The sequence below is a fragment of the Streptomyces sp. NPDC048297 genome (assembly GCF_043201585.1).
GTDB lineage: Bacteria > Actinomycetota > Actinomycetes > Streptomycetales > Streptomycetaceae > Streptomyces.
Window position 1 is genome coordinate 57672 of record NZ_JBICZA010000004.1, and the last position, 44166, is coordinate 101837.

Consider the following 44166-nt stretch of genomic DNA (forward strand, 5'->3'; position numbering starts at 1 on the left):
CAGCCCAGGCACGTTCCGTAGGTGCCGTCCTGGAGACGGGCGAAGGCGTGGTCGATCTCTTTGAGCACCCGTTGTATCGCCGCCTTCTGCACGGACAGGAGGTGGTCTTCCGCTGTCTGCCCGGTCTCGTTGAGGGCCTGCAACTGCGCCAGCCGGGTGGCGCGGGCGTGTTCCAGGCGTTGGCGGGACTCGTGCGGGTGCAGCGCGGCACGGGTGGCGTCGAGCGACATGATCCCTGCCTTTCTCGGTGACGATTTGTGGATGACGGCTTCTGGATGACCGCTGGGGTGAGCGTGTGTCTTCCAGACTGGGCGGTTCGGCGACAGATGCCTATCGGGTGCCGACCCCATTTGGGCCGGGGCGAGAGATCCATCCGGCCGCACCGACGGGGCCGACGTGTTCGCCGGCCCCTGAGGGTGTCCGGGCGCGAACCCGCCGGAGCCGCCCCCGGGTTGGGGACGGCCCGCGACGGATTTAAGCGCCTGCTTTCGAGGCCCCGACTGTTCTAGGCTCTGCGGATGACCTTGGAATGGGAACAGGTAATCGTTCACTCGGCGGACCCGGTGGCCTTGGGGCAGTGGTGGGCCAGGGCTCTTGGCTGGGTCGTCGTGTACTCCTCCGATGACGAGTTCGAGATCCGCCCGGCGCCGGATCGTCTGCCGGGACTGGACTTCGTCCGGCTCGACGAAGCGAAGAAGTCCAAGAGCCGGCTGCATCTCGACTTCAGGCCCGACGACCAGGACGCCGAGGTGGCTCGTCTGGTGGACCTTGGCGCGCAGCGTGTCGACATCGGCCAGGGTGACCAGTCATGGGTGGTGCTGGCCGACCCCGAAGGCAACGAGTTCTGCGTCCTTGGCCAACGACGCCAGTAGGAGGTCCCCACCAGGCAGCCCCGAGTATTCCGGGCGGCCCCGAGTTCCCCAGGCAGCCGGCAGCCCCGAGTTCCCCGGGCAGCCCCCTTCAGAACTGATGCCAAGGCCTCCGGCAGGGGGCCTTGGCCGCTTCCCGACCGGCCTCGGGTCCGGGCCGTCTCCGTCTCCCGTCCGCCGCCCATTGGGTGGCGCGCACCAGGGGAAATGGGTTCCGGACCCCATCGACGGAGCCACTCCGGCCGGGACAGGCTGGCCCCAGCTCACTCGATACCCCGCCACCGTGTACGCGGTGGGGCCGCACCATGCCCGACAGTGGAGGTGGAACCGAGGTTGTCGTAACAGATGGGGAGGCACAAGGCAGTGTCCTTGTTCTGGCGGATCTTCGCCCTCAACGCCGTGGTGCTGGGTACGGCCACGGCCCTGCTGCTGTGGGCTCCGGTGACGGTCTCGGTACCGGTGGTGCTCACGGAGGCGGTGATCCTGGTCGGCGGCCTGGCCGTCATGCTGGTCGCCAACGCCGCACTGCTACGACTTGGCCTCGCTCCCCTGGACCGGCTCACGAAGCTGATGACGACCGTCGATCTGCTGCGCCCCGGGCAGCGCCTGCCGGCATCCGGCGGAGGCGAGGTCGCCGAGCTGATCCGCACGTTCAACGCCATGCTGGAGCGGCTCGAGCAGGAGCGGGCCACCAGCAGTGCCCGGGTCCTGCTGGCCCAGGAGACCGAACGCCGTCGTATCGCACAAGAGCTGCACGACGAGGTCGGCCAGACCATGACCGCGATCCTGCTGGGCCTCAAACGTGCCGCCGACGACGCGCCCGCGCCGCTGCGCGAGCAGTTGCTCGAAGTTCAGGAGATCACCCGCGAGAGTCTCGACGAGGTCCGGCGCCTGGTGCGCCGCCTGCGGCCGGGCGTGCTGGACGACCTGGGTCTGGTGAGCGCTCTGACCTCGCTCACCCATGGCTTCGCCACCCACACCGGGCTGCGGGTCACCCGCCACTTCGATGCCGACCTGCCCGCCCTCGCGCCGGAGACGGAGCTGGTCCTGTACCGCGTCGCCCAGGAGTCGCTGACCAACGCCGCCCGGCACGCCGACGCCGACAACGTGGTGGTCGCCCTGCGGCGCGCCGATGACAGCGTGGTGCTGGAGGTCACCGACGACGGCTGCGGCATCAAGGCCGCCTGCGAGGGTGCCGGCATCCGCGGCATGCGCGAACGGGCCCTGCTCATCTCGGGAATCCTTGAGATCACTCCCGCGCCCCGCACCGGCACCCGGGTCCAGCTCACCGCGCCCGTCTCCAGGAAGCAGCCCTGACCATGCACGACTCCCCCACCACCCCCACGACGGCCACCACTCCCACGACGGCCACGCCTGCCGCGCTGGAGCGGGACCCGATCCGTATCCTGCTCGCCGACGACCACGCGCTGGTCCGCCGCGGCGTGCGGCTCATCCTCGACCAGGAGCCGGACCTCGAAGTGGTCGCGGAGGCCGGCGACGGCGCAGAGGCCATCGAGCTGGCCCGCGCCCACCAGGTCGACCTGGCCGTTCTCGACATCGCCATGCCCCGCATGACCGGGCTGCAGGCCGCCCGCGAACTGGCCGCCCTCAAGCCGGGCCTGCGGATCCTGATGCTCACCATGCACGACAACGAGCAGTACTTCTTCCAGGCGCTGAAGGCCGGGGCCTGCGGGTACGTGCTGAAGTCGGTCGCCGACCGTGACCTGGTCGCCGCCTGCCGGGCCGCGATGCGCAACGAACCCTTCCTGTATCCGGGCGCGGTCACCGCGCTGATCCGCAACTACCTCGACCGGGCCCGGCACGGCGAGGAGGCCCCCGACCAGATCCTGACGCCCCGCGAGGAGGAGGTCCTCAAGCTGGTGGCGGAGGGGCACTCGTCCAAGGAGATCGCCGACCTGCTGTTCATCAGCATCAAGACCGTCCAGCGACACCGCGCCAACCTGCTCCAGAAACTCGGCCTGCGTGACCGCCTGGGCCTCACGCGGTACGCCATCCGCGCCGGCCTGATCGAACCCTGATCCCCGGCCCACACGACCGCCAGGGGGTTCCGGCCGCCTACTCCCCAGCCGGAACCTCCTGGCCCCGCTCGCACCGAGCACCACGCACTGACCACGAACCACGCACCATGACGGAAGGGGACGGTGCATGCTCCGCGCGGCACGCACCACCCCTGATTCGAGCGGCGTCCGGCGCCCCGCCGTCGCGCTCCTGGCAGCCGTCGTACTGGCGCTCCTGACCGCGCTGACCACCACCGCTCCCCCACCGGGCACGACGGACGGGCGAGCGGCAGCAGCCGACGCGGCGATCGCCGGCCACCGCCAGGACCCCTGGCCGCGCGCAGGCGACGGGCACGGTGGGAACGACGGATACGACACCTTCGGCACCGTCCGGGCCACGACCCGCCAGAACCCGCACGGCGAGCCCGCCCCTCAGCACGGCCACCCCGCCACCTGCGCGCCAGGCACGACGACCGTCACCCGGCCCGGCCCCGCACGCCACACGCCACCGACCACCGGACCCACCGATTCCGCGGGCCGTCGCTCCTCGCCCCTCCACGGCCGCGCACCACCCACGCTCTCCGGCACCTGACAACCCTGTTCACACCCTGCTCCCCGCCACCTCGCCCCGCCGCAGCACGCCTCATCCAGCCGCCGCGCGGCCGAGGTGCGGCCGAGGTGCGCCCGCCGGAGGCTTCCTTGAACCGTTCCCTGCGCGTGAGGGCGCTGCTCGCCCTCGCCGTGATCGCCCTGTCCGTGTACATCGCCGTCACTGTGCCGGTCCGCCTCGGACTCGACCTGCGCGGCGGCACGCACATCGTGCTGGAGACCCGCTCGACCCCCACCGCCGAGGCCGACCGCGAGGCCACCGACCGCACCCTGGAGGTGCTGCGTGGCCGTATCGACGCGCTCGGCGTCGCCGAACCCACCCTCGTCCGGTCCGGCGAGAACCGGATCATCGCCGAACTGCCCGGCGTGCAGGACCCGAAGAAGGCCGCCGACGTCCTGGGCCGCACCGCCCAGCTCACCTTCCACCCGGTGCTCGGCATCGCCGACGGCGACGGCGACGACGGCCGCGACGGCGACGACGGCGCTCCGCTCCCCCTGCCGAAGGGAACCGGCGAGCGCGTCCTGCCCGACGAGTCCGGGACCCGGCTGCGCCTCGGGGCCACGGCGTTGACCGGCGAGCATGTCAAAGAGGCCGCCGCCCGGTTCGACCAGGACAGCGGCGCCGGATGGCACGTCACCGTCGGGTTCGAGGGAGCCGGCCGGGACGGCTGGGCGCGGCTGACCGGCGAGGCCGCGTGCCGGCCGGCGGGTGATCCGGCCCGGAGGGTCGCCATCGTCCTGGACGACAAGGTCATCTCCTCGCCACAGGTCGACCCCTCCATCGGCTGCCGGACCGGGATCCGGGACGGCGCCACTCGGATCACGGGCTCCTTCGGCCCGGACGAAGCCCGCGAGCTCTCCCTGCTCATCAACGGCGGCGCGCTGCCGGTGCCCGTCGAGACCGTCGAGCAGCGCACCGTCGGCCCCACCCTGGGCGCGCAGGCGATCGCGGCGAGCGCCTGGGCCGCGGGCATCGGCACCGTGCTGACCTCGCTGTTCATCATCGTCGTCTACCGGCTGATGGGCGTCCTGGCCGCGATCGCCCTGGGCTGCTACGGCCTTGTCTCCTATGCCGCCCTGGCCGCGCTCGGCGCCACCCTGACCCTGCCGGGTCTGGCCGGTTTCGTCCTGGCGATCGGCATGGCCGTGGACGCCAACGTGCTGGTCTTCGAACGGGCCCGGGAGGAGTACGCGGCCCGCCGCCGCCCCAGTACCCGTTCGGCCCTGGCGGCCGGGTTCCGCAATGCCTTCAGCGCGATCGCCGACTCCAACATCACCACGCTGATCGCGGCCGCCCTGCTGTTCTTCCTCGCCTCCGGGCCCGTGCGGGGCTTCGGTGTCACCCTCGGCATCGGTGTCCTCGCCTCCATGTTCAGCGCGCTGGTGATCACCCGCGTGCTCGCCGAGTCCGCCGCAGGCCTTCCGCGGGTGCGCCGCACTCCCCGCCTCACCGGCATCGCGGCCCCCGGCGCCGTACGCGAGCGCCTCGCCCGGCGCGACCTGCGGCTGATGCGCCACCCCCGCCGGTGGCTGGCGGTCTCCGCCGTCGCGCTCGTCCTGGCCGGATCCGGCATCGTGGTGCGCGGTGTCGAGCTGGGGGTGGAGTTCACCGGTGGCCGCCTCATCGAGTACGCCACCACGGGATCCGTGGACCCCGAGCGGGTCCGTACCGCCCTCGCCGACTCCGGATTCCCGCGCGCTGTCGTGCAGTCCGCGGGTGACAGCGGCCTGACCGTGCGCACCGACGAGCTGACCGACGCCGAAGAGGCGGAGGTCACCGGCACTGTGCGCGATCTCGCCGGCCGGGCGGACAAGGTCCGCGACGAGCTGATCGGCCCCAGCCTCGGCGAGGAACTGCGCCGTGGCGCCCTGATCGCGCTCGCCGTGGCCCTCGGCGCGCAACTGGTGTACCTCGCGGCGCGTTTCCGCTGGGTGTTCGGCACCGCGGCGGTCGTCGCGCTCGCCCATGACGTGGTGATCCTGGTCGGCGTCTTCGCCTGGCTCGGCAAGCCTGTCGACGGGGTGTTCCTGGCGGCCCTGCTCACGGTGATCGGCTACTCGGTCAACGACTCCGTGGTCCTCTTCGACCGCGTCAGGGAACTCGTCCGGCGCTCCGCGCGTGCACCGCTGCCCGGCCTGGTGGACCAGGCGATCGTCCAGACCCTGCCCCGTACCGTGAACACGGGCATGGGCGCCGCGTTCATCCTCACCGCCCTCGCCCTGCTCGGCGGTTCCTCCCTCACCGACTTCGCGCTGGCCCTGCTCGTCGGCCTCGCCGTCGGCACGTACTCCTCCGTCCTCACGGCCGCACCCGTCGCGCTTCGACTCCACCAGCTCTCCGGATCGGGGCGGTTGCGGCGCCGACGGTGAGCCGGCCGAGTGCGCTGGAGAGGCGCTCGTGAAGCGCTGGTGAAGCCTCCGATGCCCTACGCCTGTCCGCCGTGCACGGTGACGGCGTGGCGGAGGGCGTCGCGGCACGCGAGGACGGCGGGGTGCCAGCCGCGGCCTCGGCGTACGACGGTGAAGATGCGGCGTGTGCGCCGGCCGCGCGGAAGCTGTCGAAGGTCGACAGTCGGGGGCAGTCCGCTCCAGACCAGGTCAGGGAGGAATGCCGCGGCGAGCTTCTGCTCGACGAGGCGCTGGTGGAGCAGGAGGTCGGTGGTCTCGAACCGTACGTCGGGTTCGAAGCCGGCGTCGCGGCACAGCGTCATGGCCCAGTGCCGTGCCGCTGTGCCGTCGGGCTCCATCACCCAGGGATGCCCGGACAGTGAGCGCAGTACCGCCGTCGGCCCGCCGGTCGCAGGGGTCTTCGCCGGCTCGGGCAGTGCGAGCCGGAGGGGATCGTCGAGCAGGTCTTCCTGTTCGAGGTCGGCGGGCCGGGGGTTGGGGTTGCCGGGGTATTCCTCGGCGAGGACCAGGTCGAAGTCACGGACCTGGAGGGCGGGGAGGGACTTCTCCGGTTCCATGTGAGTGACGTGGACGCGCAGGTGCGGGTGCTGGTCGCGCAGCAGGCCGAGCGCGGTCGGGACCAGGGCGAGGGCGGCCGTCTGGAACGAGGCGATGCGCAGGGTGCCGTTCAGATCGCTCAGGGAGGCGGCGATGTCCGCCTCCGCTCGCTCCAGACGTTCGAGGACCGCCTCGGTGTGGGCGACGAGGATCTCGGCCTGCTCGGTCAGCCGTACCCGCCGACCGACCGGCTCCAGCAGCGGGACACCGACTTCCGCCTCCAGTTGGGAGAGCTGCTGGGACACGGAGGAGGGGGCGTAGGACAGTGCGGCGGCGACAGCGGCGAGGGTGCCGCGGTGCTTGAGTTCGCGCAGCAGGCGCAGTCGGTGCAGGTCGAACATGGGCAGCTCAGCCCCTCTCTCCTGGCCGCCACCGGGTTCTTGCCGCCACCGGCTCCTCGCCGCCACCAAGCCCCTGCCGCCACCGGCTCCTCGCCGCCACCGGACCGATGCCTCATGATCGGTTTTTCCGATGACTATAGGTCGAAAACATTCGCTGGACCGATCGTAGGACTGCGTCGGACCCTGATGGTGTGACTGACGAAGCCTCCTCTCCCCGTCCGCTGCCGTGGTTCGTGCGGCCTGACGCACGTAGCTGGCGGTGTGATCCCGCGCCTGTCGAGGTTCGCGGGTTCCACGCTTCCCTGCCCGACTATCAGCCCACCCCGCTGACCGAACTCCACCTGCTCGCCTCGGAGTTGGGGGTGGGCCGGGTCTTCGTCAAGGACGAGTCGTGCCGCCTGGGGCTGCCCGCGTTCAAGGCGCTGGGTGCGTCCTGGGCGGTCCATCGCGCCCTTGCCGAGCGGGCCGCGAACGGCACGGCGCGGGGCCCGGTCACCCTCGTGACCGCCACCGACGGCAACCACGGCCGTGCGGTGGCCCGCACGGCACGCCGTCTCGGGCAGGATGCCCATGTCTTCGTTCCGCAGGGTGTGCATCCGAGGGCCGTGGAGGCCATCGTCGCCGAACAGGCGAAGGTCACCGAGGTCTCCGGGTCGTACGACGATGCCGTACGTCTGGCGGCCGAGGCGGCGACCGCGCCGGACGCGCTGCTGGTCCAGGACACCGCGTGGCCGGGCTATGAACGGATCCCCGGGTGGATCGTGGAGGGTTACTCCACGCTCTGCGCCGAGATCGACGAGCAGTTGGCGGCGGGCGGGGTCGCCGAGGGACCTGACCTCGTGGCCGTACCGGTGGGCGTGGGATCGCTGGCCCAGGGCGTGGTCACCCATTACCGCAGTCGCCCCTCGGGGCACGCCCCGGCACTGCTGTCGGTGGAGCCCGAGTCCGCGGCCTGCGTCCTGGAGAGCCTCACCGTCGGCGGCCTCGTCGGCGTCACGACCGGGGAGACCAGCATGGCCGGGCTGAACTGCGGCACCCCCTCCAGCATCGCCTGGCCCTACCTGCGCGGCGGGCTGGACGCCGCGGTCGCCGTCACCGACGCCGACAGCGCCCGCGCGGCCGGTGACCTCGCTGCTCTCGGCGTCTCCTCGGGCCCCTGCGGGGCAGCGTCACTGGCCGGTCTGCGGGCGGTGCTCAGCGGCACGGGCGCGCGGGAGCGCCGTACGGCACTGGGGCTCGGCCCCTCCGCGATGGTCGTGCTGCTGAGCACCGAGGGAGCCGCGGCCAACCCGCGGTCCGGCGCCGGTGACTTCGAGGGGAGGCCGGCCGCGTGCTGACCCACGTCGTGGCAGCCGCGGGTGTCCTCGGACTGCTGACCGTCGCGCCCGGCCCGGACATGGCGGTGGTGACCCGCCGGGCGCTCATGGCCGGGCCCGGGGACGCGCTGCGCACCGTGGGCGGGATCGCGACGGGGCTGCTGCTCTGGGGTGCGCTGGCCGCGGCGGGGCTCGCGGCCGTACTCGCCGCCGTGCCTGCGATCTACCTGGCCGTCAAACTCCTCGGCGCCGGCTACCTGGTCTTCTTGGGCGCGCAGGCGCTGTGGCAGAGCCGCCGCCCGGCATCGGCCGGACGTCCGGTCCGCCCCGTCCGCCCCATGCGCCGCGCTGAGACGGGTTGAGCCGCATTGAGCCGCGCTGAGCCGCCAGGTCGACCGGCTCGCTCCGCTCCCTGGCGCCACAGGCGTCAGGGAGCTTCCTCACGCGCACGGGCCGCGGCCGGCCTTCAGCCGGTGGGACGGGGAGCGCGCAGGTGGGCGCGCTGTTCCAGTTCCTCCTTGGAGACGACCTGCAGCATGGGCTTTCCGGGGGCGCACAACATGACCACCACGAACCGGGTCCTCGCGTCACTCAGCGCGTTGCCGTCCTGGTAGTGGATCACGTCCCCGCCCGGCTCCCAGAACGTGCCGCCTGCCTCCACCACCCGCTCGGGTTCGCCCTCCAGCTCGAAGCGGATCGCGCCCTCGATGACGTAACCGAACGAGGGCCCGAAGTGGCGGTGCGGCGGAGTTCCCGGCTCACCCGGCTCCCACTCGACCTTGATGGTCATCGCCGAGGCTCCTTCCGGAACCGTCACCGGCGCGGCGTCCTGCAACACCTTCACCGCGTTCTTCCAGCTCTCCGACGGCTCGAAGCCGGTTCCGTACAGGTGAGCCGCGTGGTTGTCGGACACTTGCGTGCACCTTCCGTGGATGGCCGTTCACTCATACTGACCGAATGTCGGGTGCATCGATGACACGTGCCGCGCTCGGGCAGACGCACGCCGGGACGGTGTCACACCAATGGCCCACACACCTGATCCGCCCGGCCGCCGGTTCGCGACAGATGGACGATCAAGCCGCAGGGGTCGGCTGCCGGTCCGGGGGTGCGCGGTCTCGCGCCGGAAAGTACGGTGACGTCGGGGTGCTCGGCCCCGGGGCCCCGGGCCCTGGGCACAGGGTGACCGTGGAGGACGTCGACGTAGGTCATCGGGCGGTGGAGGCGGCATGGCCGACAAGAAGGCTGCGGCGCTGCCGCGCAAGGTGTACGAGAAGGAACTGCTGCGCCTGCAGTCCGAGTTGGTGAAAGTGCAGGAGTGGGTGCGGGCGGAGGGCACCCGGCTGGTCGTGGTGTTCGAGGGGCGGGACGCGGCCGGCAAGGGCAGCACCATCAAGCGGATCACCGAGTATCTCAACCCGCGCGTGGCACGCATCGCGGCGCTCCCCACTCCGACCGAGCGCGAGCGCACACAGTGGTACTTCCAGCGGTACGTGGAGCAGCTGCCGGCCGCGGGCGAGATCGTGCTGTTCGACCGGTCCTGGTACAACCGGGCCGGTGTCGAGCGCGTGATGGGCTTCTGCACGAAGGAGGAGCACCAGCGCTTCCTGCGTCAGTGCCCGATCTTCGAGCGGATGCTGGTGGAGGACGGGATCCTGCTGCGCAAGTACTGGTTCTCGGTGAGCGACGCCGAGCAGCAGGAGCGGTTCCGGCACCGTCTGGAGGATCCGGTGCGGCGCTGGAAGCTGTCGCAGATCGACCTGGAGTCGATCACCCGGTGGGAGGCCTACTCGCGGGCCAAGGACGAGATGCTGGTGCACACCGATATCTCGGAGGCGCCCTGGTTCATCGTCGAGAGCGACGACAAACGCCGAGCCCGGCTGAACATGATCTCCCACCTGCTGGGCTCCGTCCCGTACCACGAGGTGAAGCCACCGATCCTGGAACTGCCGGAGCGACCGCCGTCGACGGGCTACCAACGCCCGCCGCGGGACCTGCAGACCTACGTCCCCGACCACGCGGCAACCCTCTGACCTGCCCGTCAGGTACGGCCAGGGCGGTGATCCCTCCGAAGACGCCGATCACTCTCACTGAAACGGCCTGCCAGGCCACTCAAGGGCTGCGACGTGGCCGCCGTAGTCACCGACGGTCGGATTCGAACGCCTTGGGGCAGATGCGGTCCTCCTCTTGGTGGGCGGGGGCCGAGCGCCGCGCCCCGCGCCGCTCCGCTTCCGTCGTCCCGCCCCAAATCCCCTCCACCGGCGCGGCGTTCATGGCCCAGGCCAGGCACTGCCGCGCCACGGGGCAACTGCCGCACACGGCCTTCGCCTCGTCCATCTGCACCAGTGACGCGACGCCGCTGCCGGTCCCGATGGGAAAGAACAGATCGGGGTCCATGCCCCGGCACACGGCCGATTCACGCCAGTCCATGAGCTACCTCCTGGGCGAGACAGTGGATGGGCCCCCGACGCCCGCCGCGCCCGGTGCGGGCCCTCCTGAAGGTGAGACACGACAGCCGACGCATATGTGACATCGACACGACGGCCACACCACGGACCGCCCCGATCCGCGCCGCCGGGAACGGACACGGAGCCGGCGGACCAAGCACGACGGAGCCGGTGCGAGCGGCTCAAGCGACCCGCCACGCCACACCACAGCAGCGGGGCGCCAGGCACTTGGCGGCGCCGAGAGGTCAGACCCCGCGCGCCCGGCGCAGACAGGTCAGACCTCGCGCACCCGGTCCGGCGGCTCCGCGACAGCGGCACTGAAACGCGCCACCAGTGCCGTCACCGCGGCGCGTAGCTCCTCCCCGCCTTCGACACGGAAGGGGAACGGCATCCGCGCCAGCCACTCCTGCACGTACATGTGCGGGTTGCGGGTGCTGCCGATCAGCACGCAGCCGTGGTCCAGGGGCTCAAGGCGCCCCATGGGCGGCCGGATCCACGGGGCCACTTCCTCCGGTGGGGCGTCGAACACCACGCGGGTGGTGAACTTCCAGCCGAGACCGAGGCTCTCCTCCAGAACAGCCACCGGGTCGAGGCCCTCGGGCAGTTCGAAGCCGCGCGGGGTCGAGCGGACGGCGCGGACCCGGTCGACGCGGTAGGTGCGGATCGCCTCGGCGCGATGGCAGTGGCACAGCAGGTACCAGCGCCCGTGGCGGACGACGAGGGACCAGGGATCCACCTCCGCCTCCCACTCGTTGCCCGACTCGCTGCGGTAGGTGACCACCACGCGCCGCCGGGCCGCGACCGCGTCGACCAGCTCGCTCGTGACGGCGGGATCCGGACGTGTCGGGTACGGGTCGGGGGCGGCCGACGCGTACTCCCGCAGGAGCGCCGCCTGGTGGCCGACGTTTTCCGGCAGCGCCTTGACGACCTTGCTCAGGGCGGAGCCGACCAGGTCGTCGGTGTCGGCCGCGGCCGGCTGAGCGCCGAGGACCGCCATCACCAGGCCGAGCGCCTCGGACTGCGTGAAGTGCACCGGGGGCAGCCGTGTTCCGCGCCCCAGCCGGTACCCGCCGTGCGGCCCCCGTGCCGACTCGACGGATACGCCGGCCTCCCGCAGGATCTCGACGTACCGGCGTGCGGCCCGCTCCGTGACGCCCAGCCGCTCGGCGAGTTCGCCCGCTGTCGTACCGGGGCGGGCCCGGAGAATGTCCAGGGCGCGCAACGCTCGTGCGGTGGGGCTGAGATCGTTCGGCACGGGGGCAGGCTAGTCCGCTCCGCCGAACATAGGTGTGCGCCCCTGACCTGTGGGGGCATCGGACGGCCGGCTTCCGTTTCCAAGGCTGCATCCGGTCGCACTCGAACGGATCGCTCGCGGTGCTCGCTCAGGATTTCGGCCCGGCCCGCCGTGCATACCGGCAGTGGATCGTCCGGATCTCCCCCTACGGTGAGGGCAACTCGTCCCACGAAGGGGAACCGACCATGGACATCGTGCTCATCGGCGGCCTGTGGCTGAACGGATCCGTGTGGGGCCGTGTCGTCTCCGAGCTGGAGCGCCTCGGCCACCGCCCCGTGCCGCTCACTCTGCCGGGACAGGGGGACGGCTCCGCGTCCGCCACGCTCGACGAGCAGGTGGCGGCGGTGCTCGCCGCGGTCGACGCGGCGCCCGGCGGGCCCATGGTGGTGGGGCACTCCGCCGCTTGCACACTGGCGTGGCTGGCGGCCGACCGGCGGCCGGAGCGGATGGCCAAGGTCGCTCTCATCGGCGGCTTCCCGTACGGCGACGGTCATCGGTACGCCGACGTCTTCGAGGTGCGCGACGGCGCCGTGCCCTTCCCCGGCTGGGGTCCCTTCGAGGGGCCTGACGCCGCGGACCTCGACGACGAGGCCCGGCGGGAACTGGCCGCTGCCGCGATCCCGGTGCCCGAGGGCGTGGCGCGGGGTGTGGTGCGGCTGGCGGACGAACGGCGGTTCGACGTCCCGGTCGTGGTCGTGTGCCCGGAGTTCACGCCCGCGCAGGCGCAGGAGTGGATCAAGGCCGGCGACGTCCCGGAACTCGCGCCGGCCAAGCAGATCGACTTCGCCGACATCGACTCGGGCCACTGGCCCATGGTCACCCAGCCCGAAGAACTCGCCCGGATCCTCTCATCGGCGGCGAACACAGCCTGACACAGTGCACTGCCGAAATGCCGGGTCAGCCAGTCGACGAGGACCGCGTCGATCCCGTCCGGGTCCCTGAACCGGGCCCAGTGCCCGGTGTCAATCATCCGGCGCTCGAACTCCGCGGACGGCGATGAGCAGCGCAGCTACGTCGGCCTTGGGACCGTTGCCGCCGGGGAACAGCTCGATGTGCACGTCCCGGGGTGCTCGACCCGCGCGGGCCTTGCAGTGGGAGGCGTTGTACTCCATCTCTCCAGACCTTGAGGTCGCCCTGACCTGGTTCGCGTCGGTGACAAATGACCAGACCGGTATCTGGTGCCGCATCAGGCAACGTTGGCCTTGCTGTGTCGGGGTTGAGCGCTGCCATACTCACGGTATGGGGAGAGCGTTGAGGACTCGATCGTGGGGGCCGGGTGACGTGACCGGCGGGGCGGTCGATCAGGTTTTTGCGCGGGTGCGTCACGCTGTGCCCGGGGTGCAGATTGAACGGTTGGCGGTCACGCACGCCGGTGACGACGACAACGTGTACTTCCTGGGTGACGAGTTGGCTATGGATCGCGTCCAGGTCGACACGGGTCCGGGTGGTCAGCCGCCGTTCCTCGTCGAGGCCGATGAGCGGGTGGTGACATCGGAAGTCGCCGAGGCGGTCGCGGCTGCTGTGGGGTGGCTGGGTTCAGGCGACGTTGGCTCTGGCGACGATTTCGCGTAGGCGATTGTCCTGGGCGTGCTTGTTCCGCCAGACGATGCAGCGGCGGATCATGCTGCTCTGCTCCTTGTGGTTGGGATGGTCGGTGCCGTCGACGGTGACGTAGCGCAGGGCAGTGAGCTGGGCTTCGATGCGGTTGAGTCAGGCGGAGTTCGTCGGGGTGCAGGCGATCTCGACGTTGTTCGCGTCCGCCCTTGCCGCGACCCTCTGGCAGCGTTTTGTCGATCTCGACCTGAGGGAACACCTCACGCCGCTCGACGGGGTCACGGGAGCACTCGGGCCATCGCCTGGTTGTCTACGGATGCCCCCGTGCCGCCATCACGCCGTGGGGACGTGCGTTGCCCGCGCAGTCGGCGTCCGCGGAGCCGCCTGGGCGTTGGCGGTGCGTGCGGGCGTCGGCGCGTTGGAGACGGACGACGGCGTCGAGTCCGCCGCCGGGGGCCGCCTCCAGGGTGACCTCGCCGTCGGCGGCGCGGGCGAGTTGCCGGACCATCGGCAGGCCGAGGCCCGTGCCGTCGTGGTCGGTGTCGGGGGCCCGCCAGAACCGGTCGAACGCCTTGTGGCGTTCCGCCTCGGACATGCCGGGTCCTTGGTCGATGACATGCAGTTCGGCCATGGCAGGCGTACGACCGCCCTCTCCCGGGGCGGTGGCGGTCGCCAGGGTGATGGCGGTGCCGGGCGGTGCTGCGCGCAGGGCGTTGGAGAGCAGGTTGTCGATGATCTGCTCCAGTGCTCCGGGAACCGCCCGTACGCGAACGTCCGTTGCCGCGTCGGCGACGACGATGCCGACCCGCTGTTCGTCCGCGAAGGCCGCCCAGATGGCGGCGCGATCGGCGACGACGGCGCCGAGATCGACCGACTCCGGTCTGATCGCCGAGTTCTCCAGCCTGGCGAGCGCCAGCAGCCCCTGCACCATACGGCCGAGTCGCTCCACCTCTCCGAGCGCCTGGTCGAGGCTGTCCTGGGCGCAGGGGGCGAGGTGCGGTTCGAAGTTCTCCAGACGCAGACGCAACGCGGTCAGCGGGGTCTTCAACTGGTGCGACACCTCTGAGGCGAACGCCTGCTGAGCCTGGAGCAGATGCTGGAGCCGGCTCGCGGTCTTCGTGAACGACGCGGCGAGCCGCCGTAGCTCGGGCGGTCCGTGATCGGTGGTGGGCGGATCGGTGAGCCGGCCCTCGGCCAGCTGTGCCGTGGCGCGTTCCAGGGCCCGGACGGGACGGGTGAAGGAGCGGGCGAGCGCGAAGCCGATCAGGGCTCCGGCGGCCAGCACCCCCAGTCCGAGCGCGGCGAGAGCGATCCACGTGGCATGGACCTTCGCCTTGAGCGGGCCGAGCGCGTACACGGTCCTCACCACGCAGGGAACGGTGTCGTCGGAGCCGCCCGGCACGGTGACGAAGAGGACGTCGCCTCCCACTGACGCATCGCTGCGGGTACCCGCGACGGGGTGATCGCGCAGCGCCGTGGCGATGTCCGGCTCGGCGGACACGTTCCTGCCGACCAAGGCCTGGGCCTGGGCCGCGGAGTCGGCGAGGACGACACCGTTGGTGCCGACGACGGACACGCGGCTGCCCGTACGGCGTCCGTAGGCGCGGGCCAGTCCGGGCAGGTCGGTGGACAGCCCGTGCTCCATCTTCTCCTCGCAGACCTCGGCAAGTGTCAGCGCACCTTGTTGCGCCGTGTGGGTGAAGCGGGACAGCTCGCTGCGGGCGTAGAAGACACCGAACGGCACTTCGAGGACGAGCAGAACGAGCAGCATGAGGCTCAGGTGGCTGAGCAGGAGGCGACGAGTCACCGGGGCCGCCCACCGCAGGCCTGCACGGCGGCGGTCACCGCGTCCGGCGCAACATCTGACATGGGGTCCGCCCCCGCATCTGTCCGGGCGTCCGACACGGCGTCGGCATGTGCCGGTGGGACCAGCCGGAATCCGATGCCGCGGATGTTCTCGACCCAGGAATGGTCGCCGAGTTTGCGCCGCAGCGCGGCAATGTGGACGTCGAGGGTCTTGGTGGGGCCGAAGTAGTCCGGTTCCCACGCCGTGTCGAGGATCTGCCGGCGGGAGAAGACGGCTCCGGGGTCTTCCGCGAGGCAGGTGAGCAGGTCGAATTCCTTGGGGGCCAGGGCGACGGGCGCCTGGTTCAGGTGTACCTGCCGGGTACGGCGGTCGATGGTCAGCGGGCCGACCCGCTGGACGTCGGGCTTTCTGGGGTGGCCCGCCAGGCCGTCCGACGGGCCGTCCGAAAGACCATCCGAACGGCCCGGTTCCTCACCGGAGGACTCCATCACGCCCGGACGGGTGCGGCGGGTGACGGCACGGATCCGGGCGACGAGTTCCCGCACGCCGAACGGCTTCGACACGTAGTCGTCCGCGCCCATCTCGAGACCGAGCACCCGGTCCACCTCGTCGCCTCTGGCCGTGATCATGATGATCGGCACCGACGAGCGGGCTCGGAGCGCACGGCAGACGTCGATGCCGTCCATGTCGGGCAGCCCCAGATCCAGAAGCACCATCGCCGCCCCGGTTGCCGCGAGTCCGTCGGCTCCTCTTCTGGCGTGCTCCACGGTGAACCCGAATCGGTGCAACCCCTCCATCAACGGTCCGGCCACCCGGTCGTCGTCCTCGATCAGCAAGACACGCATGCCCAAAGGCTCACAGACTTTCGCCGAAGTACGTGACGCAAACGCCGGAACCTCCCCCGAGCCGGTGATCTCTTCTTCGCCGTCGACCGGGTCCACCACCGATGGCGCAACTACTCGGGCACAAGGCGATGGCCGCATCCCGCACATCGACAGCGCGGAGCAAGGAAAGAGTTAAGAGATTCGAACGCCGGGTGGGCCGGACCCCAGCCGGAAATCATCACGTACCCATCATTCAGCCGTCATTCAGCAGGAGTTGATGACCACTCCGGACTCAGCCGTCCTTCAGTGCAATCGAAAACAGATCCAGGGCCACGTCGGATTGACACCCTCAGCCGCGTGGGAATCCGCCGCGGACCGGGAAGGTAAGACCCTTCATCGAACACTTACGGGAACTCCCCTGTATTCGTCCTGGCAATCCGCTTGATCGGCTTCCCGTAGCGTCGCTTGCATCGCCGGTGCCGGTGGAGCACCGAGCAACCAGCACCCCCACGAACACCTGGGACATCCATGCCCATCGATGAACTGCGACGCACACGCCCGGACCTGGTGGAACCCTTCACGACCGCGCTCCCCGGGGCTCGGGCCACCGTGCTGGGCCGCCTGTGGGGCGCCTTCTCACGGGAGCCCGTGCCCGGTGTGGCCGGGCACCACCAGGATTCCGACACCCTCACGGTCGAACTGCGGCAAGGGGGCTCACTGTTCGGGCCCCGGGCCGGCGCACTGCCGTTCGCGGTCGTGCCCGAGGACTTCACCGTCTCCGGCGCGGATGGGCCGATCAGCGATCCTGCCGCCTTGCTCGCTCAGCTGGGCCCGCCCACCCCCGCCGCGGAGCGGCTCGCCGCCGAGCTCGACAACAGTGTCGTCAACCTGGCCCTCGCCCGCGCCGCGAACGCCGCCCGCGTCCCGGCCCCACCCGACAACTCGGTGGACGCCGAGCAGGCGGTGGTCGACGGGCACCCGCAGCACCCCTGCTGCCGGACCCGCACCGGCATGTCGGTCACCGAGGTGCTCGCCTACGCGCCGGAACACCGTCCCGTGATCCGTCTCGCGCTCCTCCCCGTCCCGGCAGACCGCTGGCAGAGCGCCGGCAGCTGGCCGCGGGAACTGCGTGACGGTGACACCGTCCTCGTACCGATGCACCCCTGGCAGCGCGACCATGTGCTTCAGCGGCACCCGGACCTCACCGTCGTGCAGGAGACGATCGCGGCCCGGCCGCTGCTGTCGCTGCGCACCCTGGCACCGCTCGACGTCCTGCGGGACTGCCACATCAAGACGGCGCTCGACGTGCAGGTCACCAACTACCGGCGCACCATCTCCCCCGCCGAGGTCGCCGACGGGCCCCCGCTGTCCGATCTGGTGGCGGCTCTCGTCGACAAGGCCGGATACGGCGACAGCCTTCGCGTCCTGCGGGAGTTGGGCGGCGGCGCGGCGCGGGTGGACGGGCAGCCCTCGGCGAGCCTGGCGGCGATGATCCGGGAGTCGACCGAGCGCCACCTCGACGCCGGGGAGGTCGCCGTCCCGCTCACCGCCGTCCATGCGACGGGAGCGACCATGATCCCGGGAGATCCGGTGCGCTGGATCGCGGACTTCGCCGGACTCGTGCTGCCACCCGCGCTGACGTTGTTGTCGATGGGGGCGGCGCTGGAGGCGCACGGCCAGAACACCCTGGTGGTGCTGCGCGGCGGGCGGCCGGTGCGGGTGCTGTACCGGGATCTGGACGGCGTACGCGTCAGCCCGCGCCGCCTGGCCCGGAGCGGCTTCACGCTGCCGCCGTTGCTCGGTTCGCGCGCGGGCGACGACATGGACGCGCTGCGCACCAAACTCTTCGGCGGCCTCGTCAGCGGAGTCTTCAGCGAGCTGGTCGCCGTCCTGAGCCGGACACGCGGAGCCGATCCCCGAGCGCTCTGGGGCGCGGTGGCCGAGGTCGGCCGCCAGGTGTACGCCGGCCTGCCGGACCGGGAGGACGACGCCGCGGCGTTCTTCGCCGACGCGATGCCGCTCAAGGCGACCATCGCCATGCGCCTGTCCGACAACCCGGGCAAGGCGCTGTGGACACCCGTTCCCAACCCCCTGGCGCGCTTCCGCTGACCGCCACGCCCTCTCCCCGTACGCCCCTCACCTCCTGGAATCCGGCACGTCCCCCCGCAGTCCCACTGGAGTGACCGCATGACCACCGACACTGCCCCCCACACGCGGATCGCCGACGCAGGCACCCCGGGCACGACGACAAGCACCAAAGACCCCATGAGCCTCACGGACCCCGCGAGCCCTACAAGCCCCAAAGGCCCCACGGGTCTCACAGACCCCCCCGCAAGCCTCACAGACCATGGAAGCCCCGCAAGCCCCACCGCAGGCCTTGCCTCAACCATGCCCGCCTCGGCCCCCGAGCCGCTGCGCACCGCCGACGCCGTCACCGCGTACACGCTGCTCAACTGCCTGATCCGCGAGGTGTCCGCGCCCGAGCACCAAGTGACGGTCGACGACGACCACTTGCTCCTCCGCCTGCCCCGCCGGGGCCTCCTGCTGCGCTGCCGGCTGCGCCGCGTCTCGCTGATCGGGGCGCACCGCTTCCAGGGCCCGGTGCAGCGGTTCGACGGTTCGACCTGGGTGAACGTGGGCTGGCAGGAACTGGCCGGCTTCATCCAGGGTGAGCTGGAACTGCGCACGGGCGTCGCCAACGAGGAGTTCCTGGCCCAGGTCACCGACAGCCGCGAGACGATCCGCACCACACTGGAACAGCGGACCGACTCCGTGCCGCACCCGGACCCGTACGTGGCGTCGGAGCAGTCCCTGGTGTTCGGGCACCGCTTCCACCCCAACCCGAAGGCCCGCACCGGCGAGCCGGTGGACTGGCTGGCGTACGGCCCGGAGACCGGCGCCCGCTTCCCCCTGCGCTACCTGGCCGTGCGCCGCCATCTCGTGCGTCAGGAGGGCGAGTTGTACGAGCTGGACGCGCTGTGCCCCGCCGCCGAGCCGGGCTTCGCGATACTGCCGGTGCACCCCTGGCAGTACCGGCTGCTGCAAAATCACGAGCGGCTGCGCGCGGCGGTGGCCGCCGGCGACATCGTCGAAACCGCGGTGAGCGGACCGGAACTGGTGCCGACCGCATCGGTCCGCACGCTGTACGACCCCGCCACCGACACCTTCCTGAAGTTCAGCCTCAACGTCCGCCTCACCAACTGCGTCCGCAAGCACGCGAGTTATGAGCTGACGGGTGCTGTCGCCCTCGACAGGCTGCTCCAGCCGCTGTTCGCCGGACTCGCCGGCCGTTTCCCCGGCTGCACACTCCTGGCCGAGCCCGGCTACCGCACGCTCGACACCGAGGGCGATACGGCGCTGCTGGAGGGCCTCGGTGTCATCGTCCGCTCCGGCCTGCGCCACCACCTGCGTCCCGGTGTGACTCCCCTGCTCGCCGCCGCCGTTGCGGACGAGTACCCCACGAGCGCCGCCCATGTCTCCCATCTGCTCGCCCTCGGGGACGGTGACGTCCTGGCCTGGTGGGACGCGTACCTCGGGCTGCTGCTGCCTCCGGTCCTGGCGGCCTACTTCGAGCATGGCGTCGTCCTGGAGCCCCACCTGCAGAACGTCGTCGTCGGTGCACACGCCGACGGCACCCCGGCGCAGATGTTCTTCCGCGACCTGGAAGGCACCAAGCTGCTGCCCGCACACCACCGGCGCTTCCTCGACGGCCTGCCCGAGGACGTCCGGGTCGCCCTCACCTACGACGCCGAGCGGGGCTGGAACCGCGTCGCGTACTGCCTGCTGGTCAACCACTGCGCCGAGATGCTCGGCGCCCTGGCGGACCTCGCCCCGACGCTGGAACCCGCCCTCTGGGGCCTGGTCCGGGACCATCTCGGCGCCTGCGCCCGTGCCGCGGGCGATCCGCCTCAACTGCGCGCGCTGCTGTCCGGCGTGCCGCTGCCCGCCAAGGCCAACCTCCTTCTGCGCTGGGCGCGCAAGGCCGACCGGCACGCCACCTACGTCCCGCTGCCCAGCCCCCTGGGCGCCGACTTCCCCCGCGAGGTGATCCGGTGAGGCCCGCCCTGCTCGACCACGTCGGCCGGCTCAAGGACGACGAACTGCCCGCCTACGTCTACGATCTGCCCGCGCTGCGTGAGCACGTCCAGGCCATCCGCGCAGCACTGCCGAAGCGCGTCGAGCTGCTGTATGCGGCCAAGGCCAACTCCGATCCGCTCGTCCTGCGGACGCTGGCAGGGCACGTCGACGGGTTCGAGGTGGCCTCCGGCGGTGAACTGAGCCATGTCCGCGCGCTCTTTCCTGACATCCCGGTCGCCTTCGGAGGGCCGGGCAAGACGGAGGCAGAACTGACTCAGGCTCTGGATGCCCGAGTGGAGCGCCTGCATGTCGAGAGCGAGCAGGAACTGCGGCTGCTCACCAGCGTGTTGGGCGACCGGTCCGTCGACGTCCTGCTGCGCGTCAACCTGTCGGTCGACATCGGCCAGGTCGCCCTCGCGATGGGTGGGCACGCAAGCCCCTTCGGCATGGATCCCGTCCAGCTCGACCGCTGCCTGAACGTGCTCGCCGCCGAGCCGCGCGTCCGGCTGCGCGGCCTCCACCTCCACCTGGCCAGCGGACTGCGGGCGAGGAACCAACTCCGCCTGATCGACAAGGTCCTGGACTGGGCCCGGGACTGGGCCGGTCAGCGCGGAATCACCCTGGCCGAGGTCAACGTCGGAGGGGGAATGGGCGTCGACTACACCCGGCCGCAGGAGGTCTTCGACTGGGCCGGCTTCGGCGCGGGGCTGCGCCCGATCCTGGCCCGCCACCCTCATGTGCGGATCCGGATCGAACCCGGCCGCTCGGTCACCGCCTACTGCGGCTGGTACGTCAGCGAGGTCCTGGACATCAAGTTCAGCCGAGGGCAGGCCTTCGCCGTGCTGCGCGGAGGCACCCATCATCTGCGCACCCCGGCCGCGAAACAGCACAGCCAGCCCTTCGAGGTGATCCCGGACGACGTCTGGCTCCGGCCCTGGGACCGTCCGCAGGCGCACGACGAGCCGGTGACGGTGGTCGGACAACTGTGCACACCGAAGGACGTCCTGGCGCGACGGGTCATGGTCGACCGGCTGCGCGTCGGCGACCGGGTCGCCTTCGCCCTGGCCGGCGCCTACGCGTGGAACATCTCCCACCAGTCGTTCCTGATGCACCCCCGTCCGACCTTCCATCACCTGGACGACGCGGAGGTACCTGCCCCGGACCCGTACGTCCGTCAGATGTCATGAGCGCGGGCCCCCGGAGACCGGTGACGGACACACTTACCGTCCGGAACTTCCGCCGGTACCTGCTGGGGCAGTTGGTCTCCAACGTCGGCACGTGGATGCAGCGTGCCGCCCAGGACCTGCTCGTCCTCCACCTCACCGGCGGCAGCGGCAGTGCGGTCGGCATCGTGACCGCACTGCAGTTCCTGCCACAGACCCTGTTCGGCCTGGCCGGGGGCGTCCTCGCCGACCGGTGTGCCAAGCGACGGATCCTGCTCCTCACCCAGTCGGCCATGACCGTGCAGTCGCTCCTGCTCGGCCTGCTGACCGTCACCGGGGCCGTGAACCTGCCGTCCGTCTACGTGCTGGCCTTCGCGCTCGGCACCGCCACCGCCCTGGACAGCCCCGCCCGCAACTCCTACATCTCCGAGTTGGTCGCCCGCGGGCGCGTGGCCGCCGCGGTCAGTCTGAACGCGGCCCAGTTCAACGTGGCCCGCGTCCTCGGCCCCGCCCTCGCAGGCCTGACCGTCGCGGCCTTCGGCACGGGCCCGGTGTTCCTCGTGAACGCGGCCACATATCTGGCGGTGTTGTACGGCCTGATCACCATCCGTCCAGGCGAGCAGGGCGAGTCGGGCCGGCCGGACCACCGGGCCGGACCGCGCTCCCGAGGCGCTGCGCCGCCGCGCCCCGCACGACTGCGCGACGCCTTCCGCGCCATCACCTCGACACCGGAACTGCTCCTCCCGATCACTCTCATCGCCTTCGTCGGCACCTTCGGCCTCAACTTCCAGGTCACGATCTCGCTCGTGGCCGTCACGGTCTTCCACACAGGCGCCGCCGCCTTCGGATACCTCTGCGCCGCCTACGCCGTCGGCAGCCTCGTCGGCGCGATCTACGGGGCGAGCCGCGCGCAGCCTCCCGACACCCGGGTTCTGATCACGAGCACGATCGTCTTCGGGGTGCTGGAGGCCGCGCTGGGTCTGATGCCGGGCTACGGCACGCTCATGGCCCTTCTCGTCCCCACCGGCTTCGCCGCGGTGATCGTCACCAGCACCGCCAACGCGCTGACCCAGCTCCATGCCGACCCGCACCTGCGCGGCCGCATCATGTCCGTCTACTTCCTCGTCCTTCTCGGCGGCACCCCCGTCGGCGCCCCGCTGGTCGGCCTGGTCTCGGACACCCTCGGCGCCCGGTCGAGCCTGTTCCTCGGCGGCCTCGTCTCGGCCTCCTCCGCGCTCGCGATCCCCGCCCTGGTCACCGGCCGCGCCCGACGCCGCGTCACCCACGTGGTGAACGAGCCTGTCCCGGACGGCCTGCGGAACTGATGGATCTCCGCCGGCGTCATGACGTTCGTGACACAGGGTGGGAGCACGATGGGTGAGGAGCCGACATGGCCGGAGCTTCTGCTGACCTTTGTTGTCGCGGGTGCCGTTCCGGTCGTCGTCGGAGGAGCGGTGGTCGTTTCGCTCGTCGGACTGACGATGTGGGTGACGGCACCACTGCGGCGACGCCGGCGTTCACGCTCCGCTGACGAGCCCCATGGGTGATCGCCACCCGCGACAGGGCGCCGTGACGGCCCTGTCGATTCACTCGTCCGTGTGGTTACCGCGTGCCGCTCCCGCCGACGCGGCCACCACGCACAGCACCGCGATCCACTGCGACGGGCGCAGCGACTCCTGGAGGACGACGAGCCCGATGAGGGCGGCCATCGCGGGTTCGAGGCTCATCAGGATGCCGAACACCCGCGGCGGGATCCTGCGTAGTGCTTCCAGATCCAGCGAGTACGGGATCACCGACGACAACAGCGCCACGCCGAGCCCCGCGAACAGCACCCACGGCTGAATCAACGCCGCGCCGCTGTCGGCCACGCCGAACGGCACAGCCACCAGTGCCGCGACGGCCATTCCCAGGGCCAGCCCATTGCCTTCCGTGGTGTGCCGGCCCAGCGCCGCGCCGACGAGGATGTACAGGCCCCAACAGGTTCCCGCGGCAAGGGCGAACAGAAACCCGACCACGTCGAGGTCGCCGCGCCCCTCCATGAGCAGGACCACACCGCCTGCCGCGAGCACGGCCCAGAAGGCGTCCAGCCATCGTCTCGACCCGGCCAGGGCCACCACCAGCGGCCCAAGGAACTCGGTGGTCACCGCGATCCCCAGCGGGATACGGGCCAGTGCCAGGTAGAAGCACAGGTTCATCAGGCCGAGGGTCACGCCGTAGCCGAGCACCACGGTCCAGGTGCGACGGTTCATGCGCAGCGACGGCCGCCACAACAGCATCAGCACCGTCGCCGCGAAGAACAGCCTCAACGCGACCGTCCCGAAGCTGCCCACTTCACTGAACAGGTGCTTGGCCAATGCCGAGCCGACCTGAACACTGACAATGCCGAGCAGTACCAGCGCCGTCGGCGGGATCGCGCCGAAGGCTTGACCCACCCGCGCGGTCGGAGAAAAGCGGGAGGACGGGCCGCGTTCCGTCCTGCCGACGTTCATGGTCGCCACGCATGGATTGTCAACGATCGGACGTCACGTGTCACATGCTTTTCGCCAGGGCCAGTAGGATCCTGAAACCTGCCTCGAAACAGCAGTGGCGGCGAAGCAACCGAAGCGGGAGTACTCGTCGATATGCGCGGACGTCCACGTCATGAACCCGATACTCCCCGCATGTCGAGGCACGACTGGTGGGGCGTCGTCCTTGAGGCGCCCGATCCAAAGGCGCTGGCACGCTTCTACTCGGAGCTGCTGGGCTGGGAGATCACCAGGGAGGACTCGGACGGTGCGGCCATTTCCCCGCCTGAGGGAGTGGCCTATATCGCCTTCCAGTTCTCGGAGGGGTACGTTCCTCCGGTCTGGCCCACCCAGGAAGGCGCCCAGCGGATCACCATGCACCTCGACTTCGAAGTCGTCGATGTGCGGTCGGCCGTCGCTCACGCCCTCGAACTCGGCGCACGAGAGGCCGATCACCAACCGCAGGACAACGTCCGGGTGTTGCTCGACCCGGCCGGTCATCCGTTCTGCCTCTACATGGACGGCAACGACTAGGGAAGCCGCGAGTGCGCGGCTCCCGCGGCCGCAAGCCCTCCCCCTGGCCGAGTGGCAACAGTCGGCCGAGGCTTCCCACCGGCTCACGATCTACGGAGAAGAAGATGTCCGAAGGCACCACCACCGCCACCGAGTTGGCGTCGCATTACATCAGCCAGGTTGCCGGCGACCTGGACCACAACGTCAAGGAACAGGAGCGCATCACAGCGGAACTCGCCGCACTGCAAGAGCAGTTGGCGACGCTGCAGCGCGACCACGCGGTGCTGGTGAGCATGCAGCAGGCACTCGGTGTCGGAACGCTGGACACCGAGCCGGCGAGCGTGACCGGGAGTGCTGTGCCTGCGCCCAGGAAGAAGGCCACGACCGGTACCGACACATCTCGGCAGGAGAAGAAGGCCACCACCGGGCAGCCCAAGGCCGACAGGCAGCCGGCGAAGAAGTCCGCGGACAAGAAGGGGACGACGAAGGAGGTGACGAAAGGCACCGCGAAGGGGGCGATGAAGGGGAGCACGAAGGCTGCGATGAAGGACGCCACGAAGGGGACTCAGCCCACGCTGATCCATCTCATCCACCTCCACCTCACCGAGCAGAACGAACCCCGCTCGGCGGCCGAGGTCTCCGAAGCGCTCAGCCATGCGCACCCCGACCGCACCATCGCGACCACTGTCGTCCGTACGAGCCTCGAAACCCTCGTCGCCAAGAGCCTCGCCCAGCGGACCAGGCAAGGCAGGTCCGTCTTCTACACCGCCACCCACACCCCGGATCCGGCACCGGCACAGACACCGGCCCCCACGGACACGGACGACGCCCAGCCCGAGACCGCCGCATAGCGAGGGACTGCCGGATCCCGGTCGACGGCCGGTGCGGTCGCTGAGGTCGCCGCGATCGTTACGGTCGGGCCGTCGGAGTCGGTTCGCTGCTGCCCGTCGCCCCCGTGCGGGGAGACACCCGTGCGACAAGGAACGGCGGGCAGGCTCGCTCAGTAGCGGTCGAGGATCAGCTGTGTCTTGAGCACGTCTCCGCGGTAAAGCCAGCCCTTTCCGCTGGCGACCGCGATGGCGTCGTTGTGGAGTTTCGCGGCGTCGGTGTAGTTGTCGGCCTTGAACGACAACTCGACGACGTATTCGGTGCCGGTCCCGGCGGAGTTCTTCACGGGCAGTACCTCGATGCCGGCGTCGTCGGACGACTCCCACGCACCCGACCAGACCTGTGAGGTCACCGGGCCGTGGGCGCGGGAGACCTGCAGGGTGTCGGAACCCCAGTTGTGGTAGAGCCAGTCGTCGAGTTTGCCCGGGATCTCGTTGACGAGCCAGGATCGCCCGGTGCTGCCGACCGGCATCGAGGTGCCGGAGTAGCCACTGGCGCTGTGGCTCTTCTCGTTGCTGAAGCTCAGGGTCTGCTTGGCGTAGCCCCAGTCCACCTGGGCGTCGTAGTTGGTGTCACTACTGTCGAGTCCCTCGGCGTTCGCCTCGTCCAGGGCGGCGTCGATGTCACCGTTGGCCACGGCGAAGCGCTTCTTGTAGGACTCCTCGAAGTCCGATCCCGACTTGTGCCGGAGCCGGACGTCCCAGCCCTGCGCGTTGAGGTCCAGCGCGTCGGTGTCGAAGTACATGTAGGAACGCGCCTTGGCGGAGCCCGTGATGCCGAAGGCCGCCTTCACCGCTGAGGTGGGAGCGTGCGAAGCGTCCAGCGCCGCCGTCGTGAGGTCGATCTTCACCTCGTACGTCGGCACGGCATTGGCGTCGGCGAACGCCGGAGTCGCGGGAGCCAGGACGGCGAAGGATGCGGTGAGCGAGACAGCCAGGCCGAGCGCGGACGCGGTCAGCGAGCGACGCGCGGAAGATGTGTTCAGCATGCCGGACAACGTGCCCCTGACCGGTGATCAGCACATGGTCGCCGGGCGTGGTCCGCATGAAGCGGAGACGTCGGACAGGTCGCCGCGTGTCCTGCCGCATCACGTCCACTCAGGCGGGGTCCGCCGGGCCGTGTCCTGCCGGGCAGCACCGACCCCGTGCGCCACTACTTCCGGACGAAGCCCACCGGAGCGCTTACACCCAGCCTCACGACGGGACGTCCACCGCTTCCACCGCTTCGACGAGCGAGGCCAGTTCGGGGTTCTTGGCGGCTTGGTCGAGCGCCTCGCGCAGGGCCGCGTCGTTGGTCGGTCGCGCTTCGGCCAGGAGTTCCAGGCCGGCTTCGGTGACGTTGGTGTAGATGCCGCGGCGGTCGGTCGGGCACAGGTACCGGGCGAGCAGGTGACGGTCCTCCAGGCGCGTCACCAGGCGGGTCGTCGCGCTCTGGCTGAGAACGACCGCGTCGGCGACCTGCTTCATCTGCAGGTGCCCGCCCTCGTCGTCGTGCTGCCGGCTGAGTACGTCGAGCAGCGAGTACTCCCGGACGCTGAGGTCGTGCTTGGACTGCAGGGCGCGCTCGATGTGCGCCTCGATCTTGCTGTGCAGGAGGGAGAGGGCACCCCACCCGTTGGCGAGGGCGGTGAGTGCGGGATCCGTGGCGGTCATGGGGTCCGGGTCTCCTTCCAGGTGTGACTGACCCCCAGGATACGCCATCAAGTGAAATATTGCCTAGGGCACATATAGAGCCAGCGCAAGCATCGTCCACCCGCCCCGACCGGGGGCAATGGAAAACAAACCGGACCACGCCCACGACCCGCGCTTGCATTTATAGCGCGTGCACAACTATTATCGAGGCATGCAAGGCGCTCGTTCAAGCAATCACAGAAGGGCTCAGCCCATGCCCCTCGCACTCCTCGCCCTGGCTGTCGGGGCCTTCGGCATCGGCACCACCGAATTCGTGATCATGGGGCTGCTGCCCGAGATCGCCGCCGACTACGGGGTCTCGATCCCCACGGCGGGTCTGCTGGTCACCGGTTACGCCCTCGGCGTCGTCGTCGGCGCGCCGCTGCTGACGGTGCTCGGCACCAAGGTCAGCCGCAAGCGGATGCTCATGCTGCTCATGGCCCTGTTCGTGTTCGGCAACGTGCTCTCCGCCCTCGCCCCGACCTTCGGTCTGATGCTGACCGGCCGTGTGGTCGCCTCGCTCGCGCACGGCTCGTTCTTCGGTATCGGGTCCGTCGTCGCCGCCGATCTGGTCGCCCCGGAGAAGAAGGCCGGCGCCATCGCCACGATGTTCACGGGACTGACCATCGCCAACATCGTGGGTGTCCCGCTGGGCACGTTCATCGGACAGGCCACGGGCTGGCGCACCACCTTCGTCGTCGTCGCCGGGCTCGGCGTGGTCGGGCTGCTCGGTGTCGCCAAGCTCGTGCCCGCCGCCCCCCGGCCCGAGGGCGCGCACCTGCGCCGGGAGCTGACGGCGTTCCGCAACCCGCAGGTGTTGCTCGCCATGGCGATGACGGTGCTCGGTTTCGGCGGTGTGTTCGCCGCGATCACCTACATCGCGCCGATGATGACCCACGTCGCCGGCTACTCCGACGGGGCTGTCACCTGGCTTCTGGTGCTGTTCGGCGCCGGCATGTTCCTCGGCAACCTGCTCGGCGGGCGCTACGCCGACCGCGCGCTGATGCCGATGCTGTACGTCACCCTCGGCGCTCTCGCCCTCGTGCTCGCGCTGTTCACCTTCACCGCGCACAGCAAGATCCTCGCCGCGATCGCCATCCTCCTGATCGGGGCGCTCGGATTCGCCACCGTGCCGCCGCTGCAGAAGCGCGTACTGGACCAGGCCCACGGCGCACCCACACTGGCCTCGGCCGTCAACATCGGCGCGTTCAACCTCGGCAACGCGCTCTCCGCCTGGCTCGGCGGCATCGTCATAGCCGCCGGATTCGGCTACACCTCCCCGAACTGGGTCGGCGCCGTCCTCGCCGCCGTCGCGCTCGTCCTGGCCTTCTGGTCGGCCGCTCTGGAGCGCCGCACCCCCACGGCCGAGCCCGTCGGCGCCGCCGCCCGGACGCCTGTCCACCACTGACTCCCCCTCCCGTTCATCTCCTCCATCGAAAGCACCGAGGGAAAGCACCATGAGCACCACCGCTGTCACTTCGCCCCGCACCGCCGTCACCCCGCTCAGTACCGCGGACGCCGAGATCCTGATCGCGGCGGCGCGCCGCGCCGCCCGGGCGGCCGGGGTCGCGGTCAGCATCACCGTCCTCGACGCCGGCGGCCATCCGCTCGCCTTCCGCCGTGACGACGAAGCGGTCCTGATCTCCGGGGAGACCAGCACCCGCAAGGCCTTCACCGCCCTGCAGTTGAACGCCCCGACGGCCGACCTGGTCGACCTCGTCAAGCCCGACGGGCCCTTCCACTCCCTGCCCACCGCGCTCGACCGGCCACTGCTGTTCATCGCCGGCGGCGCCCCCGTCCACCGCGAGGGCCGCCTGATCGGCGCGATCGGCGTCGGTGGCGGCGCCCCCGAGCAGGACCACTCGTTCGCCATCTCCGCACTGAAGGAACTCACCTGATGACCCGCACCCCGCGGGAGGTCTTCGCCGACCACGGGACCCGCCTGGGCACCGGCGACCTCGACACCTTCGTCTTCCGCGACGGCCTCATCAGCGCCCAGACCGTCCGTCACACCCTCTCCCCCGTACCGCCTGAAGGAGCGCTCCGCGAAGGCGTCGAGACACTGCGCGCCGCCTGGCGCCATGGCCCGCTGCGACTGCCCCGGGCCGACCTCGGCCTGGACCGGCAGTTGGAGGTCCTCCCCAAGCCGGTGCATACGACGGGGATCCCGATCGCAGTCGCCGGAGGCGCACAGCAGACACCCGAGTGGGTCGCCGAGCATGCCGACGCCTCCCTCAACTACCCACGTGAACCGGGCGCGTTGCGGCTGAAGACCCGTGAGTGGCAGCAGCGCACCGGGGGCGGCAAGCCGTACCTCACGCCCATGGTGCTGGCCCTCCAGGACGACGCCGACGCCCCGGCCCGCCCCATCCGGCTGGGCCTCAGCACCGGCCGCAAGGCCCTGCTCGACCACCTGAACACGATGGCGGACCTGGGCGTCGCTCACGTCTCCTTCAACCTGCGCCCCAACGACCGCCCCGTCGACGAGGTGCTGCACGAGCTCGCCGAGAACGTCCTGCCCCACTTCCCCACGCCTCGGGCCACGCCGCACACGGAAGACATACGACCGGCCGCTCGGGCCTCGTAGAACTTTCTCGGCGGACACCCTTGCATTACCACGCGCTCGCAATTATTGTTAATGAGTGTAAGCAGCTCATGCAAATCATGCGAGCGCCGCTCACCCCGGGCGGACACCCCGCTTCACACCCCGCACTCCGACTCCGTCGATACAGCCATCGACTCCTACAGGTACCCCTCCCCCACACGCCTCACCCCCCACGTCAGGAACCCCCTGACACCGAGGCATCGAACGAAAAGGCTCCATCATGTCCCTCAAGAAGCTCCTCCCCGGCAAGCTCGGCTTCGGCACCGCCCCGCTCGGCAACATGTTCCGCGCGATCCCCGACGAAGAGGCCGCCGCCACCGTCGAGGCCGCCTGGGACCAGGGCGTCCGCTACTACGACACCGCCCCGTTCTACGGCGCCGGCCTCGCCGAGTCCCGCCTGGGCGCGGTCCTGTCCACCAAGCCGCGCGACGCCTACGTCCTGTCGACCAAGGTCGGCCGCGTCGTCCTCGACGAACGGGAGGACGGCGACCGCGACCTCGGCGAGAAGGGCGGCCTGTTCGAGCACGGCAACCCCAACAAGATGCTGCACGCATGGACGGCCGAGGCCACCGAGCGCTCCATCGAGGACAGCCTCAAGCGCCTCGGCGTCGACCGGCTGGACATCGTCTGGGTGCACGACATCGCCCAGGACTTCCACGGCGACCTGTGGCTCAACAAGTTCGAGGAGGCCCGCACCGGCGCCTTCCGCGTCCTGTCCCGGCTGCGTGACGAGGGCGTCATCAAGGCCTGGGGACTCGGCGTCAACCGCACCGAGCCCATCGAGCTGACCCTGGCCCTCGACGAACCGCAGCCCGACGGCTTCCTCCTCGCCGGCCGCTACACCCTCCTCGACCACGAACACGCCCTGGAGCGCCTGCTTCCCATGGCCCAGGAGCAGGACGTCGACATGGTCGTCGGCGGCCCCTACAGCTCCGGCGTCCTCGCCGGCGGCACCCACTTCGAGTACCAGCAGGCCCCGAAGGAGATCACCGAGAAGGTTGCCCGCCTGAAGGCCCTGGCCCAGAAGCACGGCATCTCCATCAAGGCCGCCGCCCTCCAGTTCTCCCTCGCCCACCCGGTCGCCGCCGCGGTCGTCCCCGGCGCCACCCGCCCCAGCCGGATAGCCGAGGACGTCGCCGCCCTCACCGAGAGGGTCCCGGCCGCGTTCTGGACCGAGGTGCGCGCCGCCGGCCTGGTCAGCCCGGCCGCCCCGCTGCCGGGCGACGCCTGATCCCCACCCCGAGACCCTCAGGGAGGCGCGTCCGGGCTGTCGTCAGATCCGGACCCGCTACCGGGCCGTCGTCACGACTGCCGTCCGCCTCCCGGCGGGGCCGCCTTCAGGTCGGCGAGCAGCTCCGCCTGGCCCGCCAGGACGCCGGACAGGATCGAGCGCGCCACCCGCAGCAGTTCGGCCACTTCGGGGCTGGCCAGGGAGTAGTACACGTTCGAACCTTCCTTGCGGGTGCGCACCAGGTTCGCCCGTCGCAGCACGGCCAGTTGCTGGGACAGGTGCGCGGGTTCGATCCCGACCTCGGGCAGCATCTCCGCGACCGCGTGCTCACGCTCGCTCAGCAGCTCCAGGACACGGATGCGAGCCGGGTGGCCGAGGGTTTTGAAGAACTCGGCCTTCAGCTGGTACAGCGGCGTACTCATCCGGCGGTCCTCCCCTCGGCACGGCGCGGCCCCACCGGCCGGACCACTCGGCATCGCGTCCACCCACTCGTAAGGAACATGCGCCCCATCCTCGCCTGTGACACGGGCAGAACCGAACCCGCATCGGGGAAACGGCCCCCGGACCGGGCGGCGGGAGGTCGGTTCAGGCCTTCTTGACCACGCTGGACTTCAGCTGCATGGCGCCGAACCCGTCGACCTTGCAGTCGATGTCATGGCCGTCGCTGCCGTCGACGAGCCTGATGTTGCGCACCTTGGTGCCCGCCTTGATGCCGGTCGGGCTGCCCTTGACCTTGAGGGTCTTGACCACGGTCACGGTGTCGCCGTCGGCGAGCACGTTGCCGACCGAGTCCTTGACGACCTTGTCACCGCTCGCGTCGCCAGGAGTGTCGGACGCCGACCACTCGTGTCCGCACTCGGGACACACGAGGAGGGCACCCATCTCGTACGTGTACGGGCCAGAGCACTTCGGGCAGGCGGGAAGCGTTTCACTCATGGGACCAGTGTCTTTCTCTCGGTAGGCCGACGCGAAGGCCGGGTGGGGATCACGTCGTAGGCGATGCGGGTTCGAAGCTCGGGGCTCGCGTCGAAATCGACGCGGTGGTCGGGGCGAAGTTTGATGCGCGGGTCAGGATGCGGGTGAGACCGGGGTCAGGCGGGCCAGCCGTCGGTGCGCCACTCCTGGTGCACCTCCACCGGCTCCGAGGGTTCCCGGCGTTCCCGGCCGTGGGCGGCGAGGGCGGCGCTCAGGTCGCAGTGAACCGGAATGTCGGGGCAGTCGGCGGCCGGTACCAGTGAGCCGTCGGCGGGGATGGCGGCCAGTTCCAGGCTCCGCCCGCTGTCGGCGAGGCGGCGTGCGGCCTCGGTGATGGCCAGCTGGCCTTCGGCGGACCAGTTGCGCAGCCCGGTCAGGTCCAGGACGACCGGCCCGGTGCCGCGTGCGACGACCCAGCCGATCGCGCCGGTGAAGCGGCGCACCGCGTCGGGGCCGAGATAGCCGGCCACGGAGAGGATGCCGAGATCCTGCTCGATGGTGTAGCGCCAGTCGATGGTCATGGGGGAACTTCCCGTGGGGCGGGGCGGGGCAGGGCGAGGCAGAGCAGGGCAGGGCTGGACAGGCGGGGCTGAGGTCACAGGGGCAGGGTGATCCAGATGGTCTTGCCGCTGCCGTCGGCGTCGCCCCGGGTGACCGCGGTGCCGCCCAGACCGAGCACGAGCTCCATGACCGTGCCCAGGCCCCCATTGCCGGTGCCGGTGCCGGTGCCGGTGCCGGTGCCGGTGCCGGTGCCGGTGCCGGTGACCGACGCGTACAACAGGGGCTGGTAGGGGTGACGGTCGTGGACGCCGAAGGCGAAGCAGTCGCGGCCCGCGGCGTAGATGACGGTGACCTGCGGGGAGAGGGCCGCGGCGTGCCGGACGCTGTTGGTGACCAGCTCACTCAGGATCAGCAGCGCCGGACCCACGGTGGGGTGCCGCAGTCCGACGCCCCATTCCACCAGGGTCTGCTCAGCGGTCGCGCGGGCCACCCGTACAGCCGCCGGTACGGCGTCGAGGGTCAGCACATGGCGGTGCGGCAGCGCCTCCTGCTGGGTGCTCATCGCTCCCCCACCCCCCGGACGAGCCGGAAACCCGTCACCGTCTGGGGGTGGACGCGGACGACGGCGTCGTGCGGGCCATGCGTCCAGCCGGGCAGCGTGCGGCGGTAGTGGGCGGCCTCGTCCGGATCGGTGATCACATCGACCGGTCCGGTCGCGGTCACGGTCCAGCCGGTGCCGGTCCCGGCCTGGACGTCGTCGACCTGGTAGGTCGCGGTCGGCGGAACGGCGGCCGTCTGGAGGGGGGTGCGCACGATCAGCCGGCCGTACTCCCACACGTGTCGGGCGGGGCGAACGACGGTCGTCTCACGCTGCACGAAGACCAGTCGCCCCAGCTCCGCGGCCTGCAGCAACCACAGTGCCTCCGCGCCGGAGACCTCGACCATGCGCGGGGTGGGGAAGGAGGTGGTCATCGGACTGCTTCCTCGCTGGCGGCCGTGTTCTTCGGGCTGTTCTTCGGGCTGGTCCGCCGGGCGGGGACGGCGGGCAGGACTCCGGCCACCTCCAGGTGGTCGCGGGCGGCGGCGATCGCCTCGGGCGTGGTGGCGTACTCGCGTCCCTCGTGCCGCAGCAGTTCCAGGGCGCCGACGGAGTCGAGGACCTGCCGCTGACCGGGCCGTATGCCGGAGGCCAGGACGAGGATGCCGCGCCGGTTCAGCTTCTGCACCGCGTCCTTGAGGACGAGGGCTCCGGTGGCGTCCATCGTGGACACCCGGGACATGCGCAGGATCACGACCCGGACGTCCGCGATCTCGGCCAGCTCCAGCAGGAAGCGGTGCGCGGCGGCGAAGAACAGCGGCCCGTCGATGCGGTAGGCCACGATGTGCTCGGCCAGCAGCACATGTTCCTCGGCCGTGTGATCACCCCGGTCGAGCGGCACCTGGTCGAAGCGGGCCTGCTTGGCCACCGCGCGCAGGGCGAGGGCGCCCGCGACGACCAGGCCGATGATCACCGCGTAGACCAGGTCGAGGGCCAGCGTCGCGACCGCGGTCAGGACGAGTATCAGCGCGTCCGAGCGCGTGGCCTTGGCCATGGCCCTCAGCGAGCCGACCTCGACCATGCGGACCGCGGTCGCCAGCAGGACGCCGGCCAGCGCCGCCAGCGGGATCTTCGAGACCAGGGGCGCCGCCGCGAACACGATCACCGCGAGTACGGCGGCGTGGGTGAGGGCGGCGAGCCGGGAGCCCGCGCCCGTGCGGACGTTGACCGCGGTGCGGGCGATGGCGCCGGTGGCCGGGACACCGCCGAACAGCGGGGCGGCGATGTTGGCGAGCCCCTGGCCGAGCAACTCCCGGTCCGGGTCGTGCCGTTGGCCCACCGTCATCGCGTCGGCGGCAGCCGCGGACATCAGCGACTCCAGCGCCGCCAGCGCGGCGACCGCCACGGCCGGTGCGAGCAGCGAACCGAGCGAACCGAGGTCGAGGAAGGACAGGGAGGGCGCGGGAAGTCCCGCGGGCAGGTCACCGATCGGCTTCACGTCCAGGTGGGCGACCTGGGCCACGGCCGTCGCGGCGATCACGGCGACGATCGAGAACGGCACGGCCGGCCGCAGACGCACGCCGGCCAGCATGAGTACGACCACGCAGGCCGCGAGGGCGACGGCCGTCCAGTTCGGGGCGTTCACGAACTCCTGGAGGGCGTGCCAGGTGACGACGAGGACCTTGTCGCCCTCGGGCTTGGAGACACCGAGTGCGTTCGGCACCTGCTGGAGGCCGATCACCGCGGCGATGCCGAGCGTGAAGCCCTCGATGACGGGCGCCGGCACGTACTGCATGTAGCGCCCGGCCCTGAGCGCGGCAAGGACGACGAGCATCGCACCGGCCATCAGACCCACCGTGAGCACGGCGGTCGGACCGTACTGGGCGACGATGGGCACCAGGACGACCGTCATCGCACCGGTCGGCCCCGACACCTGGAGGTTCGACCCGCCGAACACGGCGGCCAGCGCGCCGGCGACCACCGCGGTCGCCAGGCCCGCTTCGGCACCCAGCCCGGACGACACCCCGAAGCCGAGGGCGAGCGGCAGCGCCACGATGGCCACGGTGAGGCCGGCGAGCAGGTCCCGCCGCGGATCGCGGCGCATCTGCGCCAGGTCGGCGTGGGAGGGCAGCAGTGAGGTGGTCCGGGCGCGAACCGCCCGTGCGAAGGACGTGCTCACGACGCGGTGACCCCGGCTTCCCGCAGCTCGGCGAGCAGCTCGGACCGCCCGGCGAGCATCTCGGTCAGGATCCGCCGCGCGGCCCGCATCAGGTCGGCGACGTCGCCGCCCGCCAGCTCGTAGACGACGGTCGAGCCCCCACGGGTGGACGTGACGATCCCCGAACGGCGCAGCACCGCCAGCTGCTGGGACAGGCTGGAGGGCTCCACCTCGATGGCGGCCAGCAGATCACGCACCGGCATCGGCCCGTCCTGCAACAGCTCCAGCACCCGGATCCGCACAGGGTGTCCCAGCATGCGGAAGAACTCCGCCTTCGCCTGATACAGCGGAACCGACACGAACCCTCAGCTTCCCTGGCAGGCCCCTGCTCGGGGGCACACGGACAGATGCTGTGCCCCCGGATACCTGCGAGCACAGCAAACACAGCATCTAACCAATTGCATAATTTCGCAATTCAGATATCCGTTGGATGCCGCTGTGCGGAGCCCGCGAGCCGTGACGGGGTGGCGGCGTGGCGTGGTGGCGGGGTGACGGCGAAGGGGTCAGGCGAAGGGGTCAGGCGATTTCGATGCCGCGTACCGGCACCGCCTCGGCTCACGCGCGCGGTGCAGCCGTTTCGGACAGCGGCGCAAGCCCGACGCACCGCTGTGGCCGTACCGTGGCCCCAAGAGCCACCACGGCGCCCGGGGCGCGCGACAACTCGCCTACACCGCGTAGGAGAACACCAGCACGGCCACCGAAAGCGCCAGCATGCCGAGGCAGTTGAGCCAGAACTCCTGCTTGAGGAAGCGTGCTCGGTAGTGGGCGTACGACGCGCACACGAAGTACCCGATGACAGCGACGTTCGTGGTGAACGCGACGCCCTCGTACGTGAGTCCGGCGAACAGCCCGATCGCCGCCATGAGCTTGATGACGATCAGGATCCACCACCAGTCACGCGGCAGCCGGACCCCGTCGAGACATCGCTGGATGAAGGCCGGCGGTCGCAGTGACATGACGGCGTCGCCGAAGAGCACAAGCGCCAGCAGAGCGGTGAGCCACCACGGCTGGGGTGTGCCGATCACGCTTCTCCTCCTTCACGGGCGATCACGAATCCGATCACCTCGCGCAGTTGGTCCAGGGCTTCCGACTCATGGAGGGCGCCGTGCGACACGGTCATGAGAATGCCGAGATACGAGAAGTAGGCGACCCGCGCACCGCGCTCGGCGTCGACGCCGCCCAGGCCCGTCCGCGTGAGCACCTCGGTGATCTCGGCGATCAGGGACAGCGCGAGGTTCTGGAAGATCGCCGAGTCGTGGGCTCCCCGCACGATGATCGCCGCGTACTGGCGCGAGAGTTCCTCGTCGAGCGCGAAGTACTGGATGAAGGGCTCGAACAGGGCCATGATCGCGCCCACCGCCGCACCCGCGGCCAGTGGCGCGGACGCCGCGCGCAGCTCATCCACGCGTGCACGGTGCACGGCGTCGATCCAGCCGTCGAAGATCGCGACGAGCAGTGCGTCCTTGTCGCCCACCGCCATCACCGATCCGGTGCTGACCCCCGCCTCGGCGGCGATCCGGCGGACCGTCGTGGCCCCGAAGCCGTGGTCTCGGAACAGACGCTCGGCCGTCGCCAGCACCTTCTGCCGCGTCGCCTCCCGCCGCTCCGGGCGCGACTGAACACGTTCACTGAACATGTTCAGCAAAGTATCGTGCGGCCTCCCCCGCACACAACTGCCCACCGGGGGAGTTCCCATGACGGCCCCTGGGGCTCTCGCCGACGACCCGAGGGTGCCGTCGGCGAGAGCCCCACAGGCTCGTCACAAACACCTCGCGCTACGCGGCGATGACGGCGACGCCCGTCCTGCCCCCGTCGATGTCCACCACGGTGCCGTGCACAAAACCGGCCTCGTCACTGGCCAGCCAGACCGCGGCGTGCGCGATGGCGTCGGGTGTACCGACGCCGCCCGCCGGGGTGCCCTTCATCATGATCTCGCCGGGGCCGGGCTCGGCCCCCTCTGGCGCCGGGGGCAGGATCACGCCGGGCGAGACGGCGTTCACCCGCACGCCCATCGGGCCGAACTCCGCGGCCCACGCCCGGGTGAGCGTCTCCATGGCCCCCTTGGTGGAGCTGTAGAGCCCGCCGGCGGGAACGCCCAGTCGCGCGATCCACGAGCCGAGGTTGATGATCACCCCGCCGCCGGCCTCCGCCATACCCGGGACGACGGCCGCGGTGAGGAAGAACGGCGCCTTCACGTTCACCCCGTACACCTTGTCGAACGTCTCCTCGTCGGTGCCGACGGTGCTGGGGGCCGGATAGATGCCGGCGTTGTTCACCAGGACGTCGATCCGCCCGCCCAGCGTCTCGCGCGCCCGGTCGGCCAGGTCCTGTGCGGCCTTCTTGCTGCCGTCGAGGTCCGCCGCCAGGAAGTCCGCCCGGCCGCCGGCCGCACGGATCCCTCCGACGACCCGCGCCCCGCGCTCAGCGTTGCGCCCGGACACAATGACATGGGCACCCTCGGCGGCGAAGGCTTCGGCGATGGCCTGACCGATGTTGCTGGTCGATCCCGTGACCAGCGCGGTCTTGTTCCGCAGTCGCTCACTCATGACGTGATCTCCCTTGTCTCGCGATGTGCGGACAACAGTGCGCCCCAAAAAATGGACCAGCAAGTCCAGTCTGGCGGTGACCGGATGGACTTGCCGACCCAGTACGGTGGAAGCGACAAGCGGAGGGGAGGGGACGACATGCCGGACACACTGACCGCGAAGGGCCGTGCGACACGGGCCCGCATCGTCGAAGGCGCGGCCGAGGTGCTGCGGGAGAAAGGCGTCTCCGTCACGACACTCGACGACATCCGCGCCCACACCAGCACGAGCAAGAGCCAGCTCTTCCACTACTTCCCCGACGGCAAGGACGAACTGCTGCTGGCCGTGGCCCAGTTCGAGGCGGACCGGGTCCTTGATGACCAACAGCCCCATCTGGGACGTCTGGACTCCTGGGAGTCGTGGTACCAGTGGCGCGACTCCGTGGTCGAACGCTACGAACTCCAGGGCGACCAGTGCCCGTTGGGAACTCTGTTTCTCCAGGTCGGGCGGGGACGCCCCGGTGCTCGGGCGATCGTCACGGGACTGATGCGGCAATGGCAGGAGCACCTCGCCCACGGCATGCGCGCCCTTCAGGCGAACGGCCTGCTCTCTTCCTCCCTCGACGTCGACCGGACCGCCGCGGCACTGCTGGCCGGCATCCAGGGAGGCGTGACCATCATGATGTCCACGGGTGACTCGACCCACCTCAAGGCCGCGCTCGACACCGGCATCGACCACCTGCGCGCGTCGGCGGGCGAGCCGGCACAGGCCTGAGGCAACGGGCCAGCTGAGGCATCAGGCCGACTGAGGCACCAGGCCCACCTACGGCATCGCCGCACAAGCACATCACCGCCCAGCCCGCGCACCCTCACCGACCCCGGTCGGGTCCGGCTCGCGCGCGGCGGTGCGGCGCCCGGCGCAGGCCCGTCGGCCGGGTGGTCGGGGAGCCGGATGGTCGGGGAGCCGGATGGTCGGGGAGCCGGATGGTCGGGGGCGAGGTGGCGGCTGGCCGGGTGGCCAAGCCGGGCCGGCCAGTCGGCGGGGTGGTTCCGGACACGTGATGGATGTTGCGGCGAGCGGCTTTCGCCGACGCTGGAGCACATGAGTCACGACGTGGCAGACGGGACGGCGGCCGTCCCAGCCCCTCCACGGACCGGCCGGCTGCTCCATGAGCGGGCGGTCGACCTGCACGTATCCGGCGCAGGTCGCAGGATCCGGGGAGCAGTCGTGGCCTGTCGTATCCACGTACAGCCAAGAAGGAGGGCGGTCTCATGACGAACCACCTGACGTTTCTGTGCGCGCCCGGCGGTGACCCCACCATCGACCCGCTCCTCGGCGACGCTCCCCTCAGCGCGAGCGGCCTGCGTATGGCAGGTGCGGCGGGAGCGGGCCTCGCTCCGCACGTACTCGCCGTCCGGGCACCCTCGATCCGCTGTTCGCAGACCGCCGACGCCCTCGGCCTGACGGCGGACGCCGAGCCAGGACTGCACGATCTCGACCTCGGTGCCTGGAGCGGTCGTAGCCTCGACGAGGTCGCCCTGACAGACCCGGACGGGTTCACGGCGTGGCTGACCGACCCGGATGCCGCACCGCACGGAGGTGAGTCCGTGCGTCGGCTCTGCCGCCGGACGGCGCACTGGCTGGGCAGCAGGGCGTCGGACACGGGCCACGTCGTCGCGGTCACCGAAGCGGCGGTCGTCCGGGCCGCGCTCATCCACGCTCTGGGCATACCCGCACGAGCCTTCTGGCATCTCGCCGTACCGCCCCTGTCCGCGGTCTCGTTCACGTGGCGGGACGGCTACTGGGACGTCCGGCTCGACCAGACCGCGCCCCAGGAGGGTGAGCGCTGGATCCACACCGGCGATCAGCGACTCCAGTACGCGCCGATAGTGATCAGCCCCCGCCGGCACGGCGAGGCGCCGGGAACCGATTGGGTTCCCGGCGAAAGCTCGCGCGCCGCCTGACGGCGCACGGCTCACACGGGTTCGGGTTGCGCTTCCGGTTGCCGCAGTGGTGCGGCCTTCGGCTCCCACTGCCTGGTGGTCCATATGTAGCCGCAGATCACCGATGTCATCGCGAGAATGACGAGAGGGCCGTAGACCCAGGGATGCTCGGCCATACGCGTCGGCAGGTACCGATAGGCCACCAGAAGCGCGGCGAAGACCGTCGTGCCATAAGCGGCCAGCTGTATTCCTGCTTTGTCCCAGCCGCGTGCCTCGGAGCGCAGAGCGGCCTCGATCGTGAGCGTGAAGACGACGCCGGCGACGATGTCCGCGCCGTAGTGGTAACCGAAGCCGAGCGTGGCACCGAGTGTGGCGATCAGCCAGAAGGTTCCCGCGCATCGCAGGATGCGTGGGGCACGGCGGGAGTGGATGAAGATCGCGGTGGCCCAGGCGGTGTGCAGGCTGGGCATGCAATTGCGTGGGGTGACCAGGTCGAAGGGCATGGGGTGCGGGCCGGTGATCGGCGGCGGAGTGTCCGGCCACAGGTCGGCCACCGCCCAGTGCCCGCCGTCGGCGCCGTAGGCGAAGATCGGTCCGACCACCGGGAAGATCATGTAGATGCCGGGGCCGAGGAGGCCGATCACCAGGAAGGTGCGCACCAGGTGGTGGCGCGGGAAGCGGCGCTCGGCCGCCACGTTGCGCAGCTGGTACAGCGTGACGACGACCGCGGCCACGGCGAGCTGGATGTAGACGTAGTCGAGGACGTGGGCACCGATCGGGCCGGAGGCCCGCACGATGCGGCCCGCCAGCCACGAGGGATCGCCCAGCGCGTGATCGGCGACGGCGACGTACTGGTCGAGCACCGCGGGGCGGGTCTTCGAGGTGATGAGCAGCCAGGCGTCGCCCGTCTTACGGCCCGCCACCAGCAGCAGGGCGAGTCCGACACCCTTGAGCAGCAGGACGCGTTCCTGACCCGTGCGGCGCGTGACAGCGATGACCGCATATCCCAGAATGACCCACAACGCGCCGTTTCCGAAGGGGTGGCCGGCACCCTCGACCGGCCTGGCGTCGACCGCCCATCGGACCAGAAAGAACACGGCGTCGATACCGACGGCGACACCTGCCGCGACAAATCGTTCCCGCCGAGGGAGTACCACCATCATCAAGGCCATACTGGCGTACAACAACGGCCCCGATTTGGGCGGCAATATCACCTCTTTCACCTGATTGGTGATCGGCCCCGGAAGGCCGTAGTGACGCGAGGCGATCTCCAGCGCGATGAGGAATCCGAGGACGACCACGCCTGCCGTGGCCCACAGTATCGTCCGTGGTCGGCCCCCTGCGGGGAACTTCATTCTGCGGTTTATTCGCGAGAGCACCCGCGAGGCTATAGGTATCAATTGTTCGGCCGATTTGTTAGTTGTTGGTCAAATGAGTAACCCTTCATGCCGGAAAGTGCTTTTTCCAGCGAAGAGCAGGCGATGAGGGCGTCGCCATGAGGTCGATCATGGTAGCGGAGCTGTGAGGTTTCTTTGATCGGCCTGTGCGGATCCGCCGCGCGCCGACGGCGGCAAGGCGGCGAGGTGGCCGCGCAACAGCTCGCGGTCGGCCGTGTCAGACGTGCGTGAGAAGCCGCCGCAGTGGGCGCGGAACGCGGTCGAGTTCCAGGTGCGCGATCAGCGCTCGCGCGTAGAGAGCCTTGCGACCGCTGTGTGTGCCCATGAAACGCCGCAACTGGTGCTCCACAGGCCGCTCCCGCTGTGCCGGCTGCCCCTGGAAGGTGCGGAAGGGGCGCATCTCGCCCTGGTCCTCGATCGCCCGCTGTACGGCCTCGGGCCCCAGAGCGCGGATCAGCTCGTCCTCCAGGTCGGCGACGCACACCTGGAACCCGAGTGCCTCCAGTCCGGCCTGTGTGAGACCGGACCCGAGCCCGACCCGCTCCAGATGGCGCCGGAAATGCCGCTCCTCGCCGATGTCGCAGAGACCGGCCAGCGGGAGGCCGAGCCCCGCGGGGCCGCAGACGTCCAGGAAACGCCCGATGTTCGTCGCGCCTCCGAGCGGTACGACAGCGACGCCCTCCGCATCGAGGTCACGGCCGTAGCGCGTGGCCAGCGCCCCGAGCGCGGCCTGATCACTTCCGCCCTCGACGAGCACGACCGTCCGCACCCCGTCGCCCGCCAGCTCGCGCGCCTCCGCGGCAGCCGCGTCCGCCCCCGCTCCACCGGCCGCCCACACAGTCAGCGCCCGGCGAAATCGCCTCGACTCGTCCACAAGACCTCGCTTCCCGGCGCATCGTGGCACGGCCGACACCCCGTACGCACCCGTGTTTTCCGGGGCCTGCGCGTGGAGCGGGGCCGGGAGGCCGACTACGGGGACTCCGGCTGACTCCGACTGACTCCGGCTGACTCCGGCTGACTCCGCTACAGACGAACGACGACCAGGGCGATGTCGTCCCGTCCGCCGCCGGCCACGCCGAGGCGGGTGAGCAGGGTGTCGGCGAGGTGGTCGGGGCTCAGACGGGCGTGCCGCACGAGGGTGTCGGCCAGCAGGCCGAGGCCGACGTCGATGTCCTGGTCGCGGCGTTCGACGAGTCCGTCGGTGTAGAGGACCAGGGTGTCGCCCGGCGCGTAGGACACCGTGGCCTGCGGGCGCCTGCTCGGGTCGATGGGGACGCCCAGCGGCGGATCGGTGGCCTGGTCGAGAAGGACGACCGTGCCGTCCGTCCGGGACAGCAGGGGCGGCAGGTGGCCGGCGTTGGCGTAGGTGATGCGCCGGTGTCGTGTGTCGATGACCGCTTGGACGGCGGTCGTGGCCAGAGCACCCTCGCAGGTCCGGGCGAAGCGGCTCAGGACGTCCATCGCGCTGCCGGGTTCGTGGGTGGCGCGCAGGGCGGCGGAGAGGGTGCTGTGGAGCATGCCCATGATGGCGGCGGCCTCCAGGCCGTGGCCGACCACGTCGCCGACCGCGACCGTGAACCTGTCCTCGCAAAGGTCCACGACGTCGTACCAGTCGCCGCAGACGTTGAGTGACCGGGCGGCGGGCATGTAGCGCACGGCGATGTCGCTGTGCCCCGCCAGGTCCGGGGCGTGCAGCATGGCCTCCTGGAGGGTGAGCGCGGTGCGGTGCTCCCTGTCGTGGGCTTCGCGGAGCTCCTCGTTGAGGTGCTGGAGTTCCTTCGCCCGCGCATAGAGCTCGGCCTCCATCGCGGCCCGCTCGTCGCCCGGGTCCTGCGGCCTCACATGGAAGGGACCGGTCAGCACGAACTCGGTCATGTCCTCCACGCGGTGGATGATCAACGCGACCTCGTCGTCCGGACCGAGGACGGGCGTGTTGATCGGCGACCACCACTTCGCCCGGAACACTCCCGGACGGCCGGTCACCGGGACGTCGTACTTCTGCACGGCCATCGTGTCCGGTCTCTTCGAGTCCAGGACCCGCTGCAGGGAGGCGCTCAGATTGCGGACCCCGTCGGCGTCGGGGTCGGCCGGATTGTCGGGGTGGACGTCGAAGAGGTACCGGCCGATCAGTTCGTCCCGGGTACGGCCCGTCGCCCGCAGGTACGCCTCGTTGACCTCGACCATCATCAGGTCGGGGTCCAGCACCAGGTAGGGGCTGGGCGTCACGGAGAACAGGGCCTGGTAGTCGATCCGCGGTGGGGTCGTATGCACTCTCCCGCCCTGCCGCACGGGTCTCATGTCAGAAAGTATGCGTCCGGGCGTGAGCCGCGGCTTGTCCGGTCACCAGAGACGAGCCGTCCCGGGGGCGGGTGTGCGGGTGAGGTGGCGGCCGTTCCCACGTGCTCCGGGCCGGGCCGGCGATCGGCTTGGGCGGGGTCGTGAGCTTCGTGAACCTGACCTTCCGGTTGCCCTGGATGCCGGTCGTCCGGGACCGCTCCCGTGCCATGGCAATGCGGGACGGCAGCGGTGACGAGTACGCGATCGCCTTCTCCCCGGCGGGTGCCTTGGCTCTCGACTTCGATCACGAGTCTCCGATGAGCCCGTACCGGGACACGCCTCTGCTGCCCTGGCCCAGCTTGTTCGACGGGGTGCCGGAGGCGTTCCGGCCCCTTCTGGCAGGAGCGGGCCGACACCGGGTGGAGGGCGGGAGCCGTCGAGCCTCCACCGGACGGCATGGAGGACGACGGCAGCGCCGAGTGGCTGTTCGACGTCCTGCTGGACGGCCGTCCGGAGGCGGACCTTCCCGGTCTCGGGCCGGGCGGGCGGTCTGCCCGGCCCTGGGCTCAGACCAGCCAGTGGCCGTCGCGCATCAGCTCGCGATCGGGCAGCTCCGCCTCCTCGCGCCAGGCCTGGACGCGGCGCGGGGTGACGCGGAACCAGCGGTACGGCGTGGTCAGCGTGCGCGGGTCGAAACCGGTGCGCGCGGCGAAGCGGTCACCCTCCTGCTGCGGCAGCTCGTCGATCTCGAGGACTTCGACCTCGCCTTCGACCATGACCACGTCCCGGGTCGGCCCCAGCCCGAGCCGAGCGGTCCGGGTGGCGGCCAGGTTCCTGCCGGTCCGGCTGGACGTCGGGGTGGCCAGCAGCAGGGTCTTGCCGTCCCAGTCGAACGACAGCGGCACCAGGCAGGGGGCGCCGTCCGGCGAGGCGGTGGCCACCCACACGTCGACGTCGTGGGCGAGCCGGTGCTCGGTGTCGCGGAGGCGCTCTGCGCGGGGGCGGGGGCCGGTGCGGGGTTCGGTGCCGGGGCCAGTGCGGGGTTCGGTGCCGGGGCCA

Annotated in this window: 47 protein-coding genes and 1 pseudogene (1 of these 48 cut by a window edge); 22 read left to right on the forward strand and 26 right to left on the reverse strand. The window is 70.6% G+C overall.

Annotated elements, in window-relative coordinates; translation table 11 throughout:
* Positions 1–230, reverse strand: partial view of a TraR/DksA family transcriptional regulator gene (locus ACGFYV_RS05420; RefSeq protein WP_393877031.1) — the 5' portion only. The gene continues 85 nt to the left of window position 1, outside the view; only the first 230 of its 315 coding nucleotides appear in the window; its start codon is at positions 228–230; its stop codon lies beyond the left edge, outside the window.
* 288 nt (positions 231–518) lie between these two features.
* Between ACGFYV_RS05420 and ACGFYV_RS05425 the strand changes: the two genes are divergently transcribed.
* The 5 genes from ACGFYV_RS05425 to secD all read left to right on the forward strand — a co-directional run bounded on the left by ACGFYV_RS05425 (position 519) and on the right by secD (position 5866).
* Positions 519–872, forward strand: coding sequence for a VOC family protein (locus tag ACGFYV_RS05425; RefSeq protein WP_393877032.1), 354 nt, complete (start codon positions 519–521; stop codon positions 870–872).
* Positions 873–1232: 360 nt separating this feature from the next.
* Entirely contained in the window at positions 1233–2186 is a 954-nt protein-coding gene (locus ACGFYV_RS05430; protein ID WP_393877033.1) for a sensor histidine kinase, read from the forward strand.
* A gap of 2 nt (positions 2187–2188) precedes the next feature.
* Positions 2189–2908 carry a response regulator gene (locus tag ACGFYV_RS05435; protein ID WP_393877034.1) on the forward strand — a complete coding sequence of 240 codons (720 nt, stop codon included), beginning with the start codon at positions 2189–2191 and terminating at the stop codon, positions 2906–2908.
* A 127-nt stretch (positions 2909–3035) separates the two neighbouring features.
* Positions 3036–3479 carry a hypothetical protein gene (locus tag ACGFYV_RS05440; protein WP_393877035.1) on the forward strand — a complete coding sequence of 148 codons (444 nt, stop codon included), beginning with the start codon at positions 3036–3038 and terminating at the stop codon, positions 3477–3479.
* A 107-nt stretch (positions 3480–3586) separates the two neighbouring features.
* The gene (gene secD, locus ACGFYV_RS05445) at positions 3587–5866 is read left to right on the forward strand and encodes a protein translocase subunit SecD (protein WP_393877036.1); all 2280 of its coding nucleotides are present in this window, start codon (positions 3587–3589) and stop codon (positions 5864–5866) included.
* A gap of 56 nt (positions 5867–5922) precedes the next feature.
* Here secD and ACGFYV_RS05450 read toward each other — a convergent pair whose 3' ends face one another.
* A complete protein-coding gene (locus tag ACGFYV_RS05450; protein WP_393877037.1) occupies positions 5923–6843 on the reverse strand; it encodes a LysR substrate-binding domain-containing protein in 921 nt (306 codons plus the stop codon).
* A gap of 191 nt (positions 6844–7034) precedes the next feature.
* On the opposite strand from ACGFYV_RS05450, the gene ACGFYV_RS05455 reads away from it, so the two are divergent.
* Positions 7035–8180: a diaminopropionate ammonia-lyase gene (locus ACGFYV_RS05455; protein ID WP_393877038.1), complete on the forward strand. Its 1146-nt coding sequence runs from the start codon at positions 7035–7037 to the stop codon at positions 8178–8180.
* Positions 8174–8521 (forward strand): LysE family transporter, encoded by a 348-nt coding sequence (locus tag ACGFYV_RS05460; RefSeq protein ID WP_393877039.1) that lies wholly within the window; start codon positions 8174–8176, stop codon positions 8519–8521. Before ACGFYV_RS05455 ends, ACGFYV_RS05460 begins: the two co-directional genes overlap by 7 nt.
* A 104-nt stretch (positions 8522–8625) precedes the next feature.
* Here the strand turns inward: ACGFYV_RS05460 and ACGFYV_RS05465 are convergent, their stop codons facing one another.
* On the reverse strand, positions 8626–9072 hold the full coding sequence (locus ACGFYV_RS05465) for a cupin domain-containing protein (protein ID WP_393877040.1): 447 nt from the start codon (positions 9070–9072) through the stop codon (positions 8626–8628).
* Between the two features lie 313 nt (positions 9073–9385).
* Here ACGFYV_RS05465 and ppk2 point away from each other — a divergent pair, with 313 nt between their 5' ends.
* Positions 9386–10189, forward strand: coding sequence for a polyphosphate kinase 2 (gene ppk2 / locus ACGFYV_RS05470; protein ID WP_393877041.1), 804 nt, complete (start codon positions 9386–9388; stop codon positions 10187–10189).
* Between the two features lie 106 nt (positions 10190–10295).
* Here the strand turns inward: ppk2 and ACGFYV_RS05475 are convergent, their stop codons facing one another.
* The gene (locus ACGFYV_RS05475; RefSeq protein ID WP_393877042.1) at positions 10296–10586 is read right to left on the reverse strand and encodes a WhiB family transcriptional regulator; all 291 of its coding nucleotides are present in this window, start codon (positions 10584–10586) and stop codon (positions 10296–10298) included.
* Positions 10587–10877: 291 nt separating this feature from the next.
* Positions 10878–11858, reverse strand: a complete 981-nt coding sequence (locus ACGFYV_RS05480) for a helix-turn-helix transcriptional regulator (RefSeq protein ID WP_393877043.1) — start codon at positions 11856–11858, stop codon at positions 10878–10880.
* Between the two features lie 224 nt (positions 11859–12082).
* On the opposite strand from ACGFYV_RS05480, the gene ACGFYV_RS05485 reads away from it, so the two are divergent.
* Positions 12083–12769 carry an alpha/beta fold hydrolase gene (locus ACGFYV_RS05485; RefSeq protein WP_393877044.1) on the forward strand — a complete coding sequence of 229 codons (687 nt, stop codon included), beginning with the start codon at positions 12083–12085 and terminating at the stop codon, positions 12767–12769.
* Positions 12770–12859: 90 nt separating this feature from the next.
* Here ACGFYV_RS05485 and ACGFYV_RS05490 read toward each other — a convergent pair whose 3' ends face one another.
* Positions 12860–13009 carry a hypothetical protein gene (locus ACGFYV_RS05490; RefSeq protein ID WP_393877045.1) on the reverse strand — a complete coding sequence of 50 codons (150 nt, stop codon included), beginning with the start codon at positions 13007–13009 and terminating at the stop codon, positions 12860–12862.
* A gap of 169 nt (positions 13010–13178) precedes the next feature.
* Here ACGFYV_RS05490 and ACGFYV_RS05495 point away from each other — a divergent pair, with 169 nt between their 5' ends.
* Positions 13179–13469 carry a hypothetical protein gene (locus ACGFYV_RS05495; protein WP_393877046.1) on the forward strand — a complete coding sequence of 97 codons (291 nt, stop codon included), beginning with the start codon at positions 13179–13181 and terminating at the stop codon, positions 13467–13469.
* On the opposite strand, the pseudogene ACGFYV_RS05500 reads toward ACGFYV_RS05495, so the two are convergent.
* The 3 genes and pseudogenes from ACGFYV_RS05500 to ACGFYV_RS05510 all read right to left on the reverse strand — a co-directional run.
* Positions 13434–13691: pseudogene (locus ACGFYV_RS05500) on the reverse strand (transposase); the annotation flags it as partial. The gene ACGFYV_RS05495 and the pseudogene ACGFYV_RS05500 sit on opposite strands and share 36 nt — an antisense overlap.
* A 70-nt stretch (positions 13692–13761) precedes the next feature.
* On the reverse strand, positions 13762–15258 hold the full coding sequence (locus ACGFYV_RS05505; protein ID WP_393877047.1) for a sensor histidine kinase: 1497 nt from the start codon (positions 15256–15258) through the stop codon (positions 13762–13764).
* A complete protein-coding gene (locus ACGFYV_RS05510) occupies positions 15255–16103 on the reverse strand; it encodes a response regulator transcription factor (RefSeq protein ID WP_393877270.1) in 849 nt (282 codons plus the stop codon). The genes ACGFYV_RS05505 and ACGFYV_RS05510 overlap by 4 nt, the downstream gene beginning before the upstream one ends.
* Before the next feature lie 507 nt (positions 16104–16610).
* On the opposite strand from ACGFYV_RS05510, the gene ACGFYV_RS05515 reads away from it, so the two are divergent.
* The 4 genes from ACGFYV_RS05515 to ACGFYV_RS05530 all read left to right on the forward strand — a co-directional run bounded on the left by ACGFYV_RS05515 (position 16611) and on the right by ACGFYV_RS05530 (position 22647).
* Positions 16611–18191, forward strand: coding sequence for an IucA/IucC family protein (locus ACGFYV_RS05515; RefSeq protein WP_393877048.1), 1581 nt, complete (start codon positions 16611–16613; stop codon positions 18189–18191).
* Between the two features lie 279 nt (positions 18192–18470).
* Complete coding sequence (locus tag ACGFYV_RS05520) at positions 18471–20138, forward strand: IucA/IucC family protein (protein ID WP_393877049.1); 1668 nt, start codon at positions 18471–18473, stop codon at positions 20136–20138.
* Complete coding sequence (locus ACGFYV_RS05525) at positions 20135–21346, forward strand: type III PLP-dependent enzyme (protein WP_393877050.1); 1212 nt, start codon at positions 20135–20137, stop codon at positions 21344–21346. Before ACGFYV_RS05520 ends, ACGFYV_RS05525 begins: the two co-directional genes overlap by 4 nt.
* Before the next feature lie 20 nt (positions 21347–21366).
* Complete coding sequence (locus ACGFYV_RS05530) at positions 21367–22647, forward strand: MFS transporter (RefSeq protein WP_393877051.1); 1281 nt, start codon at positions 21367–21369, stop codon at positions 22645–22647.
* Positions 22648–22908: 261 nt separating this feature from the next.
* On the opposite strand, the gene ACGFYV_RS05535 is transcribed toward ACGFYV_RS05530, so the two are convergent.
* The gene (locus ACGFYV_RS05535) at positions 22909–23811 is read right to left on the reverse strand and encodes a DMT family transporter (protein WP_393877271.1); all 903 of its coding nucleotides are present in this window, start codon (positions 23809–23811) and stop codon (positions 22909–22911) included.
* A 171-nt stretch (positions 23812–23982) separates the two neighbouring features.
* On the opposite strand from ACGFYV_RS05535, the gene ACGFYV_RS05540 reads away from it, so the two are divergent.
* Both ACGFYV_RS05540 and ACGFYV_RS05545 read left to right on the forward strand, forming a co-directional pair.
* Complete coding sequence (locus ACGFYV_RS05540; protein ID WP_393877052.1) at positions 23983–24360, forward strand: VOC family protein; 378 nt, start codon at positions 23983–23985, stop codon at positions 24358–24360.
* Between the two features lie 104 nt (positions 24361–24464).
* A complete protein-coding gene (locus ACGFYV_RS05545) occupies positions 24465–25190 on the forward strand; it encodes a BlaI/MecI/CopY family transcriptional regulator (RefSeq protein ID WP_393877053.1) in 726 nt (241 codons plus the stop codon).
* Between the two features lie 149 nt (positions 25191–25339).
* Here ACGFYV_RS05545 and ACGFYV_RS05550 read toward each other — a convergent pair whose 3' ends face one another.
* Both ACGFYV_RS05550 and ACGFYV_RS05555 read right to left on the reverse strand, forming a co-directional pair.
* Complete coding sequence (locus ACGFYV_RS05550) at positions 25340–26215, reverse strand: hypothetical protein (protein ID WP_393877054.1); 876 nt, start codon at positions 26213–26215, stop codon at positions 25340–25342.
* Between the two features lie 205 nt (positions 26216–26420).
* A complete protein-coding gene (locus ACGFYV_RS05555) occupies positions 26421–26879 on the reverse strand; it encodes a MarR family winged helix-turn-helix transcriptional regulator (RefSeq protein WP_393877055.1) in 459 nt (152 codons plus the stop codon).
* A 232-nt stretch (positions 26880–27111) separates the two neighbouring features.
* Between ACGFYV_RS05555 and ACGFYV_RS05560 the strand changes: the two genes are divergently transcribed.
* The 4 genes from ACGFYV_RS05560 (at position 27112) to ACGFYV_RS05575 (ending at position 30733) form a co-directional block, all read left to right on the forward strand.
* Entirely contained in the window at positions 27112–28305 is a 1194-nt protein-coding gene (locus tag ACGFYV_RS05560; RefSeq protein WP_393877056.1) for an MFS transporter, read from the forward strand.
* Between the two features lie 49 nt (positions 28306–28354).
* Positions 28355–28795, forward strand: a complete 441-nt coding sequence (locus tag ACGFYV_RS05565) for a heme-binding protein (RefSeq protein WP_393877057.1) — start codon at positions 28355–28357, stop codon at positions 28793–28795.
* Positions 28795–29484 (forward strand): hypothetical protein, encoded by a 690-nt coding sequence (locus ACGFYV_RS05570; protein ID WP_393877058.1) that lies wholly within the window; start codon positions 28795–28797, stop codon positions 29482–29484. Before ACGFYV_RS05565 ends, ACGFYV_RS05570 begins: the two co-directional genes overlap by 1 nt.
* Positions 29485–29722: 238 nt before the next feature.
* Positions 29723–30733: an aldo/keto reductase gene (locus tag ACGFYV_RS05575; protein ID WP_393877059.1), complete on the forward strand. Its 1011-nt coding sequence runs from the start codon at positions 29723–29725 to the stop codon at positions 30731–30733.
* Positions 30734–30804: 71 nt separating this feature from the next.
* On the opposite strand, the gene ACGFYV_RS05580 is transcribed toward ACGFYV_RS05575, so the two are convergent.
* The 10 genes from ACGFYV_RS05580 to ACGFYV_RS05625 all read right to left on the reverse strand — a co-directional run bounded on the left by ACGFYV_RS05580 (position 30805) and on the right by ACGFYV_RS05625 (position 37511).
* On the reverse strand, positions 30805–31155 hold the full coding sequence (locus ACGFYV_RS05580; RefSeq protein WP_393877060.1) for an ArsR/SmtB family transcription factor: 351 nt from the start codon (positions 31153–31155) through the stop codon (positions 30805–30807).
* A gap of 163 nt (positions 31156–31318) precedes the next feature.
* Entirely contained in the window at positions 31319–31669 is a 351-nt protein-coding gene (locus ACGFYV_RS05585; RefSeq protein ID WP_393877061.1) for a zinc ribbon domain-containing protein YjdM, read from the reverse strand.
* A gap of 155 nt (positions 31670–31824) precedes the next feature.
* On the reverse strand, positions 31825–32229 hold the full coding sequence (locus ACGFYV_RS05590; protein ID WP_393877062.1) for an anti-sigma factor antagonist: 405 nt from the start codon (positions 32227–32229) through the stop codon (positions 31825–31827).
* Between the two features lie 74 nt (positions 32230–32303).
* The gene (locus ACGFYV_RS05595) at positions 32304–32771 is read right to left on the reverse strand and encodes an ATP-binding protein (RefSeq protein ID WP_393877063.1); all 468 of its coding nucleotides are present in this window, start codon (positions 32769–32771) and stop codon (positions 32304–32306) included.
* Positions 32768–33181 (reverse strand): pyridoxamine 5'-phosphate oxidase family protein, encoded by a 414-nt coding sequence (locus tag ACGFYV_RS05600; RefSeq protein WP_393877064.1) that lies wholly within the window; start codon positions 33179–33181, stop codon positions 32768–32770. The genes ACGFYV_RS05595 and ACGFYV_RS05600 overlap by 4 nt, the downstream gene beginning before the upstream one ends.
* Positions 33178–34851 (reverse strand): SulP family inorganic anion transporter, encoded by a 1674-nt coding sequence (locus tag ACGFYV_RS05605; protein ID WP_393877272.1) that lies wholly within the window; start codon positions 34849–34851, stop codon positions 33178–33180. Before ACGFYV_RS05605 ends, ACGFYV_RS05600 begins: the two co-directional genes overlap by 4 nt.
* A gap of 71 nt (positions 34852–34922) precedes the next feature.
* Complete coding sequence (locus ACGFYV_RS05610) at positions 34923–35264, reverse strand: ArsR/SmtB family transcription factor (RefSeq protein WP_393877065.1); 342 nt, start codon at positions 35262–35264, stop codon at positions 34923–34925.
* A gap of 366 nt (positions 35265–35630) precedes the next feature.
* A complete protein-coding gene (locus tag ACGFYV_RS05615) occupies positions 35631–35990 on the reverse strand; it encodes a DoxX family protein (RefSeq protein WP_393877066.1) in 360 nt (119 codons plus the stop codon).
* Entirely contained in the window at positions 35987–36601 is a 615-nt protein-coding gene (locus ACGFYV_RS05620; RefSeq protein ID WP_393877067.1) for a TetR/AcrR family transcriptional regulator, read from the reverse strand. Before ACGFYV_RS05620 ends, ACGFYV_RS05615 begins: the two co-directional genes overlap by 4 nt.
* A 139-nt stretch (positions 36602–36740) precedes the next feature.
* Positions 36741–37511, reverse strand: coding sequence for an SDR family NAD(P)-dependent oxidoreductase (locus ACGFYV_RS05625; RefSeq protein WP_393877068.1), 771 nt, complete (start codon positions 37509–37511; stop codon positions 36741–36743).
* Positions 37512–37649: 138 nt separating this feature from the next.
* Between ACGFYV_RS05625 and ACGFYV_RS05630 the strand changes: the two genes are divergently transcribed.
* Together ACGFYV_RS05630 and ACGFYV_RS05635 are read left to right on the forward strand one after the other, a co-directional pair.
* Complete coding sequence (locus tag ACGFYV_RS05630; protein WP_393877069.1) at positions 37650–38264, forward strand: TetR/AcrR family transcriptional regulator; 615 nt, start codon at positions 37650–37652, stop codon at positions 38262–38264.
* 497 nt (positions 38265–38761) lie between these two features.
* The gene (locus ACGFYV_RS05635; RefSeq protein WP_393877070.1) at positions 38762–39454 is read left to right on the forward strand and encodes a histidine phosphatase family protein; all 693 of its coding nucleotides are present in this window, start codon (positions 38762–38764) and stop codon (positions 39452–39454) included.
* A gap of 11 nt (positions 39455–39465) precedes the next feature.
* Here ACGFYV_RS05635 and ACGFYV_RS05640 read toward each other — a convergent pair whose 3' ends face one another.
* From ACGFYV_RS05640 to ACGFYV_RS05655, 4 genes are all read right to left on the reverse strand, one after another.
* Positions 39466–40788 (reverse strand): phosphatase PAP2 family protein, encoded by a 1323-nt coding sequence (locus ACGFYV_RS05640; RefSeq protein ID WP_393877071.1) that lies wholly within the window; start codon positions 40786–40788, stop codon positions 39466–39468.
* 259 nt (positions 40789–41047) lie between these two features.
* Positions 41048–41704, reverse strand: coding sequence for a TOPRIM nucleotidyl transferase/hydrolase domain-containing protein (locus tag ACGFYV_RS05645; RefSeq protein ID WP_393877072.1), 657 nt, complete (start codon positions 41702–41704; stop codon positions 41048–41050).
* Between the two features lie 149 nt (positions 41705–41853).
* Positions 41854–43128, reverse strand: coding sequence for a PP2C family protein-serine/threonine phosphatase (locus ACGFYV_RS05650; protein ID WP_393877073.1), 1275 nt, complete (start codon positions 43126–43128; stop codon positions 41854–41856).
* Positions 43129–43673: 545 nt separating this feature from the next.
* Positions 43674–44166: pyridoxamine 5'-phosphate oxidase family protein (locus ACGFYV_RS05655; RefSeq protein WP_393877074.1), on the reverse strand; the 493-nt coding region annotated here is incomplete at its 5' end.

What these genes read in the sequence shown, in the direction of transcription:
- ACGFYV_RS05565 (WP_393877057.1), top strand. Translation starts at nt 28,355, where the DNA reads ATGAGCACCACCGCTGTCACTTCGCCCCGCACCGCCGTCACCCCGCTC.
- ACGFYV_RS05535 (WP_393877271.1), bottom strand. Translation starts at nt 23,811, where the DNA reads ATGAACGTCGGCAGGACGGAACGCGGCCCGTCCTCCCGCTTTTCTCCG.
- ACGFYV_RS05490 (WP_393877045.1), bottom strand. Translation starts at nt 13,009, where the DNA reads ATGGAGTACAACGCCTCCCACTGCAAGGCCCGCGCGGGTCGAGCACCC.
- ACGFYV_RS05540 (WP_393877052.1), top strand. Translation starts at nt 23,983, where the DNA reads ATGTCGAGGCACGACTGGTGGGGCGTCGTCCTTGAGGCGCCCGATCCA.
- ACGFYV_RS05550 (WP_393877054.1), bottom strand. Translation starts at nt 26,215, where the DNA reads ATGCTGAACACATCTTCCGCGCGTCGCTCGCTGACCGCGTCCGCGCTC.
- ACGFYV_RS05560 (WP_393877056.1), top strand. Translation starts at nt 27,112, where the DNA reads ATGCCCCTCGCACTCCTCGCCCTGGCTGTCGGGGCCTTCGGCATCGGC.
- ACGFYV_RS05425 (WP_393877032.1), top strand. Translation starts at nt 519, where the DNA reads ATGACCTTGGAATGGGAACAGGTAATCGTTCACTCGGCGGACCCGGTG.
- ACGFYV_RS05605 (WP_393877272.1), bottom strand. Translation starts at nt 34,851, where the DNA reads ATGCGCCGCGATCCGCGGCGGGACCTGCTCGCCGGCCTCACCGTGGCC.
- ACGFYV_RS05515 (WP_393877048.1), top strand. Translation starts at nt 16,611, where the DNA reads ATGCCCATCGATGAACTGCGACGCACACGCCCGGACCTGGTGGAACCC.
- ACGFYV_RS05450 (WP_393877037.1), bottom strand. Translation starts at nt 6,843, where the DNA reads ATGTTCGACCTGCACCGACTGCGCCTGCTGCGCGAACTCAAGCACCGC.
- ACGFYV_RS05650 (WP_393877073.1), bottom strand. Translation starts at nt 43,128, where the DNA reads ATGAGACCCGTGCGGCAGGGCGGGAGAGTGCATACGACCCCACCGCGG.
- ACGFYV_RS05485 (WP_393877044.1), top strand. Translation starts at nt 12,083, where the DNA reads ATGGACATCGTGCTCATCGGCGGCCTGTGGCTGAACGGATCCGTGTGG.
- ACGFYV_RS05440 (WP_393877035.1), top strand. Translation starts at nt 3,036, where the DNA reads ATGCTCCGCGCGGCACGCACCACCCCTGATTCGAGCGGCGTCCGGCGC.
- ACGFYV_RS05640 (WP_393877071.1), bottom strand. Translation starts at nt 40,788, where the DNA reads ATGAAGTTCCCCGCAGGGGGCCGACCACGGACGATACTGTGGGCCACG.
- ACGFYV_RS05590 (WP_393877062.1), bottom strand. Translation starts at nt 32,229, where the DNA reads ATGACCATCGACTGGCGCTACACCATCGAGCAGGATCTCGGCATCCTC.
- ACGFYV_RS05635 (WP_393877070.1), top strand. Translation starts at nt 38,762, where the DNA reads ATGACGAACCACCTGACGTTTCTGTGCGCGCCCGGCGGTGACCCCACC.
- ACGFYV_RS05585 (WP_393877061.1), bottom strand. Translation starts at nt 31,669, where the DNA reads ATGAGTGAAACGCTTCCCGCCTGCCCGAAGTGCTCTGGCCCGTACACG.
- ACGFYV_RS05630 (WP_393877069.1), top strand. Translation starts at nt 37,650, where the DNA reads ATGCCGGACACACTGACCGCGAAGGGCCGTGCGACACGGGCCCGCATC.
- ACGFYV_RS05510 (WP_393877270.1), bottom strand. Translation starts at nt 16,103, where the DNA reads ATGCGTGTCTTGCTGATCGAGGACGACGACCGGGTGGCCGGACCGTTG.
- ACGFYV_RS05595 (WP_393877063.1), bottom strand. Translation starts at nt 32,771, where the DNA reads ATGAGCACCCAGCAGGAGGCGCTGCCGCACCGCCATGTGCTGACCCTC.
- ACGFYV_RS05600 (WP_393877064.1), bottom strand. Translation starts at nt 33,181, where the DNA reads ATGACCACCTCCTTCCCCACCCCGCGCATGGTCGAGGTCTCCGGCGCG.
- ACGFYV_RS05555 (WP_393877055.1), bottom strand. Translation starts at nt 26,879, where the DNA reads ATGACCGCCACGGATCCCGCACTCACCGCCCTCGCCAACGGGTGGGGT.
- ACGFYV_RS05570 (WP_393877058.1), top strand. Translation starts at nt 28,795, where the DNA reads ATGACCCGCACCCCGCGGGAGGTCTTCGCCGACCACGGGACCCGCCTG.
- ACGFYV_RS05435 (WP_393877034.1), top strand. Translation starts at nt 2,189, where the DNA reads ATGCACGACTCCCCCACCACCCCCACGACGGCCACCACTCCCACGACG.
- ACGFYV_RS05520 (WP_393877049.1), top strand. Translation starts at nt 18,471, where the DNA reads ATGCCCGCCTCGGCCCCCGAGCCGCTGCGCACCGCCGACGCCGTCACC.
- ACGFYV_RS05545 (WP_393877053.1), top strand. Translation starts at nt 24,465, where the DNA reads ATGTCCGAAGGCACCACCACCGCCACCGAGTTGGCGTCGCATTACATC.
- ppk2 (WP_393877041.1), top strand. Translation starts at nt 9,386, where the DNA reads ATGGCCGACAAGAAGGCTGCGGCGCTGCCGCGCAAGGTGTACGAGAAG.
- ACGFYV_RS05620 (WP_393877067.1), bottom strand. Translation starts at nt 36,601, where the DNA reads ATGTTCAGTGAACGTGTTCAGTCGCGCCCGGAGCGGCGGGAGGCGACG.
- ACGFYV_RS05580 (WP_393877060.1), bottom strand. Translation starts at nt 31,155, where the DNA reads ATGAGTACGCCGCTGTACCAGCTGAAGGCCGAGTTCTTCAAAACCCTC.
- ACGFYV_RS05625 (WP_393877068.1), bottom strand. Translation starts at nt 37,511, where the DNA reads ATGAGTGAGCGACTGCGGAACAAGACCGCGCTGGTCACGGGATCGACC.
- ACGFYV_RS05575 (WP_393877059.1), top strand. Translation starts at nt 29,723, where the DNA reads ATGTCCCTCAAGAAGCTCCTCCCCGGCAAGCTCGGCTTCGGCACCGCC.
- ACGFYV_RS05475 (WP_393877042.1), bottom strand. Translation starts at nt 10,586, where the DNA reads ATGGACTGGCGTGAATCGGCCGTGTGCCGGGGCATGGACCCCGATCTG.